This is a genomic window from Streptomyces sp. NPDC052396 (genome assembly GCF_044593195.1).
Lineage (GTDB): Bacteria > Actinomycetota > Actinomycetes > Streptomycetales > Streptomycetaceae > Streptomyces.
This window is the reverse complement of record NZ_JBIUAW010000001.1, coordinates 1-52797: the sequence shown is the minus strand read 5'-3', so window position 1 is coordinate 52797 and position 52797 is coordinate 1. Positions and strand designations below refer to the sequence as shown.

Below are 52797 nucleotides of genomic sequence, written 5' to 3'. Positions count from 1 at the left end.
ACAGCGAGGGCAGCAGCAGCGGGAGCTTCACCCGCCACAGCACATGGGCCGGGCGGGCGCCCAGGCCGGCTGCGCTCTGCTCGTACACCGGGTCCAGCCGGGCCAGCGCGGCGCTCACCGACTGGTGGGCAAAGGCGGTGACCAGCACCGCATGTGCGGTGATCACGATCTGCGGGGTGCCGTTGAGCAGCAGCGGCGGCTTGGAGAAGGCCACCAGCAGGGAGAGGCCGACGACCACCGAGGGCACCGCGACCGGCAGCAGGAACAGGGCGTCCAGCAGCCGCCGGGCGCGCCGGCGCAGGGCCTGTGCGGCCAGCGCGGACCAGGTGCCGGCGGTCAGCGCCAGCAGGCTGGCGGCCAGCGCGGTCAGCAGGCTGGTGGTCAGGGCGTCCAGGGCGTCGCCGTGGAACGCGTCCCGGTAGTGGGCCAGGGTGGCCCCGGAGGGCAGCGCCCCGCTCCAGTTGGTGGCCAGCGAGGCGGCCAGGATGACCAGGAAGGGCAGGGCGAAGACGGGCAGGAAGAGCGCGAAGAACACGGTCCACACCGCCCACCGGGCGTAACGGCCGGAGATCAGCACAGCCGGGTCACCTCCTGGACCGGGTACGGGAGACAAGCAGCCGGTAGAGGCCGTAAAGGGTCACCGAGAGGGCGACATTGACCACCGCCACCACACAGGCGCCGGGGTAGTCGCCGTCCAGCACGGCCTTGCCGTAGACCAGCATCGGCAGGGTGGTCACGCCCTTGGCGCCGGTGAAGAGCACCATGCCGAACTCGTTGAGGCACATCACCAGCACCAGCGAACCGCCGGCCGCCAGCGCGGGCAGCGCCTCGGGGAGGATCACCCGGCCGACGATCCGCGGCGCCCGGGCGCCCAGCGAGGCGGCCGCCTCCAGTTGCGCGGTCTCCAGCTGGGCGAAGGAGGCCAGCAGCGGCCGCATCACCATGGGCGTGAAGTAGGTGATCTCGGCCAGCAGTACGCCCCAGGGCGTGTGCAGGAAGTCGAACGGCCCGTCGGCCGCGCCGGTGACATCCGTCCACAGCCCGTTGGCCATGCCGGCCGTGCCATAGACGAACAGCAGGGCCAGGGTGATCAGGAAGGACGGGAAGGACAGGAAGACATCGATGAACCGGCTGAGCGCCCGCCCGCCGGGGAACGGCACAAAGGCGATCACCAGGGCGAGGGCGAAGCCGAGCAGCAGGGCGCCGGCGGTGGCGCCCAGCGCGATCAGCACGGTGTTGCCCAGCGCGTCCCGGAAGGAGGTCTGGGCGAATACCTGGCGGTAGGCATCCAGTGAAGTCCCGCCGGAGTCGGGGGAGATGGACTGCCGGACGACCAGCGCCAGCGGATAGAGGAAGACCAGGGCGAGGGCGGCCACGGGCGGTGCGGCCCAGAGCAGCGTGCGCGGCCGCGGGCCGGTCTCCGGTATGAGCCGGTCAGTCATCGGCGGGCTCCCCGGCGGGCAGCAGCACCGCGTCCTCGGCGGCGAAGTGCAGCGTCACCTCGTCGCCGAGCGCGGGCGCGTCCCGCAGTTCGCGCAGGTCCGCCATCACCCGCTGCCCGGCGACCTCGGCATACAGCCGGTGGGTGGCGCCCCGCCACTGCACCTCGGTGACCTTGCCGCGCAGGGCGTTGGGCCCCGCTCCCAGGCCGACCAGGTGCGGGCGGACGCACAGCGTGGCCGGGGAGCCGGGGGCGGCGGCCGGGGCGTCCGCGACCGCCAGTCGCCGCCCGGCGAACCGGACCCCGCCCTCGGTGACCGTCACCGGCAGCAGATTGGCGTTGCCCACAAAGGAGGCCGTGAACGCGCCGCGCGGCCGCCGGTAGAGCTCCCGGGGCGTACCGCACTCCCGCAGCCGGGCGCGGTCCATCACCGCGATCCGGTCGGCCAGGGTCAGCGCCTCCATCTGGTCATGGGTGACATACAGCATGGTGAGGCCGGGCAGCTCACGGTGCAGCCGGGCCAGTTCGGCCAGCATTCCGGAGCGCAGCCGGGCGTCCAGCGCGGACAGCGGCTCGTCCAGCAGCAGCACATCCGGCCGGATGGCCAGGGCCCGGGCGATGGCCACCCGCTGCTGCTGGCCGCCGGACAGCTCACCTGGATAGCGCCGGGCGTATCCGTCCATCCCGGTCATCTCCAGCGCCTGGGCGACCCGTTGGGCGGTCTCGGCGCGGGGCGTCCGGCGTGCCTTCAGGCCGAAGGCGACATTGGCGTCCACCCGCATATGCGGGAAGAGGGCGTACTGCTGGACCACCATGCCCACGCCACGGCGGTGCGGGGCGAGGCCGGTGACATCGCGGCCGCCGAGGAACACCCGCCCGGCGTCGGGCCGGACAAAGCCGGCCACCGCCCGCAGCGCGGTGGTCTTGCCGGAGCCGGACGGGCCCAGCAGGGCCATCACCTCGCCGGGTGCCACCGTGAGGTCCAGCTTGTCCAGCACCACATTGCCGTCGTAGGCGACGGTCACCCCCTCGAAGCGGATGCCCGTCATGAGCCGCCCTCCGCCCCGCGCTCGAACTCGGCGAGTGCGTCCGGGAGTCCGGCCACCGAGGGGAGCACCCGGGTGGCGCCGGCCGCCCGCAGCGCGTCCGCGTCATGGGCCCCGGTGGTCACACCGGCCACAAACCCGGCGCCGGCCCGGCGGCCGGAGAGCATGTCGTAGGAGGTGTCCCCGGCGACCGCGATCCGGTCCACCGAGTCCGCCGCCCCGGTGCGCAGCAGTGCCATGAGCACCATGTCGGGGTACGGGCGGCCACGGCCGCCGGCGTCGGCCGGGCAGAGGGTGAGGTCGGCCAGGCCGTCGTCCCAGCCGAGCGCGGCCAGGATGGCGTCCTGGGTGACCCGGGCGAAACCGGTGGTGAGCACCACCGTGCGCCCCTCGGCGCGCAGGCGCTCGATGGCGGCGCGGGCGCCGGGGACCGGTGCGCAGTGGCCGTCCGCCACCAGCCGCCCGTAGGCCGCCTCGAACTCGGCGTTGGCCGTCCGGGCCCGCTCCTCGTCACCGAAGAGATGACGGAAGACGGAGATCTTCGATTCGCCCATGGTGGCCCGCACATGGGCGAGCTGGGCGACGTGTTCCGGGCTGCCGGGCAGCACGCCCAGCCGCCGGGCGGCCGCCTCGAAGGCCCGCTCGACCAGTCCGTCGTCCGCGACGGTGGTGCCGGCCATGTCCAGCACCACCAGTGTGATCCGCTTGTTCAACTCGGTTACCAGCCCATCGTGTTCGCGGTGGTTTCGGCGATCGCCGGGGAACAGGTCATGCCGCGCCCGCCGGGCCCGGTGACCAGCCAGACCCCGTCCCGGACCCGTTCCCGGTGCACCACCCGGGTGGTGTCCAGGCACTGGGCGTAGACCCCGGCCCAGCGGCGCCGCACCGCGGGCAGCGGACGGCCGAGCAACCGCTCGGCGGCGGCGGTCAGATGCTCGTACGGCGCCTCGTCCACATCGAAGCCGAAGGGTGTCTCGTACTCATGGGTGTCGCCGATGGTCAGTCCGCCGTCGGCGCGCTGGACCATCAGCAGCTGCATCTTGTGCGCGGCGGCCACCGGGGGCTGAGGCCGGGCGGCGGTCAGGGCGTCCAGCCGGTCGCCGGCGTAGGCCGGGTAGTAGCGGAAGCTGTCGGCGTCGGCCACCGAGGTGCTGAGCTTCTCGCCCAGCGGGGCGGTCTGCATCATCTGCAACCGCACCCGGCGCACCGGCAGTTCGGGGGCCAGCTCCCTGACCAGGCCGCCCAGCCAGGCACCGGTGCACAGCACCACCGCGTCACCGCGGTGGATCTCGCCATGGTCGTCGCGGACCGCGCGTTCGCCGACCACCTCGCGGACCTCGCGTCCCGGCAGGAAGGTGTAACGGCCGGAGGCCGACAGGGCGGCGCGCAGGGCGCGTTGAGCGGTACGCGGCTCCACGGCGGCGTCCCGTTCGCACCACAGCGCCCCCAGCAGCTCGCCGCGCAGCGCCGGGTTGACGGTGCGGACCTGGTCCGGGCCGAGGAGTTCAAAGCCCCGGGCGGCCGCGTCGGGGCGCGCCAGCGCCGCCCGGGCGACATCCAGTTCGGCGTCATGGGTGACGACCGTCAGCGAGCCATTGGCGCGGAAGCCGAGCTCCGGCACCTCGGCGCCGATCTCCTGCCACAACTCACGGGCGCGCAGGGCCGTTTCCAGCTCCTCACCGGAGGCCCGGCCGCTGACCCAGACCAGCCCGAAGTTCCGCACCGAGGCGCCCCGGGCCTCGGCCTCCCGCTCGATGTGCACAACCTGATGGCCGCGCTGGACTGCCTGCCAGGCGTGCATGGTTCCCAGCACGCCGGCTCCGACGACTATGACTCGCATGTCCCGAACGGTCCCGGGACCGGGTGACATGGATCGGTCCATCCGGCGACGGCACGGTGAACCGGCCGCCAAACTTGGCCTAGACCCGTTATCTTCTCGTTACCTCCATCCCGCGCTGGTAACAATGCAGACCTAAGACCCCAGATGCGCCGTAAAGGAGAAGCGGTCCCCCCGGTAGAGCGAGCGCACCCGCTCCAGCGGGCGGCCCTCGGAGTCCCTGGACACCCGGTGGATCAGCAGCATGGGCAGCGCGGGCGGGGTGCCGATGAGCAGGGCCTCACGGGGCGTGGCCAGCACCGTCTCCAGGCGTTCGTCGGCGTCACCGAAGCAGATGCCGAGGCTGTCGCGCAGATAACCGTAGAAGGAGGAATCCGGCTCGAACCCGGCGTCCAGCCCGGGCGCTCGCTCCACCGCGATATAAGTGCTCTCCAGACCGACCCGCTCATCATCGGCGAGCAGCACCCGCTCCAGGTGCCAGACGGGCGCGCCGGCCTCCACCCCCAGGTCGGGCGCCAGGGCGCGGGGGCAGGGGAAGCGGTCCAGGCCGACCAGGCTCCGTCCGGGGCGCAGGCCCTGGCGGCGTACGCCCTCGGTGTAACTGGCCAGGGACAGCGGCTGCTCCAGCTTGGGGCCCGCGACGACCGTGCCGCGCCCCAGCCGCCGCAGCCGCCCTTCCAGCAACAGGTCGCGCAGGGCCTGCCGGACGGTCTCCCGTGAGACCTCGAAGCGGACGGCCAGCTCCCGCTCGGTAGGCAGCAGCCCGCCCTCGCCCAACTCGTCGAGCAGCGCGGCCACTTGGGTCTTGACCGCGTAGTACTTGGGAATCCGCCCATGCTCGGGGATGCCGGCCCGGATGGGCGCGCCGGGTGTCGTACCGTCCGTGTAGTGCCTGTTGTCCACGGCGCGATCTTCGCACCCCGGCGGGGTCAGCGGTGCGGGCGCCGGGCTCCGGCCAGCAGGGCGGCCCCGGCAGCGGTCAGCGCGAGGCCCAGAGCGGCCAGGGCGTACATCACCCGGCCGCGGCCGGTGTCGGCGAGTTCGGGCAGCGGCTCCACGGCGGGGGCGGGGGCGGAGGCGCCGGTGCCGCCGGCCGCCGGTCCGGGCCGCCGCCCCGGCGGCTGGGACGCCATGGGTGAGGCCGCGGGTGAGGCCGGCTGCCGATCGCCGGACTGCCCCACGGTGAAGCCGTAGTCCTCGGACTCCCCCACCCAGGCCCCGTCACCGCCGCGCCGCTGCACCGCGGTGACATTGGCGGTGACCGGGCCACGCGGGGCCCGGTCGGTGAAGCCCAGCCGCAGCGGCACCACGGCCATGCCATGGGCGGGGACGGTGAAACCGGGGGTGCCGTCCAGCACCCCGACGTTCTCCGCCTCCTCGGTCCGCTCGAAGCGGACCGGGCGCCACTGGGCGGCGCCCCGGTCGTAGAAGTCCAGGCGGATCTGGTCGGGACGCAGCGCGCGGCCCCGGTCGGCGAGGACCGCGACCGGGTGGATGGCCCGGCACTCGGCGCCGGTGGTGTTGCGCAGCTCCAACTGCCAGGTGTGCGGCGGTTCCCCGGGCTCATAGACGGCCGGGCCACCGGCCAGCCGGGAGACGATCGGGAACCGGGCACCCCCGGGGTCACCACACCCGGGCTGCGGCCCGGCGGGCAGGGCGACGGCCGGAGCGAGCGTGAACGCGGCGGCGGTGACCAGGGCGAGGAACATGCGATTGTCCCTACCCGGCACGCGTGGCGGTCCCTCAACCGGCCGCGCTTTCCCGCCCGATGGGACGACCCCGCCATGCTCCGACTGGGGGCACCCACGCCCCGGCGCGCAGCCGCTGCCCGGCAGACCCTCATCCCCGCCCGAACACCGGCGCCAGCACCAGCTCCGCCGCGCCCTCGGCCACCGTCCGGGGGCCCGAGGGGGTGAGTTCCACCGGGACGGGCTCGCCGACGGCCGCGCGGACTTCGGCCAGGTAGGGCCGTGGGTCCGCCAGTACCCGTTCGCCTCCCAGCACCACCCGGTCGATGTCCAGCAGCCGCACCAGGTTGGCCGCGCCGACCCCCAGGAGCCGGGCCGCCTCCGCCGGGCCGGGGGCGGCCAGGCAGAGTGCCTCCAGGCAGCCGCGCCGGCCGCAGCCGCACTCGGGGCCGTCCAGGCTCAGCACCTGGTGCCCGAACTCCCCCGCCCCGGTGCGCGCGCCCCGGTGCACCGCACCGTCGAAGACCAGCCCGGCGCCGAGGCCGGAGCCCAGGTGGAGGTAGGCGAAGGAGTCCGCCCGGTGTGCGTGGGGGCCGCGCAGCAGCCCCAGCGCGGCCGCGTTGGTGTCCTTGTCGACGACGACCGGCAGGCTCAGCCGTTCGGCGAGCGCCTCCCGCAGCGGAAAGCCGTCCCACTGGGGAAAGCCGGTCACCTGGCCCAGCACCCCGGCCCGGTGGTCCAGCGGGCCCGGGGCGGCCACGCCCACGCCCAGCACCGTCCGGCCGGTCACCGGCAGCGCCGCCACCTCGGCGGCCACCACGTCCAGCACTGTCCCGGCGCCGGCGCCGAAGGACAGCGGCACGCTCCGTTCGGCGACCACCGTGCCGGCCAGATCCACCAGGATGACCGTCAGCGCCGCACGGTCCAGCCGCACCCCGACGGCGTGGGCACCCTCGGGGACCAGCCGCAGGGCGGTCGCCGGCTTTCCCCCGGTGGAGGCCCGCCGCCCCGCCTCGGTGACCAGGCCCGCCTCCCGCAGCCGAGCGGTGATCTTGCTGACCGCCTGGGGCGTCAGCCCCGTCCGCCGGGCCAGCTCCGCGCGGCTGGCCCCGTTCCCGGCCGCGTCCCGCAACAGTCCGAGCAGCACCTCGCTGTTGTGGTCCCGCAGCGCGGCCAGGTTGGCCCCATGGCGCTCATGGCCCTCATCGCCCCCGGCGCGGTTCCTCTTCACCCACCCATTCTCAGCACCTCGCTTGCGCTTTCGCAACGCCGTTGCCAAAGTGGCTGCCATGGATGGCACTGCCACTGGCACTCAGGGAACCCCCGGCACTCCGCTGCGCGTCGGCCTCATCGGCTATGGCGTCGCGGGCTCCTTCTTCCACGCCCCGCTGATCGCCGCCGCCCGGGACCTGGTCCTGGACACGGTCGTCACCGCCAACCCCGAGCGGCGGCGGCAGGTGCCGGCCGAGCATCCCGGGGCCCGGACGGCGGACGACGCGGAGGCGCTCTTCGCCCGCGCCGATGAGCTGGACCTGATCGTCGTCGCCTCCCCCAACCGCACCCATGTGCCGCTCGCCCGGCAGGCCCTGGAGTGCGGGCTGCCGGTGGTGGTCGACAAGCCGCTGGCGGCGACGGCCGCCGAGGCCGAGCAGCTGGCCGAACTGGCCGACGCCCGGGGCCTGTTGCTCAGCCCCTTCCAGAACCGCCGCTGGGACGCCGACTTTCTCACCATCCGCAAACTGCTCGGCGACGGCACCCTCGGCCAGGTGCTGCGCTTCGAGTCACGCTTCGAGCGCTGGCGGCCGCACCCCAAGGGCGGCTGGCGGGAGTCCGGCGACCCCGCCGAGCTGGGCGGGCTGCTCTACGATCTGGGCAGCCACCTGGTGGACCAGGCCCTGGCCCTCTTCGGCCCGGTGGCCTCGGTATACGCCCAGGCCGATGTGCGCCGGCCCGGCGCCGAGACGGACGACGACACCTTTGTCGCCCTCACCCACGCCAATGGCGTCCGCTCCCATCTGTGGATGAGCGCCACCACCGCCCAACTCGGCCCGCGCTTCCGCGTGCTGGGCAGTGACGCGGGCTATGTGAAGTACGGCCTGGACCCACAGGAGGCCGCACTACGCGAGGGCCTGCGGCCGGGGGACGGCACCATCGCCTGGGGCGTGGAACCGCAGACCTCCTGGGGCCGGCTGGGCGCGGGCGAGTCCCCGCTCACCGGCGGCGGGGAGCCGGTGCCCTCCCTGCCGGGCGACTACCCCGCCTACTACTCGGCCATCGCCCGGGCGCTGCGCACGGGCGGGCGGCCGCCGGTCACCGCCCGGGAGGCCGCGGCGGCGCTGCGCGTTCTGGAGGCGGCCCGCGTCTCCGCGAACGAGGGGCGCGTCATCTCCTTCGACTGATCGGACCGGGCGGCTCAGATCCGGTCGAGTACGGCGCTCAGGCGCGTGGTCACGCCCGACTTCCAGCCACCGCCCATGATGGAACGCGCCCGCTGCTGAAGGGGGTTGTCGGGATCGAAGCCCTCATGGGCGAGGAACAGCCGGGTCCCCCTGCCCTCCGGCCGCAGCGTCCAGGTGATGGTCCAGTCCGCGTCGCTGCCCGCCTCCGGATCGGCGTCCCGCCAGCCCAGCTTGAGCATCCGCTCCGGCTCAAAGGCCAGCACCTCCGCCTGGATCACCCCGGAGAACCCGGTGGCGGGCAGCGGCATGGCGCGCATGGTGTAGCGGTGGCCCACCGCCAGCCGGAAGTCGCCGGGCATCAGCCACTGGGCGAGCAGGTCCGGCTCGGTCAGGGCCCGCCAGACCTTGGCGGGCGGGTGGGCCAGGAACTCGTCCACATGGACGGCCGTCAGATCGTCAACACTCATGCTTCCTCGTCTTCCATGTGATCGAGCACCCCGCGCAAGGCGGTCAGCCGCTCGCGCCAGAACCGCTCGAACGGGCTGAGCCAGTCCTGGACTTCGGCCAGCGGGACGGGCTCCAGCCGGTAGAACCGCTGCCGGCCCACCTTCTCCTCGCCGACCAGCCCCGCCTCCCGGAGGACCCGCAGATGCTCCGAGAAGCTGGGGCGCGCCATATCGAAACGGGCGGCCAGCTCGGCCACCGGCTTGGCGCCCTCCTCGCGCAGCATCCGCAGCACCTCGCGCCGCACGGGGCTGGCCAGCGCCGCGAAGACCCGGTCCTGGGCGTGGGTGGGTTTCATAGGGAGCACTATAGGTAGGAGAATTCCTACCTGTCACATGGATCACAAAGTCGATCAGGAACGGTGCGGGACGAACACCTTGCTGACGAACTCCGCCAGTTGCTCATCGGTCACATTGCGCGCCAGGTCCGACTCACTGATCAGGCCGACCAGTTGACGGTTCTCATCGATCACCGGCAGCCGCTTGATCTGGTACTGCTCCATAACATCCAGGACGTCCCGGACATCGGCCCCGGCATCGATCCAGCGCACCTGGTTGCTCAGTTCACCCGCGGTGACCTGGGCGACATCGCGGCCCTGCGCACAGCACTTGGTCACAATGTCGCGGTCGGTGATCATTCCCTTGAGCTTGTTGTCATCGCCGCAGATGGGCACCGCACCCACATCGAGATCACGCATCATCTGACAGGCTTCCTGCAGCGACTGGTGTTCGCCGATGCAGGTCACCTCGCGGTGCATGATGTCGCGGGCCGTGATGTTTTGATTTCCAGCCATGATCGTCACGTCCTTCTGCTCGCACATCCCTGTGCCTGCCAGTCGATGACGTCTGCGCCTGTTCTTCGATCACAGCATGGAGTGGAGGGGCGCGCCACCGCGCGACAAGCGCTCTCGGTCCGGCCTGGAACGGGCTCTCAGTCCGGCCTGGAACGGTAGAGAACCGCCAGCGCGACGCCCGAGCCCACCGCCACCAGCGCCGCCCCCAGCAGCATGTCGCTGCTCATCGGCGGGCCGGTGCGGGCCGGCTCATGACCGTCACCGGCGACCGGGAGGGCGGAGACCGGGGCGACCGTGATGGGCCGGCGGTCCCGGCCGCGCGGCTCGGCGGGCCAGGGCGGCGGTACGGCCCGTCCGCCGTTGCGGCCGTCGTCGGACCCGGCCGCGCCATGGCCGGATGCCGGCACCGTAAATCCGGACACCGGCACCGGCACCGTAAAGGCGAACAGCAGCAGCGCGCCCAGCACGGCGATCAGCGCGACCAGGGCCAGCGCGGCAGCGGTCGTCCTGGTGGTGGAGGGACTCTGACGGTGACGCCCATGCGGGGGGTAGCGCATGCATGACGATAAGCACACAAAGCGGGCGCGATCTGGTCAGCGCGCGCGACAGGTCCCCCGAACGCAGCCCGCCGGCGGAGCGCTCACACGTCCTTGAGCTGCTGCCGCTGCCGCCCCAGCCCATCGATCTCGATCTCCACCACATCCCCGGCCCGCAGATAGGGCTTGGGCTCCGGCCGCCCCAGGGCGACCCCGGCCGGGGTGCCGGTGTTGATCACATCGCCCGGGTAGAGGGTCATAAACCGGCTGATATAGGCGACCAGTTGGCCGACCGGAAAGATCTGGTCGGCGGTGCTGCCCTCCTGCATCAGCGTGCCATTGACCCAGGCCCGGATCCCCAGCGCCTGCGGATCCGGGATCTCGTCGGCGGTCACCAGCCAGGGGCCCAGCGGGTTGAAGGTCTCGCAGTTCTTGCCCTTGCCCCACTGCCCGCCGCGCTCCAACTGGAAGGCCCGCTCGGAGACATCGTTGGCCACGGCATAGCCGGCCACCGCCGCCAGGCCCTCCTCCGCGTTGCGGGCGTGGCGGACCGTACGGCCAATGACCACCGCCAGCTCCGCCTCCCAGTCGGTCTTGGTGCTCCCGGGCGGCACCAGCACGGTGTCCTCGGGGCCCACCACGGTGTCCGGAGCCTTGAGGAAGAGAACCGGCTCGGTGGGCATCCGGGCCCCGATCTCCCGTACATGCGCCCGGTAGTTGAGGCCCACGCACACGATCTTCCCGGGACGGGCCAGCGGCGGCCCGACGCGCAGCCCCCGCCCGTCCAGCACCTCCAGCACCCGCGCCCCCACCGCGGCACGCACATAGGCGAGCGCGGCCCGGTCACCCAGGAAGGCGCCGTCGATGTCGGAGATCACCCGGGACAGATCGCGCAGCGTCCCGTCCTCCTCGAGCAGCGCCGGACGTTCCGCCCCGGCCGGGCCGACACGCAGCAGCTTCATTGGTACAACTCCCCCTGGAACGCGGTCGGCTCCGACGATCGTCCAAGATCGAACCGGGTGCGGCAAGGGCCGTTTCGGTCTTCGGACAGTCACTTCACGTCCGACGGGACCGGCCTGACCTCCAGCCACGCCCGTTCCACAGCGGACCACACGGTACTCGTCACCACATACAGGGCGGCGGCCAAGGGCACCACGGCCACCGTGATCAGGGTGCCGAAGGACAGCCATGGCGCGAGCTTCGCCACCGCCCCGGCGCAGACCTCATTCAGCGCCTGCCGCAGCCGCTTCGGGCCCTTGCCGTGCCGGCGCCACCGCGGCCGTGGCGGTCAGTGCGGCGACGGTGCCGAGCAATCCACTGCCGAAGAAGAGCAGTTGGGCTCCCCGCGCACCGTCCTCGACCGGTCGTACCGACCCTAGACCGGGCCACCGACAACGGCCTCGTCCGGCCCCGGATCCCGGGCCAGCACCTCGGAGTCCGGCCGGTCGTCGGCGGGTTGGGGACCCAGCCAGGACACCATCAGCGCCACCACCAGGTTCAGCCCCAGCGCCAGTGCGCCCGCGTTCACCCCCCACACCGGGTCCCGGTCGGTGAAGACCAGGAAGCACACCAGGCCCCCGCCCGCCAGCAGCCCGCCGAGCGCGCCCCAGAGCGTCAACTTCCGCCAGACCAGGCCCAGCAGGACCATCGGCACCAGCTGCGCCATGCCCTCATAGGAGATCAGCGAGAGCCGCACCAGGGTGTCGGGCCGGGTGTAGGTGAGGATCAGTGCCAGTGCCCCGGCCGCCACCACCACCGCCTGCGCGGCCAGCCGTTGCCGGTCGGGCCGGTCGGCCAGCGCGGGCACCGTGCCCAGCACACTGCGCCCCCACATGGTGCCGATCACCAGCATAAAGACGGCCATCGGCACGATCGAGGACAGCGCCCCGGCCACTCCGATCACCCCCACCGCCCAGGCCGGCAGCGAGTCCACCACCAGCTTGAACAGCGCCAGGTTGGAGCCCGCGCCGGTGAGTGAGGGGATCACGAACAGGGCGGCCAGGCCCAGCAGCATCGGCACATAGAGCAGCACATTGTAGAAGGGCAGCAGCACGGCATTGCGGCGCAGGGCGTTGGCGCTGCGGGCGCCGAGATAGCCGGCCACCGTGGTGGGAAAGATGACCACGGTAAGGGAGTTGAGGAAGGCGGTGCTGATGAACCAGGTACGGCCCAGGTGGCTGCCGCCGTGTCCGCTGAGGGTCAGCCACGGTGGCTTCTCGGTGGTCAGCCGGTGCAGGAAGGGGCCATAGCCGCCGAAGTAGTGCAGCGGGACATACAGCGCCAGAAAGCCCAGCGTCCCGATGACCAGCACATCCTTGAGCACCGAGACCCAGGCGCTGCCGCGCAGGCCGCTGACCACCACAAAGCCGGTGGTGACCGCGAAGGCCAGGAAATAGGCCCAGTTGAGGGAAATGGCGCCATAGGAGATGGTCGACACCACCACACCCATGCCGGTGATCTGGAGCTGGATATAGGGCAGCAGGCAGACGGTCGCCAGGACGGCCACCAGGGTGCCCACCCAGGGGCGGCCATAGCGGTGGGCGGCCATATCGGTGATGGAGACCAGGCCGTGCTGCCGGGCGTACGACCAGAGGGTGGGGCCCACCAGATAGCCGAGGGCATAGCCGCAGGAGAGATAGGCGACCACATAGAGCACCGGGGCACCGAAGTTGTAGCCCCAGCCGGCCGCGCCCAGATAACTGAAGCTGGTGTAGCCCTCGCCTGCCATCAGCACCCAGATGAAGACGGTGCCCAGACTGCGGCCGCCCACCGACCACTCGGTGATGCCACCGCCCCGGCCGCGCCCCCGGACGGCCAGCAGCCCCAGGGCCACGGTCAGCAGCATAAAGACGCCGAAGACACTGGTGGCGACGGTGGCGTTCACGCGCGGCCCCGCTTCCGGTCACTGCGGTAGAGCAGATAGACGGCCGGCGGGGTGAGCAGGGTGGCCAGCAGCAGCCAGAAGAAGAGGAAGGGCAGTCCCAGTACGGTCGGATGGACACGGTCGGCGAGCGGCAGCGCCCCCAGGTAGAGCACATAGGGGACCAGCAGCCAGAGGATGGCGGGTCGTTTCTTCAGCACATCCGCCGACCCTATGGGTTCGGCGGGCCACGGCGGATCAGCCGCCGACCAGCCGGGAGGCGGTGTAGATCAGCAGGCCCGCCAGGGCGCCCACCACCGTGCCGTTGACCCGGATGAACTGGAGGTCGCGGCCGATGTGCGCCTCCACCTTGCGGGAGGTCTGCTCCGCGTCCCAGCCGGCCACCGTCTCGCTGATCAGCGAGGTGATCTCGTCCTGATAGGTGGTCACCACATGCACGGCGGCGTCCTCCAGCCAGCCGTCCACCTTGGCCCGCAGCCGGTCGTCGGCGGTCATCCGGGAGCCCAGCGAGAGGATGGCGGCCCGGGCACGCAGCCGCAGCTCGCTGCGTTCGTCCTCGGCGGCGGCCACCACCATGGCGCGCACCGAGCTCCAGGCGGAGGTGATCAGGTCCTGTACCTCACCCCGGCCCAGGGCCTCGGACTTCAGCCGCTCCACCCGGGCCCGGGTGTCCGGATCCGACTGGAGGTCCCGGGCGAAGTCGGTGAGGAAGCGGTCCACCGCGCCACGCGCCGGGTGGTCGGGCATATCGCGCATCTCGGTGACAAAGCGGAGCAGTTCCTTGTAGACCCGCTCGCCGACCCTGCGGTCCACAAAGCGCGGGGTCCAGCCGGGAGCCCCGCCGGTGACCGCCTGCATCACCGAATCGCCGTGCGCCACCAGCCAGTCGTGGGCCCGTACGCACACCAGGTCCACCACCTTGCGGTGGCCGCCCTTGGTGACGATCTGCTCCAGGGTGCCGCCGAGGGCCGGGGCGATCTCCTGGGCGTCGGCACGGCGGGTGATGGCCTCGCCGACCACCGCCTGGACGTCCGAGTCGCGCAGCACGGTGAGCGCGCCGCGCAGCGCGGCGGCCAGTTCGGCGGTGACCCGGTCGGCGTTCTCCGGCCGGGCCAGCCAGGCGCCCAGCCGGGAACCGATGCCCACCGCGCGCAGCCGGCGGCGCACCACCGTGCCGGAGAGGAAGTTCTCACCCACGAACTCACCCAGGCTCAGGCCCAGTTGGTCCTTCTTGGTGGGGATGATCGCGGTGTGCGGGATGGGCAGTCCCAGCGGGCGGCGGAACAGCGCGGTGACCGCGAACCAGTCGGCCAGCGCACCGACCATGCCCGCCTCGGCGGCGGCCGCCACATAGCCCGCCCAGCCGCCGGCGCCCGCCGCCCGGGCCCAGGTGGCCAGGGCATAGACCAGGGCGACGGCCAGCAGCAGTCCGGTGGCGAAGGTCTTCATCCGGCGCACCCCGCGCCGGCGCTCCTCATCCGCGGCAGCGGAGGAGGTGAGTCCGCCCCGCGCCATGGGCATCCATTCCTCGGCGTCCGGCGAATTCTCACCTTGCGACCGTTTCATCCACCTCACCCGTTCAGACCGTCCTCTTCTGCATTGTCCCTACCGGACGACTCGGGAGACGGGCGGAGAGTTCCCGCCATGGTGGGATCATGCAACGGCGGGCGGCTCCGCTCCCGGTGCCGCCCGCCCCGCCGTACCAGGAGACTCCGCATGACCAGGCCCCTGCCACGCGGCATCCGCTATGCCCTGCCGGCCGCTTTGGCGGCGGTGGTGATACTCGTCTGCACGGCGGTCTTCCTGGGCGGCGCCCGGCGGCCGGAGCGGGCCCGGGACGCGGTGGGCGAGGCCCCGGCCACCCCGGCGGGCGGCTGGGTGGGCACCTGGGCGGCGGCGCCGGCCTTCGCCGAGCCCAACACCGGGCACGGCCTGCCGGGCTTCTCCCTGCGCAATGTGGTGCACACCAGCGTGGGCGGCAGCGCGGCCCGGGTGCAGTTCTCCAACCTGTTCGGCGACCGGCCGCTGGCCATCGGGGATGCCTCGCTGGCCGTGGCGGCGAAGCCGCCGGGCCGGAACGGCACGGCCACGGCGGCACCGGGGAGCATGCGCCGGCTGACCTTCGGCGGACAGCGCTCGGTGACCGTGCCCGCCGGCCGGTCGGTGGTCAGCGACCCGGCGCGGCTGACCGTACCGCCCGCGGCGGACCTGCTGGTCAGCCTGTACTCCCCGGTGCCCGCCGGCCCGGTGACACTGCATCCGCACGCCCGTCAGATCTCCTATCTGGCCCGGGGCGAGCATGTCCAGGACACCGGCGGCACGGCCTACACCGGCCGCACCTCCTACTGGCGCTATGTCACCGGGGTGGACGTCTGGACCACCCAGGCGCAGGGCACGCTGGTGGCGCTGGGCGACTCCCTCACCGACGGCGTCACCTCCACCCCGGGCGCCGACCACCGCTGGCCGGACTTCCTGGCGGCCCGGCTGCGGCGGGAGGCCGGCGCGCCCCGCTATGGGGTGCTCAACGAGGGCATCAGCGGCAACCGGGTGCTGCTGGGCAACCGGGGCCGGACGCCGCAGAACAACCCCGGTGCGCTGGACCGGTTCGACCGGGATGTGCTGGAGCGCACCGCGGTGCGGGTCGTGGTGGTGGACCTGGGCGTCAATGACATCCTGCGCCGGCCGCAGCAGCTGGACCCCCGGCGGATCGTGGCCGGGCTGCGGCAGCTGACCGCCCGGGCGCACAAGCGGGGACTGCGGGTGGCCGGGGCCACGCTGATGCCCTTCGGCGGGCACTGGGGGGTGACCGCCGACCGGCAGGAGCCGGTGCGGCTGGCGGTGAACCGGCTGATCCGGGCGGGCGGGGTGTTCGACACGGTGGTGGACTTCGACCAGGCGCTGCGGGATCCCGGCGATCCCCACCGGCTGCTGCCCGCCTACGACAGCGGGGACCATCTGCACCCCAATGACGCCGGCTACCGGGTGATGGCCGACGCGGTGGACCTGGCCGCACTGCGGACCTGACACAGCGCGCCGGTGCCCCGCAAGGGGCGCGGGGCGGCTGCGCTCAGGCGGCTCCGCCGCGTGGGCGCGACCAGCCACAAACGGCCCGCACTCGAAACGCACCCCGAGGCGGCGCTACTCCAGTGACTTGCCGCGCTCCTCGCGGGCCAGGCCGCGCTCCTCGCGGCGCCGCTTGCGCCGCACGCCCACCCCGCCCCAGAAGGCGAAGCCGGTGATCCGTACCCGGGGCGAGCCGGGGGTGCCGGCGCCGCTGCCCGAGTGGTCGAAGCCGCCCATCACCCCGAGTCCGGTGACCTGGACGTCCAGCTCCGGCGGGACGATCACTTCCATGCCGCCCATGATGGCGATACAGCGGATCTCGATCTCGGGGCCCTCGAAGTCCGCCTCCCGCAGATCGATCTGGCCGCCGCCCCAGAAGACAAAGGAGGTGAGGCGCCGGGGCACCGTCCAGTTGCCCTTGCGCTGGAAGCCGCCCATCACCGCCACCGCGGAGCGGGAGGCGGGGACGCGGCCGATCCGCCCCGCCCAGTCCCCGGCCGGCACCGGCTCGGTGCCCTGGGCGGCGGCCGCCGGCAGGTCGCGCACCAGCGGCTGGAGCTCGCCATGGGTGCGGGCCTGGTACACGGCATCCAGCCGCTCGCCGAACTCCTCCATGTCGAGCCGGCCCTCGGCCACCGCCACGCGCAGCACCTCGGCCACCCGCTCGCGATCGGCGTCGGAGGCCCGCATTTCCGGGAGTTCGCTTGTCATGACCACCAGGGTAAAGCCCGTCAGAGGCCGCTGCGATCCCCATACATATGGGCGATCACATCCTCGATATCGGGTTCACGTACCGAGAGATCGGCCAGCGGATAGCGCTCCGCCAGCGCGGCGACCAGTGGTGCGGCGCTCTGCCCGGCGGCGAACGCCAGCCACTGCCGGGGCCCTTCCACCCGTACCGGCCGGGCGCCCGCCACATCCTCGATGGGTGGCAGTTCGCGCTCCAGGTCGACCACCAGCATCCGCTCGCTCTCGCCCACCGCGTGCAGCCCCGCCAGCGCCCCGTCATAGACCAGCCGCCCATGGTCGATCACCATCACCCGCTTGCAGAGCTGTTCGATGTCGGTCAGGTCATGGGTGGTCAGAAGGACGGTGACGGCCCGCTCGGCGTTGACGTTCCGCAGGAACTCACGCACCTTGGCCTTGCTCACCACATCCAGCCCGATGGTGGGTTCGTCGAGGTAGAGCACCTCCGGGTCGTGCAGCAGCGCGGCCGCGATGTCCCCGCGCATCCGCTGTCCCAGGGAGAGTTGGCGCACCGGTACGTCCAGCAGACCGCCCAGGTCCAGGAGTTCGGTGCAGCGTTCCAGGTTGGCGCGGTAACGGGCGTCCGGGATCCGGTACATGCGGCGCACCAGCCCGAAGGAGTCGCCCAGCGGCAGGTCCCACCAGAGCGTGGTGCGCTGGCCGAAGACCACTCCTATCCGGCGGGCCAGCCGGGTGCGGTCGCGGGACGGGTCGATGCCCGCCACCCGCAGCCGGCCGCCGCTGGGGGTGAGGATGCCGGTGAGCATCTTGACGGTGGTGGACTTCCCCGCGCCATTGGGCCCGATATAGCCGACCATCTCGCCCCGGGGCACGGTGAAGCTCAGTCCGTCCACCGCCCGTACCTCGCGCCGCTCCCGGCGCAGCAGGCCCGTCCGGCGGTGGACCTCGAACACCTTGCGTACCTCGTGGAGTTCGATGAACGCCTCGTCGTCCGCTCTCATGGTCAGCTCCCCGTGCTCCGGTAACTCCGCAGCCCCGCCCGCCACAGCAGTCCGGCGGCGGTCAGCGTCAGCAGTGCCACCAGCGGGCCGCAGTAGGCCACCCAGCCGGGCAGGTGCAGCGGGTCCGCCCGGCCCAGCAGATGCAGCGCCGGCAGCCAGTTGACGAAGGCCAGCGGAACGATGAAGGTCACTCCGCGCACCAGTTCCCGGGCGAACACGGTGGGCGGGTACTGCAGCAGGGTGCAGCCGCCGAAGGTGAAGGAGTTGGACACCTCGGACGCCTCCGCCGCCCAGAACTGGAAGGCCGCCCCGGCGATGAACACCGCCCCGAAGATGGCCGACCCGCTGATCACCATCATGGCCGTGAACAGGGCCTTGCCCAGGGTCCAGTTGATGTCCACCCGGCTGATCCCCCAGCCCAGCACCAGCGCGCCCTGGGTGATCCGGCCCAGCCTGCGCAGCGCGAACCGGTCCGCGGCGGCCTGGGCCAGCACCGGCACCGGTCGCAGCAGCAGGATGTCGAAGCTGCCGTCGCGCACCCGCTGCCCTATCCGGTCGGCATTGCCCAGCAGCAGGTCGGCCAGCCCGAAGGAGGAGCAGGCGGCGCCGTAGAGCAGGGCGATCTCCGGGAGACCGAAGCCGCCGAGCGCGTCGATATGCGAGAACATCAGCAGGATGGCGATGAAGTCCAGGGCATTGGCGAGGAAGTTGCCCAGGGTGTTGATGAGGAAGGAGGTCCGGTAGACCAGGGTGGCCCGGATCCACATGGCGACGATCAGGCCGTAGCCGCGCAGTCCGTTCGCCCAGCGCTCAACCACCCTGCACCACCACCTTCCTGGTGGCCCGCGCCTGGATCAGCCGGCCCAGGGCCAGCAGCGCTACCGCCCAGACCGCCTGGAAGGCCAGCGCCCCGGCCAGTGCCGGCCCGGTGTGCCGCCCCAGCAGGATGTCCAGCGGGACCTGGAGCACCGAGGCCCAGGGCAGCAGCCGGACGGTCGCGCCGAAGGCGCCGGGGAAGACGGTGAGCGGCAGCAGCATCCCGGAGCAGAACACCCCCAGCAGGGTGCTCATCACATTGACCCCGGAGCCGTCCAGCAGCCAGAAGGAGCACAGCCCCACCAGATAGCGCAGCGCGAAGCTCACCAGCAGGCCCAGCGAGACCGCCAGCAGAAAGGCCAGCCAGCGCAACGGCGAGGACGGCAGTGCCAGTTGGAAGCAGAGGGCGCCGGCGGCCAGTGGCACCACGCCCCGGCCCAGCAGCTGGAAGGCGGCCCGGCCCAGATCGGCGGCCAGCCACCACAGTTGGAGGTCGGCCGGGCGGTAGAGGTCGATGGCGATGTCCCCGGTGCGGATGCGCTCCTGCAGCTCGGCCTCGAAGCCGCCGCCCATCAGCGCCGCGGTGGCCAGCAGCGCCTGGCTCACCCAGACAAAGGCCAGCGCCTGCGCCTGGTCGTAACCGCCCAGGTGGGGGCGCTCGTCCCAGAGGGCGGTGAAGGTGTAGGCGAGGATGAAACCGAAGACGGTGTTGGTGAACACCCCGGCCGCCGTGGCCATCCGGTAGGTGGCGTGCCGGCGGAAGGCGCTCACCGCGACGGCGGCGTACAGCCGCATCCCGCGCCCCCTCTTCTCGTTGAACTTTGTTAGTCCGCCGACTGGTCGGGCCGAACCCGAAGCGCAGGAGCATAGCCGGACGCGTCCGTCCCGGGCCAGGTGAATTTCTCACCCCGAGGGGTGGTGGACCTGACCCGAAAGGGGTCACCGTGCTGCCAAAGGTGCGCCGCACCTTCAGCCGGAACCCGCGGTGCGACAGTGTTTCGCGGGCGTACGGCACGGCTTCGACACCCGCCGCCGAGGAGTCCCAGGAGACATGAGCGACGAGCAGTCACCGCAGCGTCCGCAGGGCTGGGCGCCCAAGGGTGTGAACGGCCGTCCCAAGCGCACCGGCTGGCGCCGGCTGCTGCCCACCTGGCGGATGGTGCTGGGCGGCTTCGTCCTGGTGGTGCTGCTGATCGCGGGCGGTCTGATCGCCGGCTACATGCTGGTGGACATCCCGCCGGCCAACAAGGCGGCCACCGCGGAGAGCAATGTCTTCCTCTACGCCGACGGCAGCCAGCTCGCCCGGGACGGCGAGGTCAACCGGGAGAGCGTGCCGCTGAGCAAGGTGCCCAAGGAGGTCCAGCACGCGGTGCTGGCCGCCGAGGACCGGGACTTCTACTCCGAGTCCGCGGTCAATCCCGAGGCCATGGTGCGGGCGGCGTGGAACACCGTGACCGGCAAGGGCAAGCAGTCCGGCTCCACCATCACCCAGCAGTACGTCAAGAACTACTACCTGGGCCAGGAACAGACCATCAGCCGCAAGGTGAAGGAGTTCTTCATCGCCATCAAGCTGGACCGCGAGTCCAGCAAGGACGACATTCTGGAGGGCTACCTCAACACCAGCTACTTCGGCCGCAACGCCTATGGCATCCAGGCCGCCGCGCAGGCGTACTACGGCAAGGACTCCGACAAGCTGGACCTGGCCCAGGGCGCCTATCTGGCCACCCTGCTCAACGCGCCCAGCGCCTATGACGTGGGCGCGCACCCGGAGAACAAGGGCCGGGCGACGGCGCGTTGGAACTATGTGCTGGATGGCATGGTCAAGAAGAAGTGGCTGAGCCCCGCCGACCGGGCGAAGATCAAGTTCCCGCTGCCCGGCAAGGCCCGGGCCCGCAACGGGATGTCGGGGCAGCGCGGTTACCTGGTGGAGGCGGTCAAGGACTACCTCACCAGCAACAAGATCATCGACGAGACGACCCTGGCGGCCGGCGGCTACCGCATCACCACCACCATCGACCGCAAGAAGCAGGACGCGTTCGTCAGCGCGGTGAAGGCCCAACTGATGGACCAGCTCAGCGATTCCCGCAAGGTGGACTCCTATGTCCGGGCCGGGGGCGCCTCCATCGATCCCCAGACCGGCAAGGTGGTCGCCCTCTACGGCGGCATCGACTACACCCGCCAGTACGTCAACAACGCCACCCGGCGCGACTACCAAGTGGGCTCCACCTTCAAGCCGTTTGTCTTTACCTCGGCGGTGCAGAACGACGCCACCACCCAGCAGGGCCGCACCATCACCCCGTACACCGTCTACGACGGCACCAACAAGCGGCCGGTGCAGGGGCCGGACGGGCCGGTGGGCTACGCGCCGTCCAACGAGGACGACAAGAGCTACGGTCCGATGACCGTCACCAAGGCCACCGATCTGTCGGTCAACGCGGTGTACGCGCAGATGGCCGAGGACGTCGGCCCGGGGAAGGTGAAGAGCACCGCCCTGGCGCTGGGCATCCCGGCCAAGACGCCCGATCTGACGGCCACTCCGTCGATCGCGCTGGGTCCGGCCACGGCCAGTGTGCTGGACATGTGCCAGGCCTACGCCACCCTCGCCAACCATGGCCGGCACGGCCCGTACAGCCTGGTGGAGAAGGCCAGCAAGGGCGGCGAGGACGTCCAGCTGCCGGACCGCAACGACCGCCGGCAGGCGGTGGCCCGGCCGGCCGCGGACACCACCACCTCGATCCTGCAGAGCGTGGTCGACAACCCCAATGGCACCGGCGCCGCGGCCCGGGCCTCCGGCCGGCCCTCGGCGGGCAAGACCGGCACCGCGGAGGAGGACAAGGCAGCCTGGTTCGCCGGCTACACCCCGGATCTGGCCACCGTGGTGGCGGTGATGGGGCAGGACTCGGACACCGGCGAGCAGAAGTCGCTCTACGGGGCCACCGGGCTGCCCCGGATCAACGGCGGCGGCTACCCGGCGCAGATCTGGGCCGCGTACACCTCCGACGCGCTGGCGGGCACGGAGCCCACCGACTTCGACCTGGAGCTGCAGAACGGCGCGGGTACCCCGCCGCCGGAGGCGCCCGCCTCCTCGGCGCCGCCGGCCAGCAGCAGCGCGCCGCCGGTCACCTCGGCACCGCCGGAGCTGCCGCCGACCACCACACCGCCGCGCCGGCCCACGCTGCCGCCCGGGCCGCCGACGCCCACCGGCCCGCCCTCGGGGCCGATCATCAGCCTCCCGCCGTACGGCGGGCGGGAGGGGCGGCCGGGCGACCACTCCTCGCACGACCTGCTGGGCTATGACTACTGAGCCGGTCCCAGGGGTCAGTGCCCCGAGGTCAGCTTGAGCCCGGTCACGGACACCAGCAGCAGGGCCACAAAGAACACCCGTGGCCCGGACGCCGGTTCGCCCAGCAGCAGCATGCCCAGCACCGCCGCGCCGGCCGCACCGATGCCGACCCAGACGCCATAGGCGGTGCCGACCGGGATCGTCCGGGCGGCCCGGGCCAGCAGCAGCATGCTGGCGGCGATGCCCAGCACGGTGCACACGCTGGGCCACAGCCGGGTGAAACCGTCGGTGTACTTCATGCCGACCGACCAGCCGACCTCCAGCAGGCCGGCGACGACGAGCAGGACCCATGCCATGACGGCACCTCCACAGTGATCCGTAAGGAATCGACTTCAGGGGTGCGTCGTCTTGTCCTGACCCGGTACGGCGCGTCTCGTCGGGAAGGCCCAGGCTACCGCTACAGGTAGAGGCCGGTGGAGTCCTCCGACCCCTCCAGCCGCTCGGCGGCCACCGCGTGCAGGTCGCGCTCGCGCATCAGCACATAGGCCACCCCGCGGACCTCCACCTCGGCCCGGTCCTCGGGGTCGTAGAGCACCCGGTCACCGGGCTCCACGGTGCGTACGCTCTGTCCCACCGCCACGACCTCGGCCCAGGCCAGACGGCGGCCCACCGCGGCCGTCGCCGGGATGACGATGCCGCCGGTGGACCGGCGCTCGCCCTCGGGAATGTCGGTCCGGACCAGCACACGGTCGTGGAGCATCCGGATGGGCAGCTTGTCGTGGGTCGTGTTCGTACTCACGCCAAGACGGTACCTGCCCGCGCGCCGGTCCGGCGCCACGGGGACGGATCCGGGTGCCCGCCCGCTAGGAGCGACGGCGGCGGGAGGCGGCCAGCAGCCCCACCACGCCCACGGCCAGCATGGCCGCCGGAATGATCCGCTCCAGCCGCGGCACCCCCTCGTCCGTGACGAACTGGGCGCGGACATCCGCGACGATCCGGCCGGCGGCCGCACAGGCCCGCCCGGCGGTCTGGTCCACCTTCGAGGTCACCTTGGCCTTGGCGTCCCCGATGATCGTGCTCGGGTGCAGCCGCACACCGATCTCGTCGAGCGTCAGGGCGAGCTCACCGCGCCTGTGGGCGATGTCCGCCTCGATCTGCGCAGGGGTCCTGGCTTCCGGCACCGCGCTGCCTCCGTCGTCGCAATAAGTGTGATGAAGAGTGATGACCACAGTCTGTCAGCTCCCCGGGCCCCGCGCCCCATGGCACCCCCGATCCCCGGGCCCTGGCTAGGCTCGGACCCCGGCACCAACCGACTCACCCCGTAGGAGAGCCATGAGCGAGCGACTGAGCCCCGGCGACACCGCCCCCGCCTTCTCCCTCCCCGACGCGGACGGCAAGCAGATCTCGCTGGCCGGCCACCGGGGCCGCAAGGTCATCGTCTACTTCTACCCGGCCGCCCTCACCCCGGGCTGCACCAAGCAGGCCTGCGACTTCACCGACAACCTCGCCTTCCTGGCCGGGCACGGCTACGAGGTCATCGGCATCTCCCCGGACAAGCCGGAGAAGCTGGCGAAGTTCCGGGAGAAGGAGGACCTCCGGGTCACCCTGCTCGCCGACCCGGAGAAGGAAGTGCTGGCCGCCTATGGCGCGTTCGGCGAGAAGAAGCTCTACGGCAAGACCGTGACCGGCGTGATCCGCTCCACGGTGATCGTGGACGAGGAGGGCAAGGTCGAACGCGCCCTGTACAACGTCAAGGCCACCGGGCATGTAGCGAAGATCATCAAGGATCTCGGCCTGGCGGCCGACGCCTCCTGACCGGCGCCTCCTAACCCTCCGCGGCCTCGGCCTCCGGAAGGTCGAGGACGGCCTGCGCCCCGCCGCCCGGCGCGGCCTGGAAGGCCAGCCGGGCGCCCAGCACCGCCGCCTGTCCCACCGCGATGGTCAGCCCCAGGCCATGGCCGGTGCCGCGCTCCGGAGCGGCGGTGCGGAACCGGCGCGGCCCCTGGCTCACCAGGTCCTCCGGATAGCCGGAGCCATGGTCGCGCACCGTGATCCGGGTGCCCTCCACCGTCACCTCGATCGGCGGCTTACCGTGCTTGGCCGAGTTGGCCAGGATGTTCACCAGGATCCGCTCCACCCGGCGGGCGTCGGTGGCCACGATCCGGCCCTCGCCGATCACCTCGACCGCCACATCGTCCACCCCGCGCTGGCCGCGGGCCCGCTTGACGATGCCATGCACCAGCGAGGGCAGCTCCACCGGATCCAGCTGGGCGCTCTCCACCCCGGCGTCCAGCCGGGAGACCTCCAGCAGGTCCTCCACCAGCGCCCGCAGGGTCTGCGCCCGCTCCTGCACCATCTCCACCGCCCGTGGGTGCGGCAGCAGTTCGGCCGAAGCCACCAGCCCGGCCACCGGGGTGCGCAGCTCATGCGCCACATCCGCGGTGAACTCGCGCTCGGCCTCCACCCGGGCCGCCAGCGAGGCGGCCATGGCGTGCACCGAGCGCTCCAGCTCGGCCACCTCGTCCCGGCCCCGGCCGCCGGGCGCGCCCGCCTCCGGGGTGCCGCCGTCGGCTATCCGGCGGGCCGCCGCCGCGCTGTCCCGCAGCCGGCGGGACAGGCCCCGGGCCACAAACCAGGCGACCACCGCCATCAGCGCCACGGTGGCAGCGCCGGCCACCACCAGGGCCCGGTCCAGCGCCTGCTGGAACGCGTCGCGCTTGGGGAAGGAGGTGGAGACGGACAGCACCCGGTCGCCCACCCGGGCCGCCGCCCACACCCGGGGGTCCGCGCCGCCGCTGATATAGGTGCGCGGCCCCTTGGCCACCGCCTTGGCCAGCGGCGCCGGCAGGGTGGCGTCCAGCTGGGCGCCCAGCACCAACTGCCCGTCCCGCTGGTAGATCTGCAGCGCCGAGCTGAGCTGCTCGTCCTGCTGGGCCATCGCCTTGCGGTCCCGCTCCAGCCCGGAGATATGGTGCACGCCCACCCCGAGCAGCACGACGGCCAGGGCGGTAACGGAGGAGATCGCCAAGGCGATCCGGCCACGGATTCCCATCACGCGATCGAGTAAGTCTCCGTCTGCTTGCCGGCGGGGGTCATGCCGGTGTAGCGGACCTCGAGGGAGGAGAAGACCATCTGGCCGTCCACGTTCTTGGGGGCGAGCAGGGTGACCCGGGCGCGGAAGGAGGTACGGGCGGTGCCGCCGGCGCCGCCGGTGACCTGGACCGCCCCGGTGCCCTCGGCCCGGTCCTGCCGGTACTCGTCCCAGTGGATGTCGCTGGCCACCGTCCCGGTGTTGGCACAGGTCAGGGTGATGATCTTCGGTTTGGGCACCGGCTCGCCGTAGCCGCAGTCGCGTACTCCGGGCAGCTCGCCGGCTCCCCCGCCGGCCGCTCCGCCGCCGGCCCCGGCCGCCGCCTCGCGGTCGTCCGCCGCCTTCTGTGCCGCCTCGGTCCTGGGCGCCTCGGACACCGTCCGGGACCGGTCCGCGGCCCGGCCCGCCCAGACGCCGCACAGCGCCAGCACCGTGACCACCGCGAAGACCACCAGGGCGGATCTCCTGCTGGCCCGGCTGGGGGCGGCGCGGTCGGTCATGGGGGCTTCCTCGGTGCGGAGCGGGGAACCGGCCGGTTTCGGCCTTCGGTGTGAGGGACGGCCAAATCGGCCCGCGCGTTCCGTTCGGGCGGTATGAGCTTTCCGCCCGCCCGGTGTTGGGCGGGTACGGGCCCCGGCCGGCCGGCGGCCGCCGCACAGTACAGTAGGCACGTTGGGCCCGTACCCCAGCTGGCCAGAGGGCGCCGGTTTAGGTCCGGTGTGTCGTGGGTTCGAGTCCCACCGGGCTCACGGATATGGCGTGACACCGTTGAACGGTGCCACGCCATATGCGTGTTGCGGACCGGCCCAGTCCTCAGGCCAGCAACTCCCGTACCACCGGCACCAGTTCGCGGAACGCCTTGCCCCGGTGGCTGATCGCGTTCTTCTCCTCGGCGGTGAGCTCGGCACAGGTGCGGCTCCCGCCCTCGGGCTGCAGGATCGGGTCGTAGCCGAAGCCCCCCGTCCCGGCGGGCCGATGGCGCAGGGTGCCCCTCAGCCGTCCCTCCACCACCCGCTCGGTGCCGTCCGGCAGGGCCAGCGCGGCCGCGCAGGCGAAATGGGCGCCGCGGTGTTCCTCGGCGATGTCGGACAGCTGGGCCAGCAGCAGCTCCAGGTTGGCCCGGTCGTCGCCGTGCCGGCCGGACCAGCGGGCGGAGAAGATGCCGGGGGCGCCGCCGAGGACGTCCACACACAGCCCGGAGTCGTCGGCGATGGCCGGCAGACCGGTGGCCCGGGCCAGGGCGTGCGCCTTGAGCAGGGCGTTCTCGGCGAAGGTGACGCCGGTCTCCTTGACGTCGGGGATCTCGGGATAGGCGTCGGCACCGATCAGGTCGAAGTCCAGGCCGGCGGCGGCCAGGATGGACCGCAGCTCGGTGACCTTGTTGGTGTTGCGGGTGGCGAGGATCAGGCGCTTCATGAGCACCGATTATCTCCGGCCCGCCCGCCGGCCCGGACGCCTCAGCCGGCCGCGCACGCCTTGGTCAGCGCGGCCACGGCGCTCTTCAGCGGGGCGGACTCCGGGCGTTCGCCGTCGCCGATGCTGTCCTGGATGTCGCTGACGGCTTCGGTGATCCGGGTGGTGGCGCCCTTGACCGAGGAGTCCTCGCCGTTCTGCTTGGTGAGCTGGTCCAGATCCCGGTTGATCTTGTCCACGAACTCCTGGGCGCTCTGCGGGTCCTTGGAGCCGTCGCCCATGGCCTGGATGAGCTGGTCCGCGTCCGTGCCGATGGTCCTGGCCGGCTTGCCGCAGTCCTTGCCGTCGTCCTGGCCGCCGCTGGAGCAGCCGGAGACCAACGGCAGCGCGAGGACCCCGGCGAGCAGGGCCGCGAGTGCGGCGGTTCGGCGGCGCGGTGCCATGGCGTTTCCCCTAAGTGGTCGCGGGGGTACGGAACCGGCCCGTACCCCCGTGCATCTTAGGTGGTCTGTATTAAGACAGGGTGCGGGCCAGCGCCTCCTGCTGGACCTTGGTGAGCTCGGTGCAGCCCTGGACGGCCAGGTCCAGCAGGGCGTTGAGCTCCTCGCGGTCGAAGGGCTGGGACTCGGCGGTGCCCTGCACCTCGACAAAGCGGCCGTCGCCGGTGCAGACCACATTCATATCGGTCTCGGCGCGGACGTCTTCCTCATAGCAGAGGTCCAGCAGCGGAACGCCGTCCACGATGCCCACGCTGACCGCGGAGACGGTGCCGGTCAGCGGCTGCTTGCCGTGCTTGACCAGCTTCTTGGCCTGGGCCCAGGCGATGGCGTCGGCGAGCGCGACATAGGCGCCGGTGATGGCGGCGGTGCGGGTGCCGCCGTCGGCCTGGAGGACGTCGCAGTCCAGGACGATGGTGTTCTCGCCGAGCGCCTTGTAGTCGATCACGGCGCGCAGCGAGCGGCCGATCAGCCGGGAGATCTCATGGGTACGGCCGCCGATCTTGCCGCGCACCGACTCCCGGTCGCCCCGGGTGTTGGTGGACCGGGGCAGCATCGCGTACTCGGCGGTGACCCAGCCCTCTCCGGAGCCCTTGCGCCAGCGGGGCACGCCCTCGGTGACGCTGGCGGTGCAGAAGACCTTGGTGTCGCCGAAGGACACCAGCACGGAGCCCTCCGCGTGCTTGCTCCAGCCACGCTGGATGGTCACCGGGCGGAGCTGGCCTGGGGTACGGCCGTCGATGCGAGACATGGTGCCGAGCCTATCCGGGAATGCCGCGGGCCTCGTCCACAGCTGTGGACGAGGCCCGCGGCGCGGAGCGCCAGGCTCACATCATGTCTTCGATCTCACCGGCGATCGGGTCGGCTTCGGTGCCGATGACGACCTGGATGGCGGTGCCCATCTTCACCACGCCATGGGCGCCGGCGGCCTTCAGGGCGGCCTCGTCGACCAGGCTGGGGTCGGCGACCTCGGTGCGGAGGCGGGTGATGCAGCCCTCGATCTCCTCGATGTTGTCGATCCCACCCAGTCCGGCGACGATCTTCTCAGCCTTGGAAGCCATGTGCACTCCTGCGTTGTCCGGGCCCTTCGGCTCTCTCGCCGACCGGCTTTCACACGGTATCCCACGTTCAGAGCAGCTCTGCGGGCTTTTGTCCGCCTCCTGCCGAAGGATGGCGATCAGGCCCGTAGCGCACCGGAAGTGGTCTACACCAGTATGCGGCATCCAAGGAGCAGGCATGAGTTCGCACGCCGCCGCCACTTCCCCGCGCTCCTGGTGGCAGGGGTTCTTCGGGGGCCTGCAGAAGATGGGGCGCAGCCTCCAGCTGCCGATCGCGGTGCTGCCGGCCGCGGGCATCCTCAACCGGCTGGGACAGCCGGATGTGTTCGGCCGGGACGGGCTGGGCTGGGACGACCTGGCCAGGATCTTCGCCGGCGCGGGCGGTGCGCTGCTGGACTCCGCGCTGGGGCTGCCGCTGCTGTTCTGTGTGGGTGTGGCCATCGGCATGGCCAAGAAGGCGGACGGCTCGACCGCGCTGGCGGCGGTGGTGGGCTTCCTTGTCTACTACTCGGTGCTGCACCAGTTCCCCGAGCACTGCCCCGGGCTGGCCCACTTCAGCGGGGCCGGACTGTGGAGCGGGGTGTGTGTCACCGGCAACGGGGTGGCGACTCTGGCGGTCTACCAGAACCCGGGGGTGTTCGGCGGCATTGTGATCGGGCTGCTCAGCGCCTGGTTCTGGGTGCGCTTCCACCGGGTCAGGCTGGTGGACTGGCTGGGCTTCTTCAACGGCCGCCGGCTGGTGCCGATCATGATGTCCTTTGTGGCGCTGGCCTTCGCGGTGGCCTGCCTCTGGGTGTGGCCGCCGGTGGGCCGGGGGCTGACCACCTTCAGCCAGTGGCTGACCGACATCGGCTGGGCGGGCTCCGGGGTGTTCGGCCTGGCCAACCGGGGACTGCTGGTGATCGGCCTGCATCAGTTCCTGAACACCTTTATGTGGTTCCAGTTCGGGGACTACACCAAGCCGGATGGCACGGTGGCGCACGGCGACATCAGCCGCTTCCTGGCCGGCGACCCCACGGCCGGGCAGTTCACCTCCGGCTTCTTCCCCATCATGATGTTCGCGCTGCCCGCCGCGGCGCTGGCCATCGCGCACACCGCCCGCCCGGCGCACCGGCGGATGGTGGAGGGCATGATGCTCTCGGTCGGCCTGACCTCCCTGGTGACCGGCATCACCGAGCCGATCGAGTACTCCTTCCTCTTTATCGCGCCGCTGCTGTACGTCCTGCACGCGGTGCTCACCGGGGTGTCCATGGCGGTCACCTGGGGGCTGGGGGTGCACGACGGTTTCAGTTTCTCCGCCGGACTGATCGACTATGTGATCAACTGGAGCCTGGCGACCAGGCCTTGGCTGATCATCCCGATCGGGCTGGTCTTCGCGGTCGTCTACTACACGGTCTTCCGGTTCGCCATTGTGAAGTTCGACCTGCCCACTCCGGGCCGGGAGCCGGAGGACGTGGCCCAGGACATCGAGCGCGAGGCGGTGGAATGAGGGTGGGGCACCCCTGGTTCACCGCTGGTTAACGATGTCCTGACAGCATGCCGCCATGTGATCCAGGGCACCCGGAGGCGTGGATTCCTTTATGCTCGCTTGACGTGTTACAACAGGTCTAAACCACCTAGTGGTTTAGACCAAAGCGGGCCGTCCCCCAACCCCCGAGCGCCCGCCTCACCTGGAGGAACTCCGATGAGTACGGCTAGCGCCAAAGCGGCCGAAAAGACGGGCTTCGGAAAGAACGCGATGGCGGTAGCCCAGCGCATCGGCCGCAGCCTGATGCTGCCGGTCGCCGTGCTGCCCGCCGCCGCGCTTCTGGTCCGGCTCGGCCAGGACGACATGCTGGGCAAGCCCGCGCTGGGGCAGGTCCTCAACAAGATCGCCTCGTTTATGGCGGCCGGCGGCGGCGCGCTCCTCGACAATATGCCGCTGCTCTTCGCGGTCGGCGTCGCCATCGGCTACGCCAAGAAGTCCGACGGCTCCACCGCGCTGGCCGCGGTGGCCGGTTACCTGGTCTTCAACAAGGTCCTCGGCACCTTCACCGACAGCTCACTGCCGAAGGTCGCCAAGGTCGTCAACGGCAAGATCGTGATGACCGCGGCGCCCGCCGACGCCAAGGTGCTCGGCGGCATTGTGGTGGGCCTGGTGGTCGCCCTGCTCTACCAGCGGTTCTACCGGACCAAGCTGCCCGAGTGGCTGGGCTTCTTCGGCGGCCGCCGCCTGGTGCCGATCCTGTCCTCCTTCGCGGGTCTGCTGCTCGGCATCGTCTTCGGCTACATCTGGCCGGTCCTCGGCTCCGGCCTGCACAACTTCGGTCAGTGGCTGGTCGGTTCGGGCGCCGTCGGCGCGGGCATTTTCGGTGTGGCCAACCGCGGCCTGATCGCGGTCGGCATGCACCACCTGCTCAACTCCTTCCCCTGGTTCCAGGCCGGCGACTACACCAAGCCGGACGGCACCATGGTCCATGGCGACATCGCCCGCTTCCTCAGCGGCGACCCGCACGCGGGCCAGTTCATGACCGGCTTCTTCCCGATCATGATGTTCGCCCTCCCCGCCGCCTGTCTGGCGATCACGCACTGCGCTCGCCCGGAGAAGCGCAAGGTCGTCGGCGGCATGATGCTCTCGCTGGCGCTGACCTCGTTTGTCACCGGTGTCACCGAGCCCATCGAGTTCACCTTTATGTTCATCGCGCCGGTGCTGTACGCGATCCACGCGCTGCTCACCGGTGTGTCCATGGCCCTGACCTGGGCCCTGGGGATGAAGGACGGCTTCGGCTTCTCGGCCGGCGCCATCGACTTCGTGCTCAACTGGGGCAAGGCCAGTAAGCCGTTGCTGCTGATCCTGGTGGGCCTGTGCTTCGCCGCCGTCTACTACGTGGTGTTCCGCTTCGCCATCATCAAGTTCGACCTCAAGACCCCCGGCCGGGAGGACGACGAGGACGCGCTGGTGGCCGACGCGGCCCCGGTGAAGGCGCGGTCCGGGGCCACCGTCAAGGCCGAGGAGAAGGTGCTGGTGACCGCCGGTGCCGGCGCCAAGGCGGAGGCCGGCGCGGCCAAGGCCCCCGCCAGGACCGCACCGCCCCGCCAGCGCAACAACCGCGGCGGCAAGGGCAAGGGCGGCCGCAAGCGCCGCTGACGCCACCCTGGGCACAGCACTACGCCCCCGGAACCGTCCCTGGTTCCGGGGGCGTTCGCATGCCGCGTACCGGCTACAGCTCGTACACCGCGCCCGCGTGGGCCAGTTCGGCCGGTCCGTCGTAGACCGAGCGCGCATCGCGGAGGTTGGCCAGCGGGTCCGTCCACGGCGGGATATGGGTGAGCAGCAGCCGCCCCACCCCGGCCCGGGCCGCGCACTCCCCCGCCTGCAGCCCGTTGAGGTGCAGATCGGGGATGTCCTCCTTGCCATGGGTGAACGAGGCTTCGCACAGCAGCAGATCGGCCCCCGCCGCCAGGGTGTCCAGCGCCGGGCAGGGACCGGTGTCCCCGGAGTACACCAGTGCGGCGCCATTGTGCTCGACCCGGAAGGCGAAGGACTCGACCGGGTGGCGGACCCGCTCCGCACGGACCGTCAGCGGCCCCACCGAGAAGCCGCCCGGGCTCAGGGTGCGGAAGTCGAACACCTCGCTCATACAGGCCTCGTGCGGCACATCGCCATAGGCGGTGAGCAGCCGCCGTTCGGTGCCGGCCGGGCCGTAGACCGGGATGGCACCGGTCGGCCCGCCCTCGTGCCGGTAGTAGCGGGCCACGAAGTAGCCGCACATGTCGATGAAGTGGTCCGGGTGCAGATGCGAGAGCAGCACGGCGTCGAGGTCGTAGAGACCGATATGGCGCTGCAGCTCGCCCAGGGCGCCATTGCCCATGTCGAGCAGCAGCCGGTAGCCGTCGGCCTCCACGAGGTAGCTGGAACACGCCGATTCCACGGAGGGGAAGGACCCCGCGCATCCGACGACGGTGAGCTTCATGCGGGCCTGAACCTCCGGGCTGGTGACGGGGGGCTGGTGGCCATGCGGTGCGTCCGAGGGTAAGGCGGGATGGGAACGGCCGCTCCCGTGCGGAGGGGGTGTGTGGCTGGAATCACCAGGACGGACGCCGGGAACGGCGCGGCCCCGTCCAGGCCGGGCGGGCGGCGCGGGCGGGGCCGTGCGGACGGAACGCGGTGCGGGACCGCGGGGATGGAGGGGCGTGCGTTACAGGGACCGGTGCCGCTCGGCCCGGTCGAGGGTGTCCATAAAGCGCTGGAAGCGCTCGGCGGACTCCTTGCTGCCGGCCGTCACCGTGAACTCCTCGGGCGAGATGCACCCCGCCAGCCGCTCACGGGTCTCAGGAGCGAGCGCCTCCCATGCCGCCCGGTCCAGCCGTGACCGCTCCGCAGCTTCCGCACTGCCAGTTTCCATTGTTGAGTTGCCTCATGTCCGAAGATCCACATGCGGGACAGTTCATGTGCGTCTCCTACGGGATGATGTCAGCCGCCCGGCAACATCGGTAGGGGCAGTCCATCTGTGCACACTTCTGCCCGTCTATGCCGTCGGCTGACCGGTTCCACTATCTCCTGGGCCTAGGCCCAGAGTTGGCCGTGCAGGGCCCGCACGGCGCTCTCGGTGTCGGGCGCGGTGTAGACACCGGTGGACAGGTACTTCCAGCCGCCGTCCGCCACGATAAAGGCGATGTCCGCCCGCTGCCCGGCCCGTTGGGCCTTGCGGGCCACCCCGAGCGCGGCATGCAGCACCGCACCGGTGGACACCCCCGCGAAGATCCCTTCCTCCGCCAGGAGTTCCCGGGTGCGGCGCACCGCGTCCTCGGAGCCCACCGAGAACCGGGTGGTGAGCACCGAAGCGTCATAGAGCTCGGGCACAAAGCCCTCGTCCAGGTTGCGCAGCCCATAGACCAGGTCGTCATAGCGCGGCTCGGCGGCCACGATGCTGACCTCCGGCCGGTGTTCGCGAAGGTAACGGCCCACGCCCATCAGGGTGCCGGTGGTGCCCAGCCCGGCGACAAAGTGGGTGATCTCCGGGAGGTCGGCCAGGATCTCCGGTCCAGTGGTGGCGTAGTGCGCGCCGGCGTTGTCGGGGTTGCCGTACTGGTAGAGCATCACCCAGTCCGGATTGCGGGCGGCCAGTTCCTTGGCCACCCGTACCGCCGTGTTGGAGCCGCCGGCGGCGGGCGAGCCGACGATCTCCGCGCCCCACATGGCGAGCAACTGCCGCCGTTCCTCACTGGTGTTCTCCGGCATCACACACACCATCCGGTAGCCCTTGAGCTTGGCGGCCATGGCCAGCGAGATGCCGGTGTTGCCGGAGGTGGGCTCCAGGATGGTGCAGCCGGGAGTGAGCCGGCCCGCCTTCTCGGCCTGCTCGATCATGTGCAGCGCCGGGCGGTCCTTGACCGAGCCGGTGGGGTTGCGGTCCTCCAGCTTCGCCCAGATCCGCACCTGCCCGGAGGGCGACAGGCGGGGCAGCCGGACCAGCGGGGTGTTGCCCACCGCGGCCAGCGGGCTGTCGTAGCGCATCTCCAGTCAGCGCATTCCGCCGGCCACCGCCGGCAGGATGGTCACGCTGTCGCCGTCGCCGAGCTCGGTGGTGATGCCGCCCAGGAAGCGGACGTCCTCGTCGTTGAGGTAGACATTGACGAAGCGGCGCAGCTCCCCGCTCTCGTCCACCAGGCGCTCGCGGATGCCGTGGTGGCGGGTCTCCAGGTCCTTGAAGAGCTCATCGATGGTGGCGCCGCTGCCGTCGACGGCCTTCTGCCCGTCGGTGTAGGTGCGCAGGATGGTCGGGATGCGGACCTCGATGGCCATGGGAGTGCTCCTGTTCGGAGTGTGAAGTGGTGGCGGTGGTACGCGCGGTACGGGCCGTCGGAACGGCGGGGCGTTCAGGACGCCAGACGGCACAGGTCCACATGGATGCGCGCGACGAGCCGCATGCCCGGCGCCTGCTCGCCCACGTCAAGGAGAACCATGGGCGCATCGTATCGATTCCCCGTGCGCGGCCCGTATGTTCGTCCCGGATTACGGACGGCGGTGTCTCGGCTGTCAGTACGCCTCCACCACCCGTACCTCCTCCTCGGTGATCTCGCCGGCCAGGATCCGGAAGGAGCGGAACTGGAACGGGCCGGCGTCCTCGGTGTCGGCGGTGGAGACCAGCACATAGTGCGCCCCGGGCTCATTGGCGTAGGAGACATCGGTGCGGGAGGGATATGCCTCGGTGGCCGTGTGCGAGTGGTAGATGATCACGGGTTCCTCGTCCCGGTCGTCCAGTTCGCGGTAGAGCCTGAGCAGATCGGTGGAGTCGAACTCGTAAAACGTGGGCGAGCGGGCCGCGTTGAGCATCGGGATGAACCGCTCGGGCCGCCCGCTGCCGGCCGGGCCGGCCACCATGCCGCACGCCTCGTCGGGGTGGTCGGCGCGGGCATGCGCCACGATCTGGTCGTACAGGGCCTGGGAGATGGTCAGCATGCGGCCAGCATAAGCAGCGCCCGGAAACGCCGGAGGGCCCGTCCGCACGGGGGGAGTGTGCGGACGGGCCCGGGTTACCCGGCGGGGGGTGCCGGGAGTCAGGCGGCCTCTTGGACCTCGGGTGCGGAGTAGTCCTTGCGCGCGAATGCCTGCGGGTTGCGGGCCTTGAGCACAAAGTACGAACCCGCCATGATCGCGCCCCAGACGGGAGCGCAGTACAGCGAGATCCGCGCGTCCTTGTCGATGCCCATCAGCACGATCACCATGCCGATGAAGGCAAGGGCGAACAGGCTGGTCCAGGGAGCACCGGGGGCCTTGAACTCCGACTGGGGGAGTTCGCCCCGGTCCGCCTTGCGGCGGAAACGCAGCTGGCAGAGCAGGATCACGATCCAGGCCCACATGCCGGAGATGGTGGCGAAGGAGACCACATAGTCGAACGCCTTGCCCGGCCACTGGTAGTTGATCCACACACCGACCAGCATCAGCACGGCCGAGACGGTGGTGCCGCGGATCGGCAGGCCCTTGGGGGACAGCTGCGCCAGGAACTTGGGGCCCTGGCCGTTGAGCGAGAGATCGCGCAGCATACGGCCGGTGGAGTACATACCGGAGTTGCAGGAGGACAACGCCGCGGTCAGCACCACGAAGTTGACGATTCCGGCACCGAACGGCAGACCGATCTTCGCGAAGGCGGCGACGAACGGGCTGACACCCGGCATGAATTCGGTCCACGGGACCACGGCCAGGATGATGATGAGGGCACCGAGGTAGAAGACCGCGATACGCCAGGGCACCGTGTTGATGGCCTTGGGCAGCGTCTTCTTGGGGTCGGTGGCCTCGCCCGCGGTGACGCCCACCAACTCCACGGCCAGGAAGGCGAACATCACGATCTGCAGCGTCATCAGGGTGCTGCCGATGCCATTGGGCATAAAGCCGTGGTGCGACCAGAGCTGGCTGAAGGAGGCGGTGTCACCGGCCTTGGAGAAGCCCAGGGTGATGACGCCGATGCCGACCAGGATCATGCCGATGATGGCGGTGACCTTGACCATCGAGAACCAGAACTCCAGCTCGCCGAAGAGCTTTACGGAGATCAGGTTGGCGAAGTAGAGGATGACCGTGAAGACCAGTGCGGACGCCCACTGCGGAATATGGGGATTCCAGAACTGCACATACTTCGCGGCCGCGGTGACCTCGGTGATGCCGGTGACGACCCAGAAGAGCCAGTAGGTCCAGCCGGTGACATATCCCCAGAACGGGCCGAGGAATTCGCGCGCGTAGTCGGAGAAAGACCCGGAGACGGGGCGGTACATGAGCAGTTCGCCCAGGGCCCGCATGATGAAGAAGATGACCAGCCCGGCTATCGCATAGGCCAGGATCAGGCTGGGGCCCGCCTTGTGAATGGCCGTGCCCGCGCCGAGGAAGAGGCCGGTGCCTATCGCGCCGCCAATGGCGATCATCTGGATCTGTCGGTTGCCCAGTCCCCGCTGGTAACCCTCGGAAGCATCCTGTCCGCTTCCATCCCGCACCTCGGCTGCGCCTGCGGTGCGGTCCGCGACCTGCTCAGAGGTCATGTGGAACGCCTTTCTCCATACCGATCCGGTCACTCCGGATCGGGTTCCGATCCCCCCGGATGGAGTCCTGCATATGTGCCGACGGTCGGCCGGCGAAGCGTTCCTGCCGTGACAGGGGTGGCGTCACAGAGCAGGTCTCGAAGGTTTACCACGGGTACGACTGAGATCGCTGTGACGAAGGCGACGCATATGTGGCGCAGCTCACGGCCAAATTAGGACAAATGTAGATTTGTGCAGCAAACACTGCCACTGCGGTGATGCGATCGTTATCCGGACTTGAGCGTCCGCTGAGCGAACACCTTGTGAACAAGCCCGGAACGGCCGGCTACGGCATCAGTGCTTCGACCAGCGTCTCCTGCAGCCCGCCCAGCCAGAGGTAGGCCATCACCATCGGCTTGCGCGGATCCTCGTCCGGCAGCCGGAACAGCGCCTCCCCGTCGTCCTCCTCGGTGACCTCCAGCCGGGTCCCAATGGTCAGCCGGAGGTCATTGAGGGCGCCCAGCCACTGGCGGCACTGATCCGGGTCGAGCCGCAGCACGGCCGCCTGGTCCCCGGCCACGCTGAGCGAGTCCAGCGAGCGCACCATGGCCAGCGCGTCCTCGCGCTTGCGGGCCCGCAGGTCGGTCTCGGTATAGCGGCGGAACTCGGCGGCGTGCGCCCGCTGCTGCCGGTCCTGCTCGGTGCCCGGCTCGCCATAGGCCTCGGGGAAGAGCCGGGCCAGCGCCGGATCGGCGGGCGGCTCACTGGGCCCCTCGGCGAACAGCCGGGCCAGCGGGTCGGCCGCGTCCGGACCGTGCTCCTCGCCCGGCCCGATCAGCTCCAGCAGCTGGACCGCCAGGCTGCGCAGGATGGAGATCTCCACCTCGTCCAGGGCGACCGCCGCCCCGCCGCCGGCCAGCGGCTCGAAGTGCCCGGCCATCAACGGTCCTGCGACAAGGTCGCCCACAGGCCGTACCCGTGCATGGCCTGCACGTCCCGTTCCATCTCCTCACGCGAACCGCTGGAGACGGTGGCGCGCCCCTTGTGGTGGACGTCGAGCATCAGTTTGCGGGCCTTGTCCTTGGAGTAGCCGAAGTAACTCTGGAACACATACGTCACATAACTCATGAGGTTCACGGGGTCGTTGTGGACCAGGGTCACCCAGGGCACATCGGGTTCCGCCACCGCGTAGGCGGACTCGCCCGTCTCGGGACGTTCGATCTCGACCGGTGCAACGCTCACGAAACCCATGCTGCCACTCGACCCCGGGCCGCGCACAAACGACCCCCAGAAATCGTCAGACTGACGAGTAATGGAGGTAGCATCCCCTCGACACTGTTCGGGATTGCGAGGTAGGGCCAAGTGAACGCTGCGGACCTGGGACTGCCGGTGGCTGTGCCGTCGACGGCCCTCTTCACCGACCGCTATGAGCTCACCATGCTGCAGGCCGCGCTGCGGGCCGGCACGGCCGACCGGCACTCGGTGTTCGAGGTCTTCACCCGCCGCCTGCCCGAGGGCCGCCGCTATGGCGTGCTGGCCGGTGTGGGCCGGGTGCTGGACGCGGTGGAGAACTTCCGCTTCGACCCGGCGGTGCTGCGCTTCCTGGCCGAGCACCGGATCGTGGACGAGCCCACCCTGGAGTGGCTGGCCGACTACCGCTTCCGCGGCGACATCTGGGGCTACCCGGAGGGCGAGGTCTACTTCCCGGGCTCCCCGGTGATGCGGGTGGAGGGCACCTTCGCGGAGGCGGTGCTGCTGGAGACGGTGATCCTCTCCATCCTCAACCATGACTCCGCGGTGGCCGCGGCCGCCTCCCGGATGGCGGTGGCCGCCGGCGACCGCCCGCTGATCGAGATGGGCGCCCGCCGCACCCATGAACTGGCCGCGGTGGCCGCCTCCCGGGCCGCCTATGTGGGCGGCTTCGCCTCCACCTCCGACCTGGCGGCCGGTTTCCGCTACAACATCCCCACCGTGGGCACCAGCGCCCATGCCTTCACCCTGCTGCACGACAGCGAGCGGGACGCCTTCCGGGCCCAGGTGGACTCCCTCGGCGGCCGGACCACACTGCTGGTGGACACCTATGACGTGACCGAGGCGGTCCGGGTGGCCGTGGAGGTGGCCGGTCCGGACCTGGGCGCGGTCCGCATCGACTCTGGCGACCTGCTGCTGCTCGCCCACCGGGTGCGGCGCCAGCTGGACGAGCTGGGCGCGGCCCACACCAAGATCGTAGTGACCAGCGACCTGGACGAGTACGCCATCGCCTCGCTGGCCGCCGCCCCGGTGGACGCCTATGGCGTGGGCACCCAGCTGGTCACCGGCAGCGGACACCCCACCTGCTCCATGGTCTACAAGCTGGTGGCCCGGGCCGACGGCCCCGGCGCGGACGCCCCGCTGCGGCCGGTGGCCAAGAAGTCCATGGGCGGCAAGCTGTCCCTGGGCGGCCGCAAGTGGGCCGCCCGCCGGCTGGACGAGCACGGGGTGGCCGAGGCCGAGGTGGTGGGCACCGGAGAGGTGCCCGAGGAGCTGGCCGGCCGGCAACTGCTGGTGGAACTGGTGCGGGCCGGTAAGGCCGTCGCCCGGGAGCCGCTGGATGTGGCCCAGTCCCGGCACACGGCCGCCCGGGCCGGCCTGCCGATGTCGGCGACCCAGCTCTCCCGGGGCGAGCCGGTGCTGCCCACCGAGTACCTCTGACGCCGCTGCCCGCGCGCCTCCGGCCGCCCCCGGTGCCCCTCCCATAGCGCCGGGTGAGTCACTACCCTCGGTCACAGAAGACGATCCGCACCGTCGGCCGAGCGCCCTTCACAAAGGATCCGCACCATGCACCGTGCACTGATCATCGTCGACGTGCAGAACGACTTCTGCGAGGGCGGCAGCCTCGCGGTGGCCGGCGGCGCCGACGTGGCCGCGGCCATCACGGACCTGGTGGGCGACGCCGCGGTGGCGTACGCGCACATCGTGGCCACCCGGGACCACCACATAGACCCCGGTGACCACTTCTCCGACCACCCCGACTACGAGCACTCCTGGCCCCCGCACTGTGTGGCGGGCACCGAGGGCAGCGGCTTCCACCCCAACCTGGCCCCGGTGGTCGCCTCCGGCGCCCTGGACGCGGTCTTCGACAAGGGTGCCCACTCGGCCGCCTACAGCGGCTTCGAGGGCCGCGACGAGCATGGCATCCCACTGGAGCAGTGGCTCCGCGAGCGCGGGGTGACCTGGGTCGATGTGGTCGGCATCGCCACCGACCACTGTGTGCGCGCCACCGCCCTGGACGCGGTCCGGGCGGGCTTCGACACCGAGGTCCTGCTGGACCTCACGGCCGGCGTCGCCCCCGGCACCACCGAGCGCGCCCTGGCCGAGATGGACCACGCGGGCATCCGGCTCACCGGCAAGCCGGTGGTCATCTCCGGCTAGGTCGCGTCCGACGGACCTTGGGCCGCGCCATGGCCGACTGCGCCACCTCTTCCGGGGACCACGCCGCCGCGGCGGCGCCCAGCGGCCGGACCGCGCCCTCCGCCGCACACACCGGTGCCGCCGCAGCCCGGCCGCACCATCTGGAGGGCGGCCGGCACCAGGCCAAGCGCGGCATGGTCCAAACCCAGGTGCCGATCTGCCGGAGCGCACAGCTGGAGGTGCGGGCCACCCCGGTCGACCGCCCGCTGAACCACCTGCTGATCAACGCCCGCAACATCAGCGGCGCGCGGTGCGACCTGGGCATCATCGGGCGGGCCGCCTTCGACGGCATCGCCGCCGGAACCCCCGACGGCCTGGGCGGCGGACCGCACATCCTGGCGCCCGGCGGGTCCCACCACGAGGGCGTCGCGCTGGACCGCCAGGACGCCCCCGGGCAGGGCACCCACACCGGCACCCTGACCGTCCGGCTGAACAGCAACACCGCGATCAAGGTCCCGCTCAAGACCTTTGTGCACGCCCCGGCCGTCACCACGCCCTGGGAGCCCACCGCGGCCGATGCGCTCTCCCGTTGAAGCACCGGGCGAATCCGGGGACAACCCCGGGACCGCTACGCCGCGCCCAGCGAGCGCGGCCGCAGCAGGCTCCGTATCGGATGCCAGGCCTCCACTTCCCGCTCCGGCGCCGAGCGCCACACCAGCCCGTCCGGGTGGTACAGCACGGCGCTTATCTCGTCCGGCGTCGGCGGTTCGGTGTTGCCGCGCAGATAGACGGCCCGGAGTCCCAGGTTCCGGAGCCGGGTGAGCGCCCGCTGGCGGTTGCCCGCATGCACCAGCACCCGTACTCGCGACCCCGGCGCTCCCCCGCCGCCGGGTGGACTGGGCAGCGACAAGGCCACAATCACGCTGCCATCGGGAAGCCTGGCGAACCCACCGCCTGCCATCCGCACCACTCACCCTTCCGGGAGACCTGTCAATAACGAAGCCCGTACAGGCATCTAAACGCGACTCTCCGGCAACCCGCCAGAGGTTTCCCGAAGAACCCCTCTGACCTGCATCGATGCCCACAGCCAACGGATCTTGGGCAATCCGGCCCAGGACGGCAGCCCGGCCGCCGCCCCGCCGGTCACACAGCGGTGTCAGTAGCGGCGCCGGCCAGGACGGCGCGTTTGCCGTCTCCCCCGGACGGGGCAGTGACTCCCTGTGCGCCCCAGTGCTTCCGAGCCTTGGGCAAGGGCAGGCTTATCGGCTGTTCCCCTCGGGCAGACAGGACCGTAGAGTCTTTTTGCGGTACTCATCTGTCGGCTCTGCACCCCACAACGTCGCCCCGAGGACGGATACCGTCATGCCTCGTCCGACTTCCGCACAGATCGCCTACGGCTCGGCCACCGTAGTGTTCTCCACCCTCGCCATGCTGCTGCTGTCCCAGACCCGGTCGGGGGTCGGGGTGGCGGTGGTCGCCCTGGGCGCCCTGGCGCTGGGGCTGCTGGTCGCCGTCACTGTCCCCATGCCACGCGGGAGTTCGCGCACCGTGGCCCGGGGTGCGGCCCAACTCGCCCGGCCGCGCACAGCCGTTGACGCCGAGCCGGCCACGACCCGGGTGACCTCACTACCGGGTTGACACCACCACGGTCTTGGCCGCCTTGTCGTGGACGCACTGGTGATACGGCTGATCCCAGGTGCACCACAGCACATTGACCAACCAGAAGACAAACCCGCAACAGGGCACGATCTGGGGCAGGTTGTAGACCGCGGCGCGGGTCCAGCCCGGGTTGCCCGCCGGGATGGCCCCGTTGTCCAGCATCGCCACCCGGATGTTCATCGCCATCTTGCCGACCGTCTGCCCCCGCGCGGTGAGCATCAAGCCCTCGTAGACGAAGTAGACCACCGAGATCAGAATGCTCAGCCCGGTGGTCTTGGCCTGGTCGGTCTCCGGGTTCCAGTGGTGCCAGGTGAAGGCCGAGAACACCAGGCTGACCGGGATCGACACAATCAGGCCGTCGATGATCCGGGCCACCAGCCGCTTGAAGCGGTTGCCCAGCGGCGGCATGCCCGCCAGCGGGTCCGGCGGCCCGTACCCGTACTCTCCGCCGCCGGCCCCGTACGGCCCACCGGGACCGGCCCCGTACGGACCACCGCCCGGACCGGCCCCATAGGGGCCGCCACCCGGACCCGCCCCGTACGGGCCGCCGCCCTCCGGCCCGTGGTACGGCGGCAAGTCACCCTGCGGCGGCGGCTTGCGGAACGGGTCCTCGCCCTGCGGCTGGTCGGTGCTCATGGCCCGAGTAGAACTCAGCGTTCCCCGCACCGCATCCGCCGCTGTGCCGTTCGAGTTGCCCCGGACGACCGGCCCCCGGCCGCGGCTCAGTCCCCGGCCGCGGCCGCCACAAAGGTCCCGGCCGCCTTGTCGTGCCAGCACTGGCGCCAGGGCCGGTCGAACAGCGCCCACAGCACATTGAGCACCCCGATGGCCAGCGCCCCCAGCAGTCCATAGACCAGCCAGCGGCGCAGTGCCTCCCCGAACGAGGGGGTGTCATGCGACTCGATGCCCAGCACCCGCACCCCGCACAGCTTCTTGCCCAGCGTACGGCCCCACTTGGCCATCGGCAGCGCCTCATAGAGCACCCCGGCGACCAGCAACACCGCCAGCACCACGGCCAGATAGGTGCCGGTGGTGCCGTCCAGCAGCCAGACGGTCACCGTCTGGCCGGAGCGCCTGGCCTGGTCCACCTTGGTGTCGATATGCGCCACGGACTTGTTCCACAGCGGGATCGCCACCGTGCTCACCACACCGCCCAGCAGCAGGGTGTCCACCAGCCGGGCGGCCAGCCTCCGGCCCAGCGAGGCCGGCCGGCCCTCCCGCTGGGCGGCCGCCAGGAAGGGGTCCAGCACCGGCGGCTTCCAGGGCGCGGGTGCCGACTCGGCGGGCCCGGGCAGGGGTTGGGAGCGCGGCGGCTGCGACTGGGGTGCCTGCTGGGCGAGTTGGTGCACCTGCTGGGCCCACCCCACGGCCTGCTGCGGCTGGGCCGGTGACTGCTGCGGCGGCGCCATCGGAGCGGGCCGGGCGGCAGGCTCCGGACGGGGCGCCGGGGCCGGCGCCTCCTGCCCGCCGGGCCAGGGCCGTGGCACCAGCGACTCGGCGGGCGCCGGCGCGGGCCGGGACGGGGTCACCGGCACGGGCGCGGACTCCGGGCGCAGCGCCAGCGTGCCCTCGGGCCGGGCCTCGGGTACCGGCACCGGCTCCGCCATGGGTGGCTCGGTGAGCCGTGGGTCCCGGGGCCGGGGCGGCACCGGCCGCCCCTCCCCGAAGCCGGGCGGCTCCTCGTCCAGGAACACCGGCCCGGTCTCCTCCGGCAGCGGCCGCGCGCTGCGCGGCGTCGGCGGCACGGGAGCGGCCGGCGCGGGCAGCGGCGCGGGCACCACCCCGGGCGGCGGCCCGGGCATCGGCTCCCCCTCGGCGGGCGCCGGCCGGCTGGTGCCCGGTACCCAGGCGGTGCCGCTCCAGTAACGGATGTAGCCCGGAATGGACGGGTCCGGGTAGAAGCCCTGGCTGGGGCTGCTGTCGGCGGATCCCGGGATGGGTGCGCTCATGGTCTCCGGTGTCCCGTATTCTGCTCGGCCGTTCTGGGATGTCTGGCAGTCTGCCGTACGCGCGGGTGGCCGCGCGATGCCGTACCGGACCGCTTGTGATGAGAACCGCTCCGGGACCGTGTTGGTGACGCCATGACGGGTGACGCCATGACGTTTGTGCGCAAAAGGCAACCCGGAACGCAGCCAACAGGTCTATCAGACGGCCCTCCCGGGCGCGGCCTGATACCCCGGGAACCACTCACCCGTGCGACAGGTGAGCGAAGCCCGACGGATGGGGCCTCAGTGGCCGGGAACGGGGAAGGAGACCGTCCCCAAGGATGCCAAGCCGCGTCATGAATCCGGGTCGGTGCGCTCTCCTCCAGTGCGGCGGCCCGATCGCGTCGGGGCCGCGCGCCGAGCAGCCGAGCCGAGTGGAGAGGTCGCACTTGATGCACACCGTGCTGGAAGAACAGCTGGAGACCGAGCTGGTGCTGTCACCGGAGCATGGGGTTCCGATGGCTGCCCGGGTGTCGTACCGGACGGACGACCCCTATGCCGTGCGGTTCACCTTCCATCTCGGCTCCGGTTCGCCGGTCGTCTGGACCTTCGCCCGTGAGCTGCTGACCGAGGGGGTGCGGCGGCCCTGTGGACTCGGCGATGTACGGGTGTGGCCCATGCTGTCCCAGGGGCGGGCAGTGGTCTGTGTGGCGTTGTCCTCGCCGGACGGTGAGGCGCTGTTGCGGGTGCCGCTGCGGAAGTTGCGGGGGTGGCTGGACCGGACCCTGCGGATGGTGGCACCGGGGCAGGAGCGGGACTGGCTCGGCCTGGAGGAGGCGCTACGGGTCCTGCTGACCCCGGCCGGCGGCGAGGACGGGGCCTGAGTGGGCGCCCCAAGGGGCGCCCGGCGAAGCGCTAAAGCACCTTGCCCGGATTCAGCAGCCCCAGAGGGTCGAAGACCTGCTTGATCCCCCGTTGCAACTCCATCGCCACCGGCCCCGCCTCTTTCGCCAGCCACTCCCGCTTGAGGAGCCCCACACCATGCTCCCCGGTGATCGTCCCGCCCAACTCCAGCCCCAGGGCCATGATTTCCTCGAAGGACTCCCTGGCCCGCCGTGCCTCCCCGGGGTCGGCGGGGTCGAAGCAGACCACCGGGTGGGTGTTGCCGTCGCCCGCATGGGCGCAGACCCCGATGGTCAGGCCGTGCCGCTCGGCGATGGCGGCGGTGCCGTCCAGCATCTCGGCCAGCCGGCCGCGCGGCACACAGACGTCGTCGATCATGGTGGCCGGCCGCAGCCTCTCCAGCGCGGGCAGCGACATCCGGCGGGCCTGGAGCAGCAGTTCCGACTCGGCGGGGCTGTCCGCCGGCACCACCTCGGTGGCTCCGGCCCCGGTGCACAGCTCCCCCACCGCGGCCAGGTCCGCCGCGGCGTGCGGGGTGTCGAAGGCGGCCAGCAGCAGCGCCTCGGTGCTCTCCGGAAGCCCCATCCTGGCCAGGGCGTTGACCGCGTGGACGGTGGTGCGGTCCATCAACTCCAGCAGGCAGGGGGCGTGTCCGCGCGCCATGATGCGGCGTACCGCCTCACAGGCCGCGGCGGTGGAGGGGAACTCGGCGGCCAGCGCCAGCTGTTGCGGTGGGGCCGGCTTCAGTGCCAGCACCGCCCGTACCACCACGCCCAGGCTGCCCTCGGAGCCCACGAACAGCCGGGTGAGGTCATAGCCGGCCACTCCCTTGGCGGTGCGCCGGCCGGTGGTCAGCAGCCGTCCGTCCGCCAGCACCACTTCCAGGCCCAGGACGTACTCGGCGGTGACGCCGTACTTGACACAGCACAGCCCGCCGGAGCCGGTGCCGATGTTGCCGCCGATGGTGCACTGCTCCCAACTGGAGGGATCCGGCGGGTAGTACAGGCCGTGCTCGGCCACCGCACGGGACAACACCGCGTTGACCACGCCGGGTTCGACCACCGCGATCCGCTCCACCGGATCGATCTCGATGATCCGGTCCATCTTCACCAGGGAGAGCACCATGCAGCCCTCGGTGGCGTTGGCCGCGCCGGACAGGCCCGTCCGGGCTCCCTGGGGCACCACCGGCACCCGCAGCTCGGTGGCGGTGCGCATCACCTGCCGCACCTCCTCGACGGTGCGCGGCAGCACCACCACCGCCGGGGTCCCGGCGGCGCAGAAGCCGGCCATGTCGCTGGCGTAGGAGGCGGTGACATCGGGGTCGGTGAGGACGGCCTCGGCGGGCAGCCCCTTGCGCAGCAGCCGGATCAGATCACCCATGGCCTCACCCTGCCACCGGCCGGCCCGGCGGGGAAGCACACCGCGGCCCCGCCGGGGGAAGGGCGGGGCCGCGGTAGGTGGTGGCCGGGAAAGGGTCAGAGGTTGCCGCGCTTGGCCTGTTCGCGCTCGATGGCCTCGAACAGCGCCTTGAAGTTGCCCTTGCCGAAGCCCATGGAGCCATGCCGCTCGATCATCTCGAAGAAGACCGTCGGCCGGTCCTGCACCGGCTTGGTGAAGATCTGCAGCAGATAGCCGTCCTCGTCCCGGTCCACCAGGATCTTCAGCTCGCGCAGCGTCTCCACGGGCACCCGGGTCTCGCCGGCCCACTCGCCCAGGGTGTCGTAGTAAGAGTCCGGGGTGTCCAGGAACTGGACTCCGGCCGCCCGCATGGCCCTTACCGTGGCCACGATGTCATTGGTGGCCAGCGCGATGTGCTGGACGCCGGGGCCGCCGTAGAACTCCAGGTACTCGTCGATCTGCGACTTCTTCTTGGCGATGGCCGGCTCATTGAGCGGGAACTTCACCTTGCGGGTGCCGTCCGCGACGACCTTGGACATCAGCGCGCTGTACTCGGTGGCGATGTCGTCGCCCACGAACTCCTTCATATTGGTGAAGGCCATCACCCGGTTGTAGAAGCCCACCCACTCGTTCATCCTGCCGAGTTCGACATTGCCCACACAGTGGTCGATGGCCTGGAAGTTCCGCCGGGCCGGCGGCTCCACTATGGGGTCGGCGGCAACATAACCGGGCAGGTAGACACCGTCGTATCCGGTGCGCTCCACCAGGGTGTGCCGGGTCTGGCCATAGGTGGCGATGGCGGCCAGCACCACCGTGCCGTGCTCGTCCTTGAGCTCATACGGCTCCGCCAGGCCGCGGGCGCCGTGTTCCAGGGCGTAGGCGTACGCGGCCCGGGCGTCCGGCACCTCGATGGCCAGGTCCACCACGCCGTCACCGTGGTCGGCCACATGCTGGGCGAGGAAGCGGCCGCGCTCGGTGCTCGCCTTGATGACGGTGGTGAAGACAAAGCGGGCGCTGCCCGACTCCAGGACATAACTCGCGGTCTCCCGGCTGCCGTTCTCCGGTCCGGAGTAGGCGACCAGCTTCATGCCGAAGGCGGTGGAGTAGTAGTGCGCGGCCTGCTTGGCGTTGCCGACGGCGAAGACGACCGCGTCCATCCCCTTGACCGGGAAGGGGTCTGCCTGCCGAGCGGTGTGGGGAGTGTGATCCGTGGTCTGCGTCATGCGCGCAGGGTCTCTCCGATCCACAAGGTGCGCAATAGTTTGTGCATTCGCTGGGCATGATGCCCAGCGAGAGCCTAAATTCGCCGGGCGTTCTGTACATGCTGACCACGAGGGGGTGGCCATGACGATCGATCGTTTGGACGGCAGGCTGATCGAGCTGCTGGAGCAGGAGCCCCGGATCGGGGTGCTGGAGGCGTCCCGGCGGCTGGGCGTGGCCCGGGGCACGGTGCAGGCCCGGCTGGACCGGTTGCAGGCACAGGGGGTGATCCGCGGCTTCGGCCCGGAGGTGGACCCGGCCGCGCTGGGCTATCCGGTGACCGCGTTCGCCACCCTGGAGATCAAGCAGGGGCAGGGTCCGGATGTCCGCACCCACCTGGCCACCGTGCCGGAGGTGCTGGAGCTGCACACCATCACCGGTCATGGCGACATGCTGTGCCGGCTGGTGGCCCGCTCCAACGCGGATCTGCAACGGGTGATCGACCGGGTGGTCGGCTTCGAGGGCATCGTGCGGGCCTCGACGGCCATTGTGATGGAGAACGCGGTGCCGCTGCGGATCATCCCCCTGGTGCGGGCTGCCTCCGGCGGTTGACGGGTGGGTGCGTTGGGGGTGGTCGCGGTTTCGCGGTCAGCTGCGGGCTGCCTATGACCCAGTCAGCAGTGCGGCACCGACTGCCCGGCCGACAGGGACCGCAGCGAGGTGATCGCGTCGGCCAGCTTGGTCACCGGGATCAGGCGCAGACCCTTCGGCAGCTCCGCCTTGGCGTCGGAGCACTCCTCCTTGGGCACCAGGAAGATGGTGGCGCCCTCGTGCCGGGCCGCCTGGGTCTTCAGCGCCACGCCGCCGACCGGTCCCACCGTCCCGTCCGGGGCGATGGTGCCGGTGCCCGAGATGCTCTTGCCGCCGGTGAGGTCACCGCCCCGCCCATCGCCGTCGATCTTGTCGACCACACCCAGCGCGAACATCATCCCCGCGCTGGGGCCGCCGACGTCCGCCAGGCTCAGCGAGACCTTGACGTCCTTGGGCGAGCGGTGCAGATACGACAGCGCCGCGCTGGTCGCCGAGTCCTGCGACTTCTTCATGTCGGCCACATTGTGCCGCTCGATCTGCTGGTCGGTCTGGCCCGAGGGATAGACCGCCTCCCTCGGCATCACGGCCCGGTCGGTACGGAACCAGCCGCTGATCACATCGCTCAGTCCGATGTCCGTCTGCGGCCCGGTCACCAGGATGGTGACCATCCGCAGCTGCCCGCTGGTCCTGCGGGTGCCGGCGCCGCTGATGCTGATCACCGGCTTGTTCTGGTAGCTGCCGAGCACATCCACGTTGGTGGTGCCCGGCCGCGCGACGGCGAAGGGCAGCGGCGCGAACGCGGCGGTCAGCAGCAGGGCCAGGACGGGCACGGCGCAAAGGGCGAGCGTACGGGCCCGGCGGGACCGGTGAGGCGGAGTCGGCATGCCGTCGAATCTAATTCACCGGCGCACCACCCGGCACCGAGGGCCTAGCGAAGCGCGTCGGCCACTTCCTTGGCCGCCTCCCTCACCCGGGTACCCACCCGCTCCGGCACACAGTCGGTGAGCATCACCACACCCACGCTGCCCTCGATCCCGCTCACCCCCAGCAGGGGGGCCGCGGCACCGCTGGCCCCGGCCTCCAGTTCGCCGTGTGTCAGCGCGTACCCGGGGTTGTCGACCTCCCCCCGGCGGGCCGCCAGGATCGCCCGGCCCGCCGCGCCCCGGTCCAGCGGATGCCGGAACCCGGTGCGGTAGGCCACGTGGTAGTCGGTCCAGGTCGGCTCGACCACGGCCACCGCGAGCGCCTCGGCTCCGTCCACCAGTGTCAGATGGGCCGTGGCCCCCAGGTCCTCGGCCAGTGCCCGCAGCGCGGGCAGGGCCGCCTCCCGCACCAGGGGATGTACCTGGCGGCCCAGCCTGAGCACGCCCAGGCCCACCCGGGCGCGCCCGCCGATGTCCCGGCGCACTAATTCATGCTGCTCCAGGGTGGCCAGCAGCCGGTAGACCACCGTGCGGTTGACGCCCAGCCGGACCGACAGCTCGGTGACGGTCAGACCGTGATCGGTTTCCGCGAGCAGCTTGAGCACGCGCAGCCCTCTGTCGAGCGTCTGCGAAGTCTCCGCGGTCACGACGCCCCTCCTCCGATGAAAGGCGGGCACTCACCGCGGTGGGGCACCGCCGGTCCCGTCCGGAGGCGCGCGGGAGAGACCGCCGGGTCGCTTGACGCGGCCGCGCTCCGCGGCGGCGCTGCCACGGGGCGTGTACGTGACCGGCACGGTAGCGAGCAGGTCCGCTTCGCGGAAGAGTCTGCCCACAATCCGGTCTCGCCGCACGCGAATTGCGGCACCCCGCCCGCGGTGGTCAGCGCGGTCTCAGCGCATCCGGGTGGCCCACTCCCGCACCTTGTTGATGCGCTCGGTCAGCTGCCCGGCGGTCGCCTCCGCACTGGGCGGTCCGCCGCACACCCGGCGCAGTTCGGTGTGGATCACGCCATGCGGCTTGCCGCTCTGGTGCACATAGGCACCCACCAGGGTGTTCAACTGCTTGCGCAGTTCCAGGAGTTCCTTGTGGGTGACCACCGGCCGCCGCTCGGCCGGCATCTCCAGCAGGTCCGCCTCGCTGTCCGGCTTGCGGCGGCTGTGCGCGATCTGCCGCGCCTGCCGCTTCTGCAGCAGCAGTTGGACCTGCTCGGGCTCCAACAGCCCGGGAATCCCCAGGTAGTCCTGCTCCTCCTCGCTGCCCGGGTGCGCCTGCATGCCGAACTCGGCGCCGTCGTAGAGCACCCGGTCGAAGACCGCGTCCGACTCCAGCGCCTCGAAGGGCAGCATGTCCTGCTCGCCGGTGTCCTCGTCCTGCTGCTTCTCCGCCTCCGCGAGGAGCTTCTCCTCCTCCGCGTACGGGTCCTCCTCGCCCTCCTTCTTGGGCTTGTCCAGGACGTGGTCCCGCTCGACCTCCATCTCATTGGCGAAGGTCAGCAGGGTCGGAATGGTCGGTACGAACACCGAGGCCGTCTCACCGCGCCGCCTCGACCGCACAAAGCGGCCCACCGCCTGGGCGAAGAACAGCGGGGTGGAGATGGTGGTGGCATAGACGCCGACCGCCAGCCGTGGCACGTCCACGCCCTCGGACACCATCCGGACGGCGACCATCCACCGCGAGTCGCCCTGGGCGAAGTCATCGATGCGCTGGGAGGCCCCGGAGTCGTCGGAGAGCACCACCGTGGGCCCGTCCCCGGTGATCTCGCGCAGCAGCTTGGCGTACGAGCGGGCCGAGTCCTGGTCCGAGGCGATCACCAGCGCGCCGGCGTCCGGAATGGACTTGCGCACCTCGGTCAGCCGCTGGTCCGCCGCGCGCAGCACATTGGGCATCCAGTCGCCACGCGGGTCCAGCGCGGTGCGCCAGGCCTGGGAGATCGCGTCCTTGGTCATCGGCTCGCCGAGCCGGGCCGAGAGCTCGTCGCCCGCCTTGGTGCGCCAGCGCATATTGCCGCTGTAGGAGAGGAATATCACCGGCCGCACCACGCCGTCGGAGAGCGCGTTGCCATAGCCGTAGGTGTAGTCGGCCGCCGACCGCCGGATCCCGTCGTTGCCCTCCTCATAGGTGACAAACGGGATGGGGTTGGTGTCGGACCGGAAGGGCGTACCGGTCAGGCAGAGCCGGCGGGTGGCCGGATCGAAGGCCTCCAGACAGGCGTCGCCCCAGGAGCGGGAGTCGCCGGCGTGGTGGATCTCGTCCAGGATCACCAGCGTCTTGCGCTGCTCACAGCGGTTGCGGTGCAGCATGGGCCGGACGCCCACGCCGGCGTAGGTGACGGCGACGCCGTGGTACTCGCGGCCCAGCGGGCCGGCGCTGTACTCCGGGTCCAGCTTGATGCCCACCCGGGCCGCGGCCTCCGCCCACTGCTTCTTCAGGTGCTCGGTGGGCGCCACCACGGTCACCTGCTGGACCACATGGTGGTGCAGCAGCCAGGAGGCGAGGGTGAGCGCGAAGGTGGTCTTACCGGCTCCCGGGGTGGCCACCGCGAGGAAGTCGCGCGGCTGGGTCTGGATGTACCTCTCCATCGCGCCCTGCTGCCAGGCACGCAGCTTGTTGGCGGTACCCCAGGGGGCCCGGCCGGGGAAGGCGGGCGAGAGATGGTGGTTGGCGGTGGTGGTAGTCACGGTCTCCGTCGGCTGGCTCGGCGATCGGCAACCGCGTCAGCCTACCGGGGCGATGATGCACACCCCGGGGCCGACGGCCGGGCTCACCCCTCGGTGGGACCGACGTCACATGAGGCCGTCCGGAGGGCGCGCAGGGCGGCGGAGATCACCGGGACCTCCCGCACCGTGCGCTTGTTGCCGTCCACCATGGGTGGTTGATCGCTATGCCTGGACCAGCGCGGCGGCCTTGTCGAACGGGTCGGGGGACGTTGCCGCCATCGGCGATCTCCGCTTGCCCCGGACCGAGTGCTTTTCGGGTGCGGGCTGTCAGTGGCCGGTCGCGCAGTTCCCCGCGCCCGAACCGCAGGGCAGCGGACGCCAACGGCGAGCAACCCCCCACAGGCACGGCCACCCCAGAGGTGCCGGGTAAGGGGTGGCGCGTGGGTGGGGGACAACCGCCGAAGGCGGCAACGGCGCCGCACCCGGCGAGAGCGATCGGCCACCCAGCACCGCGACCACCGGTCAGCGCCCCCGCAAGCGCGTCGCCACCCAGATCCCCACCGCCGCCACCCCCGCCATCGACAGGAACACCGCCGCGAACGCCCCGGCCCCGCCGGTGGCCCCGGAGGGGCCGTCCAGGCCGGCGACGCCGCCGCCCAGCGCCCCGAAGAGCACCCCGCCGGCGCCCACCAGCACAATGTTGCCCAACGCGTCGGACATCTGCAGGGCAGCCGAGTTGGCCCCCTCCTCCCCCGGCCGGGACAGCTCCAGCACCAGCACGCTGCCGCTGGAGACGGTCAGCCCCATGCCATAGCCGCCGACCACCCAGGACACCGCGACCACCCAGGCCGGCACCCCGTCGATCAGCACCGTGCTCACCGCGGCGACGGCCGACGTCATCAGCACCATGCCCAGGCACATCAACTGCCGCCGGTACGGCGCCAGTCGGGCGCGGCTCTGGGTGAACGAGCCCAGCGCCCAGGTCAGTCCGCCGCCGGCGAGCGAGAGACCGGCGGCCGTCGGGGAGAACTCCCGCTGGGTGACCAGCATCAGCGGGACAAAGCTCTCCGACCCGAGGAACGCCCCCGCCGCGATGCCCCGCAGCAGGATCACCGAGGGCAGGCCCCGGGCGGCCCGGAAGGTGCCGCGCGGCAGCAGCCGCACAATGGACGGCGCCAGCAGGGCGAGGCCGGCCAGCGCGGGCAGCAGGGAGAGCCACTCGCGCCGCTGCCCGGCGTACTGCAGCAGCGCCGCCCCGGCCGCCACCGCCAGCGCCAGGACGATCCGGCGCCGGCCGATGCGCTGCGCCCGCCGCCCGCGGGCGACCTGACGAAGCGCGGGAAACATCACCAGCAGGGGCGGCAGCACCAGCACCGGTATCGCCAGGAACACCCAGCGCCAGCTCAGCCGCTCGGCCACCGCGCCGGCCACCGGCGGCCCCACCAGCACCGGGACCACCCAGGCCGCCGAGAACGCGGCCAGCACCCTGGGCCGCAGCCGCTCCGGGTAGGCCCGGCCGACCACCACATACAGGGCGACCAGCACCAGCCCGCCGCCCAGCCCCTGCACCGCCCGGGCGGCCACCAGCATCCACATCTCCCGGGCGCCGCCGGCCAGCAGCAGTCCGGCGCCGAAGCCGGCTATGCCGGTGAACAGCGGGGCCAGCGGCCCCGAGCGGTCGCACCACTCGCCGGACAGCGTCATGGAGAACAGGCTGGCGGTGAAGTAGGCGGAGAAGGCGAAGGCGTACATCCCCACCCCGTCCAGCGCCCGGGCGGCCACCGGCATGGCGGTGTTGACGGCGCTGGCCTCGAAGGCGATCAGGGAGACGACGGTGATGATGCCCAGGGTCAGCGCCCGGTGGCGGCGTCCGAGCACGCCGTCCGCCGGGCCGGACGCGGCGCTGCCGGTACCGGTATCGGTGGTGAGGGGAGCGGTCATAGCACCGAGCGTAAGGAGCACAGCGGACGAGCGCCCCTGTCAGGAGAACCAGATCCCCTCGTCCTTCCGCCCTAGATGACTGATGCCAAGGGGTTCAGTGGTCGTACGCGGTGAGGGAGCGCATGACGGGCTGTCCGGCTTGGTCGTTGTGCCAGATCGCGGCGGT

General features: G+C 71.4%; 60 protein-coding genes, 1 tRNA gene and 1 riboswitch (1 of these 62 only partly in view). Of the genes, 13 read left to right on the top strand and 48 right to left on the bottom strand.

The genetic code is table 11. The features are described 5' to 3' along the window. From ACIHFE_RS00305 to ACIHFE_RS00270, 8 genes are all read right to left on the bottom strand, one after another. A protein-coding gene (locus ACIHFE_RS00305) for an ABC transporter permease (RefSeq protein ID WP_400102974.1) crosses the window boundary here: on the bottom strand, positions 1-577 show its 5' portion. 221 nt of this gene lie to the left of the window's left edge; the window shows 577 of its 798 coding nt (coding positions 1-577); it begins with the start codon at positions 575-577; its stop codon lies beyond the left edge, outside the window. 7 nt (positions 578-584) lie between these two features. After that, positions 585-1442, bottom strand: coding sequence for a 2-aminoethylphosphonate ABC transporter permease subunit (locus tag ACIHFE_RS00300; protein WP_400102972.1), 858 nt, complete (start codon positions 1440-1442; stop codon positions 585-587). Beyond that, a complete protein-coding gene (locus ACIHFE_RS00295) occupies positions 1435-2490 on the bottom strand; it encodes an ABC transporter ATP-binding protein (protein WP_400102970.1) in 1056 nt (351 codons plus the stop codon). Before ACIHFE_RS00295 ends, ACIHFE_RS00300 begins: the two co-directional genes overlap by 8 nt. Continuing rightward, positions 2487-3200 carry a phosphonatase-like hydrolase gene (locus tag ACIHFE_RS00290; RefSeq protein ID WP_400102968.1) on the bottom strand — a complete coding sequence of 238 codons (714 nt, stop codon included), beginning with the start codon at positions 3198-3200 and terminating at the stop codon, positions 2487-2489. Before ACIHFE_RS00290 ends, ACIHFE_RS00295 begins: the two co-directional genes overlap by 4 nt. Before the next feature lie 5 nt (positions 3201-3205). Further along, positions 3206-4327 (bottom strand): TIGR03364 family FAD-dependent oxidoreductase, encoded by a 1122-nt coding sequence (locus ACIHFE_RS00285; protein WP_400102966.1) that lies wholly within the window; start codon positions 4325-4327, stop codon positions 3206-3208. 132 nt (positions 4328-4459) lie between these two features. Further along, positions 4460-5227: a GntR family transcriptional regulator gene (locus ACIHFE_RS00280; RefSeq protein ID WP_400102964.1), complete on the bottom strand. Its 768-nt coding sequence runs from the start codon at positions 5225-5227 to the stop codon at positions 4460-4462. 26 nt (positions 5228-5253) lie between these two features. Continuing rightward, entirely contained in the window at positions 5254-6033 is a 780-nt protein-coding gene (locus ACIHFE_RS00275) for a hypothetical protein (RefSeq protein ID WP_400102961.1), read from the bottom strand. A 130-nt stretch (positions 6034-6163) separates the two neighbouring features. After that, positions 6164-7243 (bottom strand): ROK family transcriptional regulator, encoded by a 1080-nt coding sequence (locus tag ACIHFE_RS00270; protein WP_400102959.1) that lies wholly within the window; start codon positions 7241-7243, stop codon positions 6164-6166. 58 nt (positions 7244-7301) lie between these two features. Here ACIHFE_RS00270 and ACIHFE_RS00265 point away from each other — a divergent pair, with 58 nt between their 5' ends. Further along, positions 7302-8411, top strand: a complete 1110-nt coding sequence (locus tag ACIHFE_RS00265) for a Gfo/Idh/MocA family oxidoreductase (RefSeq protein WP_400102957.1) — start codon at positions 7302-7304, stop codon at positions 8409-8411. Positions 8412-8425: 14 nt separating this feature from the next. On the opposite strand, the gene ACIHFE_RS00260 is transcribed toward ACIHFE_RS00265, so the two are convergent. The 9 genes from ACIHFE_RS00260 to ACIHFE_RS00220 all read right to left on the bottom strand — a co-directional run bounded on the left by ACIHFE_RS00260 (position 8426) and on the right by ACIHFE_RS00220 (position 14646). After that, on the bottom strand, positions 8426-8878 hold the full coding sequence (locus tag ACIHFE_RS00260) for an SRPBCC domain-containing protein (protein WP_400102955.1): 453 nt from the start codon (positions 8876-8878) through the stop codon (positions 8426-8428). Next, on the bottom strand, positions 8875-9213 hold the full coding sequence (locus ACIHFE_RS00255; RefSeq protein ID WP_400102954.1) for an ArsR/SmtB family transcription factor: 339 nt from the start codon (positions 9211-9213) through the stop codon (positions 8875-8877). The genes ACIHFE_RS00260 and ACIHFE_RS00255 overlap by 4 nt, the downstream gene beginning before the upstream one ends. A gap of 54 nt (positions 9214-9267) precedes the next feature. Then, positions 9268-9708: a CBS domain-containing protein gene (locus tag ACIHFE_RS00250; protein ID WP_400102952.1), complete on the bottom strand. Its 441-nt coding sequence runs from the start codon at positions 9706-9708 to the stop codon at positions 9268-9270. Between the two features lie 137 nt (positions 9709-9845). Then, positions 9846-10265, bottom strand: a complete 420-nt coding sequence (locus tag ACIHFE_RS00245; RefSeq protein ID WP_400102950.1) for a hypothetical protein — start codon at positions 10263-10265, stop codon at positions 9846-9848. A gap of 83 nt (positions 10266-10348) precedes the next feature. Next, positions 10349-11206 (bottom strand): fumarylacetoacetate hydrolase family protein, encoded by an 858-nt coding sequence (locus ACIHFE_RS00240; RefSeq protein ID WP_400102948.1) that lies wholly within the window; start codon positions 11204-11206, stop codon positions 10349-10351. Between the two features lie 89 nt (positions 11207-11295). Then, entirely contained in the window at positions 11296-11451 is a 156-nt protein-coding gene (locus ACIHFE_RS00235; RefSeq protein ID WP_400102946.1) for a hypothetical protein, read from the bottom strand. A 168-nt stretch (positions 11452-11619) separates the two neighbouring features. Beyond that, a complete protein-coding gene (locus ACIHFE_RS00230) occupies positions 11620-13128 on the bottom strand; it encodes a sodium:solute symporter (protein WP_400102944.1) in 1509 nt (502 codons plus the stop codon). Further along, positions 13125-13325 (bottom strand): DUF3311 domain-containing protein, encoded by a 201-nt coding sequence (locus tag ACIHFE_RS00225; protein ID WP_400102942.1) that lies wholly within the window; start codon positions 13323-13325, stop codon positions 13125-13127. Before ACIHFE_RS00225 ends, ACIHFE_RS00230 begins: the two co-directional genes overlap by 4 nt. 37 nt (positions 13326-13362) lie before the next feature. Then, a complete protein-coding gene (locus ACIHFE_RS00220) occupies positions 13363-14646 on the bottom strand; it encodes a DUF445 domain-containing protein (RefSeq protein ID WP_400104372.1) in 1284 nt (427 codons plus the stop codon). Between the two features lie 195 nt (positions 14647-14841). Here ACIHFE_RS00220 and ACIHFE_RS00215 point away from each other — a divergent pair, with 195 nt between their 5' ends. Then, positions 14842-16149 carry an SGNH/GDSL hydrolase family protein gene (locus ACIHFE_RS00215; RefSeq protein WP_400102940.1) on the top strand — a complete coding sequence of 436 codons (1308 nt, stop codon included), beginning with the start codon at positions 14842-14844 and terminating at the stop codon, positions 16147-16149. Between the two features lie 114 nt (positions 16150-16263). Here ACIHFE_RS00215 and ACIHFE_RS00210 read toward each other — a convergent pair whose 3' ends face one another. The 4 genes from ACIHFE_RS00210 to ACIHFE_RS00195 are packed head-to-tail and all read right to left on the bottom strand — an operon-like array spanning position 16264 to position 19508. Next, on the bottom strand, positions 16264-16899 hold the full coding sequence (locus tag ACIHFE_RS00210; RefSeq protein ID WP_400102938.1) for a DUF1707 domain-containing protein: 636 nt from the start codon (positions 16897-16899) through the stop codon (positions 16264-16266). 20 nt (positions 16900-16919) lie between these two features. After that, positions 16920-17897 (bottom strand): ATP-binding cassette domain-containing protein, encoded by a 978-nt coding sequence (locus ACIHFE_RS00205; protein WP_400102936.1) that lies wholly within the window; start codon positions 17895-17897, stop codon positions 16920-16922. A gap of 2 nt (positions 17898-17899) precedes the next feature. Beyond that, on the bottom strand, positions 17900-18664 hold the full coding sequence (locus tag ACIHFE_RS00200; protein WP_400104371.1) for an ABC transporter permease: 765 nt from the start codon (positions 18662-18664) through the stop codon (positions 17900-17902). Positions 18665-18707: 43 nt separating this feature from the next. Next, positions 18708-19508 carry an ABC transporter permease gene (locus ACIHFE_RS00195; protein WP_400102934.1) on the bottom strand — a complete coding sequence of 267 codons (801 nt, stop codon included), beginning with the start codon at positions 19506-19508 and terminating at the stop codon, positions 18708-18710. A 256-nt stretch (positions 19509-19764) separates the two neighbouring features. Between ACIHFE_RS00195 and ACIHFE_RS00190 the strand changes: the two genes are divergently transcribed. Continuing rightward, complete coding sequence (locus ACIHFE_RS00190; protein WP_400102932.1) at positions 19765-22017, top strand: transglycosylase domain-containing protein; 2253 nt, start codon at positions 19765-19767, stop codon at positions 22015-22017. 14 nt (positions 22018-22031) lie between these two features. Here the strand turns inward: ACIHFE_RS00190 and ACIHFE_RS00185 are convergent, their stop codons facing one another. The 3 genes from ACIHFE_RS00185 to ACIHFE_RS00175 form a co-directional block, all read right to left on the bottom strand. Beyond that, positions 22032-22352, bottom strand: a complete 321-nt coding sequence (locus ACIHFE_RS00185) for a DMT family transporter (RefSeq protein ID WP_400102930.1) — start codon at positions 22350-22352, stop codon at positions 22032-22034. Between the two features lie 41 nt (positions 22353-22393). Then, positions 22394-22453: riboswitch (guanidine-III (ykkC-III) riboswitch) on the bottom strand. Continuing rightward, on the bottom strand, positions 22454-22756 hold the full coding sequence (locus ACIHFE_RS00180) for a co-chaperone GroES (protein WP_048831771.1): 303 nt from the start codon (positions 22754-22756) through the stop codon (positions 22454-22456). It lies immediately after the preceding riboswitch. A 103-nt stretch (positions 22757-22859) separates the two neighbouring features. Continuing rightward, on the bottom strand, positions 22860-23177 hold the full coding sequence (locus tag ACIHFE_RS00175; RefSeq protein WP_400102927.1) for a DUF3618 domain-containing protein: 318 nt from the start codon (positions 23175-23177) through the stop codon (positions 22860-22862). Between the two features lie 151 nt (positions 23178-23328). Here ACIHFE_RS00175 and bcp point away from each other — a divergent pair, with 151 nt between their 5' ends. Next, positions 23329-23811, top strand: a complete 483-nt coding sequence (bcp, locus tag ACIHFE_RS00170) for a thioredoxin-dependent thiol peroxidase (protein WP_400102925.1) — start codon at positions 23329-23331, stop codon at positions 23809-23811. A 10-nt stretch (positions 23812-23821) separates the two neighbouring features. On the opposite strand, the gene ACIHFE_RS00165 is transcribed toward bcp, so the two are convergent. Continuing rightward, positions 23822-25048, bottom strand: coding sequence for an ATP-binding protein (locus ACIHFE_RS00165; RefSeq protein WP_400104370.1), 1227 nt, complete (start codon positions 25046-25048; stop codon positions 23822-23824). Then, the gene (locus ACIHFE_RS00160) at positions 25048-25587 is read right to left on the bottom strand and encodes a hypothetical protein (protein ID WP_400102923.1); all 540 of its coding nucleotides are present in this window, start codon (positions 25585-25587) and stop codon (positions 25048-25050) included. The genes ACIHFE_RS00165 and ACIHFE_RS00160 overlap by 1 nt, the downstream gene beginning before the upstream one ends. Positions 25588-25761: 174 nt before the next feature. Here ACIHFE_RS00160 and ACIHFE_RS00155 point away from each other — a divergent pair. Then, positions 25762-25836 (top strand) — tRNA-Leu (locus ACIHFE_RS00155). 64 nt (positions 25837-25900) lie between these two features. On the opposite strand, the gene rdgB is transcribed toward ACIHFE_RS00155, so the two are convergent. The 4 genes from rdgB to ACIHFE_RS00135 form a co-directional block, all read right to left on the bottom strand. Beyond that, positions 25901-26503, bottom strand: coding sequence for an RdgB/HAM1 family non-canonical purine NTP pyrophosphatase (gene rdgB / locus ACIHFE_RS00150; RefSeq protein ID WP_400102921.1), 603 nt, complete (start codon positions 26501-26503; stop codon positions 25901-25903). 41 nt (positions 26504-26544) lie between these two features. After that, on the bottom strand, positions 26545-26943 hold the full coding sequence (locus ACIHFE_RS00145) for a hypothetical protein (protein ID WP_400102919.1): 399 nt from the start codon (positions 26941-26943) through the stop codon (positions 26545-26547). A 70-nt stretch (positions 26944-27013) separates the two neighbouring features. Next, entirely contained in the window at positions 27014-27748 is a 735-nt protein-coding gene (gene rph / locus ACIHFE_RS00140) for a ribonuclease PH (RefSeq protein ID WP_400102917.1), read from the bottom strand. A 76-nt stretch (positions 27749-27824) separates the two neighbouring features. Continuing rightward, positions 27825-28220: a glucose PTS transporter subunit EIIB gene (locus ACIHFE_RS00135; protein ID WP_400102915.1), complete on the bottom strand. Its 396-nt coding sequence runs from the start codon at positions 28218-28220 to the stop codon at positions 27825-27827. A gap of 13 nt (positions 28221-28233) precedes the next feature. Between ACIHFE_RS00135 and ACIHFE_RS00130 the strand changes: the two genes are divergently transcribed. After that, the gene (locus ACIHFE_RS00130; RefSeq protein WP_400102913.1) at positions 28234-29544 is read left to right on the top strand and encodes a PTS transporter subunit EIIC; all 1311 of its coding nucleotides are present in this window, start codon (positions 28234-28236) and stop codon (positions 29542-29544) included. 195 nt (positions 29545-29739) lie between these two features. Further along, complete coding sequence (locus ACIHFE_RS00125) at positions 29740-31182, top strand: PTS transporter subunit EIIC (protein ID WP_400102911.1); 1443 nt, start codon at positions 29740-29742, stop codon at positions 31180-31182. A gap of 73 nt (positions 31183-31255) precedes the next feature. On the opposite strand, the gene ACIHFE_RS00120 is transcribed toward ACIHFE_RS00125, so the two are convergent. The 9 genes from ACIHFE_RS00120 to clpS all read right to left on the bottom strand — a co-directional run bounded on the left by ACIHFE_RS00120 (position 31256) and on the right by clpS (position 37295). After that, a complete protein-coding gene (locus tag ACIHFE_RS00120) occupies positions 31256-32008 on the bottom strand; it encodes an MBL fold metallo-hydrolase (RefSeq protein WP_400102909.1) in 753 nt (250 codons plus the stop codon). 358 nt (positions 32009-32366) lie between these two features. Next, complete coding sequence (locus tag ACIHFE_RS00115) at positions 32367-32456, bottom strand: hypothetical protein (RefSeq protein WP_400102907.1); 90 nt, start codon at positions 32454-32456, stop codon at positions 32367-32369. 145 nt (positions 32457-32601) lie between these two features. Then, positions 32602-33552, bottom strand: a complete 951-nt coding sequence (locus ACIHFE_RS00110) for a PLP-dependent cysteine synthase family protein (RefSeq protein WP_400102905.1) — start codon at positions 33550-33552, stop codon at positions 32602-32604. Between the two features lie 6 nt (positions 33553-33558). Further along, positions 33559-33840 (bottom strand): MoaD/ThiS family protein, encoded by a 282-nt coding sequence (locus ACIHFE_RS00105; protein ID WP_400102903.1) that lies wholly within the window; start codon positions 33838-33840, stop codon positions 33559-33561. A gap of 74 nt (positions 33841-33914) precedes the next feature. Further along, positions 33915-34001: a putative leader peptide gene (locus tag ACIHFE_RS00100; protein ID WP_400104369.1), complete on the bottom strand. Its 87-nt coding sequence runs from the start codon at positions 33999-34001 to the stop codon at positions 33915-33917. Between the two features lie 73 nt (positions 34002-34074). Next, positions 34075-34497, bottom strand: coding sequence for a Mov34/MPN/PAD-1 family protein (locus tag ACIHFE_RS00095; protein ID WP_400102901.1), 423 nt, complete (start codon positions 34495-34497; stop codon positions 34075-34077). Between the two features lie 98 nt (positions 34498-34595). Next, a complete protein-coding gene (locus ACIHFE_RS00090) occupies positions 34596-36065 on the bottom strand; it encodes an amino acid permease (RefSeq protein WP_400102899.1) in 1470 nt (489 codons plus the stop codon). Between the two features lie 325 nt (positions 36066-36390). Then, the gene (locus ACIHFE_RS00085; RefSeq protein ID WP_400102897.1) at positions 36391-36984 is read right to left on the bottom strand and encodes a DUF2017 domain-containing protein; all 594 of its coding nucleotides are present in this window, start codon (positions 36982-36984) and stop codon (positions 36391-36393) included. Beyond that, on the bottom strand, positions 36984-37295 hold the full coding sequence (gene clpS, locus ACIHFE_RS00080; protein ID WP_400102895.1) for an ATP-dependent Clp protease adapter ClpS: 312 nt from the start codon (positions 37293-37295) through the stop codon (positions 36984-36986). The genes ACIHFE_RS00085 and clpS overlap by 1 nt, the downstream gene beginning before the upstream one ends. Positions 37296-37406: 111 nt before the next feature. On the opposite strand from clpS, the gene ACIHFE_RS00075 reads away from it, so the two are divergent. The 3 genes from ACIHFE_RS00075 to ACIHFE_RS00065 all read left to right on the top strand — a co-directional run bounded on the left by ACIHFE_RS00075 (position 37407) and on the right by ACIHFE_RS00065 (position 40027). Next, positions 37407-38735: a nicotinate phosphoribosyltransferase gene (locus tag ACIHFE_RS00075; RefSeq protein WP_400102893.1), complete on the top strand. Its 1329-nt coding sequence runs from the start codon at positions 37407-37409 to the stop codon at positions 38733-38735. Between the two features lie 126 nt (positions 38736-38861). Further along, positions 38862-39455, top strand: a complete 594-nt coding sequence (locus ACIHFE_RS00070; RefSeq protein ID WP_400102891.1) for an isochorismatase family protein — start codon at positions 38862-38864, stop codon at positions 39453-39455. Positions 39456-39484: 29 nt separating this feature from the next. Then, positions 39485-40027 carry a hypothetical protein gene (locus ACIHFE_RS00065; RefSeq protein WP_400102889.1) on the top strand — a complete coding sequence of 181 codons (543 nt, stop codon included), beginning with the start codon at positions 39485-39487 and terminating at the stop codon, positions 40025-40027. Between the two features lie 35 nt (positions 40028-40062). On the opposite strand, the gene ACIHFE_RS00060 is transcribed toward ACIHFE_RS00065, so the two are convergent. Further along, positions 40063-40395 carry a hypothetical protein gene (locus tag ACIHFE_RS00060; RefSeq protein WP_400102887.1) on the bottom strand — a complete coding sequence of 111 codons (333 nt, stop codon included), beginning with the start codon at positions 40393-40395 and terminating at the stop codon, positions 40063-40065. Positions 40396-40796: 401 nt separating this feature from the next. Between ACIHFE_RS00060 and ACIHFE_RS00055 the strand changes: the two genes are divergently transcribed. Beyond that, positions 40797-41072 (top strand): hypothetical protein, encoded by a 276-nt coding sequence (locus tag ACIHFE_RS00055; RefSeq protein WP_400102885.1) that lies wholly within the window; start codon positions 40797-40799, stop codon positions 41070-41072. Here the strand turns inward: ACIHFE_RS00055 and ACIHFE_RS00050 are convergent. Then, positions 41061-41729, bottom strand: coding sequence for an RDD family protein (locus tag ACIHFE_RS00050; RefSeq protein WP_400102883.1), 669 nt, complete (start codon positions 41727-41729; stop codon positions 41061-41063). The two genes, ACIHFE_RS00055 and ACIHFE_RS00050, sit on opposite strands and share 12 nt — an antisense overlap. 86 nt (positions 41730-41815) lie before the next feature. After that, positions 41816-43042, bottom strand: a complete 1227-nt coding sequence (locus tag ACIHFE_RS00045; protein ID WP_400102881.1) for an RDD family protein — start codon at positions 43040-43042, stop codon at positions 41816-41818. A gap of 428 nt (positions 43043-43470) precedes the next feature. Here ACIHFE_RS00045 and ACIHFE_RS00040 point away from each other — a divergent pair, with 428 nt between their 5' ends. Next, positions 43471-43902 (top strand): SsgA family sporulation/cell division regulator, encoded by a 432-nt coding sequence (locus tag ACIHFE_RS00040; protein WP_400102879.1) that lies wholly within the window; start codon positions 43471-43473, stop codon positions 43900-43902. Between the two features lie 31 nt (positions 43903-43933). Here the strand turns inward: ACIHFE_RS00040 and ACIHFE_RS00035 are convergent, their stop codons facing one another. Then, positions 43934-45301 (bottom strand): FAD-binding oxidoreductase, encoded by a 1368-nt coding sequence (locus tag ACIHFE_RS00035; RefSeq protein ID WP_400102878.1) that lies wholly within the window; start codon positions 45299-45301, stop codon positions 43934-43936. 95 nt (positions 45302-45396) lie between these two features. Beyond that, the gene (gene hppD / locus ACIHFE_RS00030; RefSeq protein ID WP_400102876.1) at positions 45397-46542 is read right to left on the bottom strand and encodes a 4-hydroxyphenylpyruvate dioxygenase; all 1146 of its coding nucleotides are present in this window, start codon (positions 46540-46542) and stop codon (positions 45397-45399) included. Between the two features lie 121 nt (positions 46543-46663). On the opposite strand from hppD, the gene ACIHFE_RS00025 reads away from it, so the two are divergent. Continuing rightward, on the top strand, positions 46664-47131 hold the full coding sequence (locus ACIHFE_RS00025) for an Lrp/AsnC family transcriptional regulator (RefSeq protein WP_400102874.1): 468 nt from the start codon (positions 46664-46666) through the stop codon (positions 47129-47131). 62 nt (positions 47132-47193) lie between these two features. Here the strand turns inward: ACIHFE_RS00025 and ACIHFE_RS00020 are convergent, their stop codons facing one another. The 4 genes from ACIHFE_RS00020 to ACIHFE_RS00005 form a co-directional block, all read right to left on the bottom strand. After that, entirely contained in the window at positions 47194-47994 is an 801-nt protein-coding gene (locus tag ACIHFE_RS00020; protein ID WP_400102872.1) for a S16 family serine protease, read from the bottom strand. Between the two features lie 44 nt (positions 47995-48038). Beyond that, positions 48039-48680: an IclR family transcriptional regulator gene (locus ACIHFE_RS00015; protein ID WP_400102870.1), complete on the bottom strand. Its 642-nt coding sequence runs from the start codon at positions 48678-48680 to the stop codon at positions 48039-48041. Between the two features lie 243 nt (positions 48681-48923). Beyond that, complete coding sequence (locus ACIHFE_RS00010; protein ID WP_400102868.1) at positions 48924-50711, bottom strand: DEAD/DEAH box helicase; 1788 nt, start codon at positions 50709-50711, stop codon at positions 48924-48926. A gap of 501 nt (positions 50712-51212) precedes the next feature. After that, a complete protein-coding gene (locus ACIHFE_RS00005) occupies positions 51213-52631 on the bottom strand; it encodes an MFS transporter (protein WP_400102866.1) in 1419 nt (472 codons plus the stop codon). Positions 52632-52797 lie beyond the last annotated feature (166 nt).

What these genes read in the sequence shown, in the direction of transcription:
- ACIHFE_RS00085 (WP_400102897.1), bottom strand. Translation starts at nt 36,984, where the DNA reads ATGGCCGGGCACTTCGAGCCGCTGGCCGGCGGCGGGGCGGCGGTCGCC.
- rdgB (WP_400102921.1), bottom strand. Translation starts at nt 26,503, where the DNA reads ATGAAGCGCCTGATCCTCGCCACCCGCAACACCAACAAGGTCACCGAG.
- ACIHFE_RS00275 (WP_400102961.1), bottom strand. Translation starts at nt 6,033, where the DNA reads ATGTTCCTCGCCCTGGTCACCGCCGCCGCGTTCACGCTCGCTCCGGCC.
- ACIHFE_RS00160 (WP_400102923.1), bottom strand. Translation starts at nt 25,587, where the DNA reads ATGACCGACCGCGCCGCCCCCAGCCGGGCCAGCAGGAGATCCGCCCTG.
- ACIHFE_RS00110 (WP_400102905.1), bottom strand. Translation starts at nt 33,552, where the DNA reads ATGCGCTACGACAGCCCGCTGGCCGCGGTGGGCAACACCCCGCTGGTC.
- ACIHFE_RS00045 (WP_400102881.1), bottom strand. Translation starts at nt 43,042, where the DNA reads ATGAGCGCACCCATCCCGGGATCCGCCGACAGCAGCCCCAGCCAGGGC.
- ACIHFE_RS00295 (WP_400102970.1), bottom strand. Translation starts at nt 2,490, where the DNA reads ATGACGGGCATCCGCTTCGAGGGGGTGACCGTCGCCTACGACGGCAAT.
- ACIHFE_RS00055 (WP_400102885.1), top strand. Translation starts at nt 40,797, where the DNA reads ATGCCTCGTCCGACTTCCGCACAGATCGCCTACGGCTCGGCCACCGTA.
- bcp (WP_400102925.1), top strand. Translation starts at nt 23,329, where the DNA reads ATGAGCGAGCGACTGAGCCCCGGCGACACCGCCCCCGCCTTCTCCCTC.
- ACIHFE_RS00050 (WP_400102883.1), bottom strand. Translation starts at nt 41,729, where the DNA reads ATGAGCACCGACCAGCCGCAGGGCGAGGACCCGTTCCGCAAGCCGCCG.
- ACIHFE_RS00165 (WP_400104370.1), bottom strand. Translation starts at nt 25,048, where the DNA reads ATGGGAATCCGTGGCCGGATCGCCTTGGCGATCTCCTCCGTTACCGCC.
- ACIHFE_RS00040 (WP_400102879.1), top strand. Translation starts at nt 43,471, where the DNA reads ATGCACACCGTGCTGGAAGAACAGCTGGAGACCGAGCTGGTGCTGTCA.
- ACIHFE_RS00095 (WP_400102901.1), bottom strand. Translation starts at nt 34,497, where the DNA reads ATGCTGACCATCTCCCAGGCCCTGTACGACCAGATCGTGGCGCATGCC.
- ACIHFE_RS00265 (WP_400102957.1), top strand. Translation starts at nt 7,302, where the DNA reads ATGGATGGCACTGCCACTGGCACTCAGGGAACCCCCGGCACTCCGCTG.
- ACIHFE_RS00255 (WP_400102954.1), bottom strand. Translation starts at nt 9,213, where the DNA reads ATGAAACCCACCCACGCCCAGGACCGGGTCTTCGCGGCGCTGGCCAGC.
- ACIHFE_RS00125 (WP_400102911.1), top strand. Translation starts at nt 29,740, where the DNA reads ATGAGTACGGCTAGCGCCAAAGCGGCCGAAAAGACGGGCTTCGGAAAG.
- ACIHFE_RS00130 (WP_400102913.1), top strand. Translation starts at nt 28,234, where the DNA reads ATGAGTTCGCACGCCGCCGCCACTTCCCCGCGCTCCTGGTGGCAGGGG.
- ACIHFE_RS00005 (WP_400102866.1), bottom strand. Translation starts at nt 52,631, where the DNA reads ATGACCGCTCCCCTCACCACCGATACCGGTACCGGCAGCGCCGCGTCC.
- ACIHFE_RS00215 (WP_400102940.1), top strand. Translation starts at nt 14,842, where the DNA reads ATGACCAGGCCCCTGCCACGCGGCATCCGCTATGCCCTGCCGGCCGCT.
- rph (WP_400102917.1), bottom strand. Translation starts at nt 27,748, where the DNA reads ATGTCTCGCATCGACGGCCGTACCCCAGGCCAGCTCCGCCCGGTGACC.
- hppD (WP_400102876.1), bottom strand. Translation starts at nt 46,542, where the DNA reads ATGACGCAGACCACGGATCACACTCCCCACACCGCTCGGCAGGCAGAC.
- ACIHFE_RS00135 (WP_400102915.1), bottom strand. Translation starts at nt 28,220, where the DNA reads ATGCCGCATACTGGTGTAGACCACTTCCGGTGCGCTACGGGCCTGATC.
- ACIHFE_RS00035 (WP_400102878.1), bottom strand. Translation starts at nt 45,301, where the DNA reads ATGGGTGATCTGATCCGGCTGCTGCGCAAGGGGCTGCCCGCCGAGGCC.
- ACIHFE_RS00285 (WP_400102966.1), bottom strand. Translation starts at nt 4,327, where the DNA reads ATGCGAGTCATAGTCGTCGGAGCCGGCGTGCTGGGAACCATGCACGCC.
- ACIHFE_RS00105 (WP_400102903.1), bottom strand. Translation starts at nt 33,840, where the DNA reads ATGGCCATCGAGGTCCGCATCCCGACCATCCTGCGCACCTACACCGAC.
- ACIHFE_RS00145 (WP_400102919.1), bottom strand. Translation starts at nt 26,943, where the DNA reads ATGGCACCGCGCCGCCGAACCGCCGCACTCGCGGCCCTGCTCGCCGGG.
- ACIHFE_RS00240 (WP_400102948.1), bottom strand. Translation starts at nt 11,206, where the DNA reads ATGAAGCTGCTGCGTGTCGGCCCGGCCGGGGCGGAACGTCCGGCGCTG.
- ACIHFE_RS00185 (WP_400102930.1), bottom strand. Translation starts at nt 22,352, where the DNA reads ATGGCATGGGTCCTGCTCGTCGTCGCCGGCCTGCTGGAGGTCGGCTGG.
- ACIHFE_RS00100 (WP_400104369.1), bottom strand. Translation starts at nt 34,001, where the DNA reads ATGGTTCTCCTTGACGTGGGCGAGCAGGCGCCGGGCATGCGGCTCGTC.
- ACIHFE_RS00200 (WP_400104371.1), bottom strand. Translation starts at nt 18,664, where the DNA reads ATGTGGATCCGGGCCACCCTGGTCTACCGGACCTCCTTCCTCATCAAC.
- ACIHFE_RS00025 (WP_400102874.1), top strand. Translation starts at nt 46,664, where the DNA reads ATGACGATCGATCGTTTGGACGGCAGGCTGATCGAGCTGCTGGAGCAG.
- ACIHFE_RS00115 (WP_400102907.1), bottom strand. Translation starts at nt 32,456, where the DNA reads ATGAGGCAACTCAACAATGGAAACTGGCAGTGCGGAAGCTGCGGAGCG.
- ACIHFE_RS00180 (WP_048831771.1), bottom strand. Translation starts at nt 22,756, where the DNA reads ATGCTCCACGACCGTGTGCTGGTCCGGACCGACATTCCCGAGGGCGAG.
- ACIHFE_RS00020 (WP_400102872.1), bottom strand. Translation starts at nt 47,994, where the DNA reads ATGCCGACTCCGCCTCACCGGTCCCGCCGGGCCCGTACGCTCGCCCTT.
- ACIHFE_RS00070 (WP_400102891.1), top strand. Translation starts at nt 38,862, where the DNA reads ATGCACCGTGCACTGATCATCGTCGACGTGCAGAACGACTTCTGCGAG.
- ACIHFE_RS00210 (WP_400102938.1), bottom strand. Translation starts at nt 16,899, where the DNA reads ATGACAAGCGAACTCCCGGAAATGCGGGCCTCCGACGCCGATCGCGAG.
- ACIHFE_RS00090 (WP_400102899.1), bottom strand. Translation starts at nt 36,065, where the DNA reads ATGACCTCTGAGCAGGTCGCGGACCGCACCGCAGGCGCAGCCGAGGTG.
- ACIHFE_RS00300 (WP_400102972.1), bottom strand. Translation starts at nt 1,442, where the DNA reads ATGACTGACCGGCTCATACCGGAGACCGGCCCGCGGCCGCGCACGCTG.
- ACIHFE_RS00060 (WP_400102887.1), bottom strand. Translation starts at nt 40,395, where the DNA reads ATGGCAGGCGGTGGGTTCGCCAGGCTTCCCGATGGCAGCGTGATTGTG.
- ACIHFE_RS00220 (WP_400104372.1), bottom strand. Translation starts at nt 14,646, where the DNA reads ATGCCCATGGCGCGGGGCGGACTCACCTCCTCCGCTGCCGCGGATGAG.
- ACIHFE_RS00195 (WP_400102934.1), bottom strand. Translation starts at nt 19,508, where the DNA reads ATGCGGCTGTACGCCGCCGTCGCGGTGAGCGCCTTCCGCCGGCACGCC.
- clpS (WP_400102895.1), bottom strand. Translation starts at nt 37,295, where the DNA reads ATGGGTTTCGTGAGCGTTGCACCGGTCGAGATCGAACGTCCCGAGACG.
- ACIHFE_RS00065 (WP_400102889.1), top strand. Translation starts at nt 39,485, where the DNA reads ATGGCCGACTGCGCCACCTCTTCCGGGGACCACGCCGCCGCGGCGGCG.
- ACIHFE_RS00120 (WP_400102909.1), bottom strand. Translation starts at nt 32,008, where the DNA reads ATGAAGCTCACCGTCGTCGGATGCGCGGGGTCCTTCCCCTCCGTGGAA.
- ACIHFE_RS00190 (WP_400102932.1), top strand. Translation starts at nt 19,765, where the DNA reads ATGAGCGACGAGCAGTCACCGCAGCGTCCGCAGGGCTGGGCGCCCAAG.
- ACIHFE_RS00250 (WP_400102952.1), bottom strand. Translation starts at nt 9,708, where the DNA reads ATGGCTGGAAATCAAAACATCACGGCCCGCGACATCATGCACCGCGAG.
- ACIHFE_RS00205 (WP_400102936.1), bottom strand. Translation starts at nt 17,897, where the DNA reads ATGAGAGCGGACGACGAGGCGTTCATCGAACTCCACGAGGTACGCAAG.
- ACIHFE_RS00260 (WP_400102955.1), bottom strand. Translation starts at nt 8,878, where the DNA reads ATGAGTGTTGACGATCTGACGGCCGTCCATGTGGACGAGTTCCTGGCC.
- ACIHFE_RS00245 (WP_400102950.1), bottom strand. Translation starts at nt 10,265, where the DNA reads ATGCGCTACCCCCCGCATGGGCGTCACCGTCAGAGTCCCTCCACCACC.